Raw genomic sequence first — 55846 nt, 5'->3', positions numbered from 1 at the left:
TTGCCGACGATGGGGATGCCGTTGGCCAGGCACAGCCCCAGCACCGGCGAGAGCAAGGCGTCGAGCAGGGGCTCGTAGCCGTGGGCGGGATTGTTGCGGCGCGCCAGCTGGGCCAGCGCCAGCGTGCGCTCGGCCAGCGTCTCGAACATCAGCACGGCCGGCCCGCCCGCTGCGATCAGCGTGCGCACCACGGGCAGGGCGGCGTCGGTGCGGTCGCCGGAGAAGCCGGCGCCGGAGCCGATCAGCAAAGGGGCGGTCATAGGATGAATGCCTGGTGAGAACCGGGTGAACAAAGGCTGGCCGCGCGCGGGAATGCCGGCCGATGCGGCTATTCTAGACGCGCCACCGTCAACCAAAAAGCGGATAATTTGGATTAATCTATCGACTTTCCAGATTAAACCGAAGCCGCTGGCGCTTGCCAATGAACCTCTCAGTCAAACACCTGCGCGCCTTTGTGGCCCTGGTCACGCACCGCAATTTCACCCGCGCGGCGCAGGCCTGCCACTTGTCGCAATCCGCCTTCAGCGCGCTGATCCAGACGCTGGAGGAGCAAGCCGGCACGCGGCTGTTCGAGCGCACCACGCGCCATGTGGAGCTTAGTGTGGAAGGACGGCGCTTCGAAGACGTGGCGGCGCGGCTGCTGGCCGATTTCGAGACCGCCTTCGCAGAGCTGCGCGACCATGCCGAACGCCGCAAAGGACGCGTCTCGATCGCCGCGCTGCCCTCGCTGGCGGCAGGCGACCTGCCGCCGATCCTGGCCGCCTTCCACCAGCGCTACCCCGGCATCACCATCGAACTGTTCGACCTGCTGGCGGACGGCTGCATCGACCTGGTCAGGCGCGGCCGCGCGGATTTTGCGCTGGCGCCCGCCCCCGCGCAGGATGGCGACCTGCGCATCGAGCCCCTGGTAACGGACACCTTCCACCTGGTCTGCCCCGCCGGCCATCCCCTGGCCAGCCGGCGGCGCGTGACACCCCAGGCGCTGGCTGGCCTGCCCTTTATCCAGCTCTCCCGGACCAGCAGCGTACGCCAGCACCTGGATGCCGCGCTGCATCCGCTCAAGCTCAACGGGGTCATGGAAGTGGAACACCTGGCCACCGTAGCCGCGCTGGTAGCCGCCGGACTTGGCGTGACCGTGGTGCCAGCCCTGGCGCTATTCCAGTTCCAGCAAGAAAGCCTGGTCATCCGGCCCATGCAGCTGCCATCGCTGGTGCGGGATATTTGCCTGGTGCGGCTAAGGGAAAGAAGCGATTCAACGGCAGCCGCCGCGATGATCGAAGCGCTGCAAGCCCATTTCAAGAAGAGGAAGGCAGCCTGAGGAGGCGCTTACAGGCCCGCCGAAACCAGGCGGAAAAGAGGGACCCATGTCTGAGTATCGCCTTAAGGCGATGCGAGTTTGGGTCCCGGCCGCTCTTTTGGCCTGACGACGAGGAGTCTTTCGCCCCATCCGGGTCGCTTCTTTGCCTACTTTCTTGGCGAGACAAGAAAGTAGGTCGCCGCCCCGCAGGGGTGGTGAAACTGACTTTGACTTTGACTTTGACTTCAAGCAGTCCGCAGCCAAAACCCAAAATCAAAAATCAAAAATGCGCCAGATACCCCCCATCCACCGCCAAAACATGCCCAGTAACATATGAAGCCGCCCCCGAAGCCAGAAAAACCACCGCCCCCGCAATCTCCTCCGGCTGCCCCCACCTCCCAAGCGCAGTCCTCTGGCGCAACCACTCGGCAACGCCGGCATCATCCACCATCGGCTGATTGGGCTCGGTAGCAAAATACCCAGGCGCAACCGCATTCACAGTCACCCCGTCGCGCCCGAGATCCGCTGCCATGGCGCGCGTCAGCGCATCGAGCCCACCCTTGGTAGCGGGATACAGCACATCGTTGGCACGCGCCACCTGCCCCGCAATCGAGCTGACATTGACGATGCGCCCGTAGCGCCCGCGCCGCATCAGCTGCGCCGCGTGGCGGCACAAGGCGTAAGGCGCCACCAGGTTGGTCTCCAGCATCTCGCGCAGGTCCGCCGCGTCCAGGTGCGCCATATTGCTGCGGTTGCGCGCGCCGGCGTTGTTGACGAGGATATCCAGGCGGCCATGCGTGGCATCGATGTGGGCGAAGGCGGCGTCGACCGCGGCCGCATCGGTGACGTCGAGCACCAGCGGCTCGGCGCGGCCGCCATCAGCGGCCAGCGCGGCAACGGCGGCATGCACGCGCTCGGCGTTGCGCGCGGCGACGATGACGTGTGCGCCGGCCTGCGCCAGCCCGGCGGCAATCGCCTGGCCCAGGCCTTGCGCGCCGCCGGTGACCAGCGCCACGCGGCCTTCGAGGGAAAAAGGTAAGGTAGCCATGCGGCGACTATACCGCAGCGAGCTTAGCGGATCAGCTTGCCGGTGGACGACACGATCGACATTTCGACAAATGACGAACCCGTATGCCGCGTCGGGCTGTAGCTGATCAGGATGCCGCCGAGGTCATAGTCGCGCAGGCTCTCCAGCGAGCCGACCAGCCGCTCGCGCGTCAGGTCCGGCCCGGCACGGCGCAAGCCCTCTACCAGTACCTTGGCCGACATGAAGCCCTCCATCCCGGCATTGCTCGGGTCCACGCCTTGCTGCCGCGCCAGGCTGCGGTATTCGCTGGCAATGCTCATCTGGCTGGAATTGGTGCCTGGCACCACCTGCGTGATGATCAGGCCGCGCGCATCCTCGCCGAGCTCCTTGATAAAGGAATCGGCAGCGTTGTTGGACAGCGTGACGAACTGCGCCTGGCTGCCACCGCGGCGCAGTTCCTTGATCAGGCGCGCCGCCTCGGAGCCGGAGCCGATGACCAGCACCGCTTGCGGGTTGGCCTTGTTGATGGCGGTGACACCGGCCTGGATATCGCCCATCGGGCGCGCAAACGAGGCACTGGCCGCCGGCTGCACGCCGCGCGCCTGCAGCGCGGTGCTGAAGCCTTCGAACACGTCCTGGCCAAAGCCGTCGTTGGCGTAGAAGATGGCGATGCGGTTCATGCCCGAGGTGGCAAGATGGTTGATTGCGCGGGCCACCTCGTCCTGGTACTTGGCGCGTACGTTGAACACGTAGCGGTTGACCGGGCGGTGCAGGGTGATGGCGCCGGTCAGCGGCGCCACCAGCGGCACCTTCTCGGTGTTGACAATGGGCAGGATGCTCTCGTTCTGCGGCGTGCCGCGCACCATGAAGAGCGCGAACACCTTGTCTTCCTGGACCAGCTTGCGCACATTGTCGGGCGTGCGCTTGGCGTCGAAACCGTCGTCGTACGTCACCAGTTCGATGCGCCGCCCTCCTACACCGCCGTTGGCGTTGACCGTTTTCAGGTAGACCTGCGCCCCGGCGATCTGCTCCTTGACCGAGCCCGCCACCGGCCCCGTCACCCCGGCCGATTGACCGATCTTGATGGTGGTCCTGGTGACCCCTTGCTCGGCCTGTGCCAACGGCGCAAGCCCACCCAGCGTGGCGGCCAGCAGGCCGCACGCCATCCATGTTGTCTTCATCTCCGACCCCTCGTTCGCTTGCGAATCTTTTGCTTTGTCATGCGCGCCACGGATAGGCGCGGCGACAAGCAAATTACCTCAAAGCGAGGCGATTCGGCAAATCGCTGTTGCAAAAGCGGCGAGGGAGGGCTCGGCTGGGGAAATATCGGGCGCTGGCCCGCCGAGGCAGGCGGCCCTCAGGCCGCCGAGCCTCGGCGTGACAACCGGACCGTCCTGCCCATCAGGATGAGGGCAAGCGCGAGTGAGAACTCAGGGAAAGGCGGGTACGGCGGGATCCAGCCCGGCGAAGCGGGCTTCCGGATGGGCCGATTGCAGCAGCGCTTCGATTTCCTCGATGCGGCCACGCGGCACGTCCACCATCAGCAGGATCTTGCCTTCCTCGATGTCTTTTTCGAAGGCCTTGTGCCGGCTGTTGGGCGCGGAGCAGCCGATCATGCTGGACGCCCAGGCGCCGAACACCGCGCCTAGCACCGCCAGCACGCCAACCAGGCCCCATTGCGGGGTCTCGCTGACGATCGGAAACATCGCCACCAGCGCACCCGCCACGATGCCGATGCCGCCGCCCACCATCAGCCCCATCTCGGCGGCATGGACGATATCGGAAGTCTGGAACAGGTTGGCTTCGTGCAAGCCGCTCATATCGGCGCCATCGCGCGCAACAAAGTGGATGTGGCTGTTCTCGATGCGAGCCAGCAGCAGGTCGTCCATGGTGCGGCGAGCACTCGCAAGATCGGGCAACAACCAGAAGATACGTTTGCGCATGACTCTCTCCTCGCTTCAGGCCACGTCAGGCCGTTTCGGACTATCCCGGCAGCGGTGTGCATGCGGAGTCGCCTTCACGCAGCCATGCCAAGCCAGATGGTGGAGGTGCATCCGTATCCGCCCTGGGGACGGGTTTTTTCATTTGTACGCCAGTCGCGGGGGGAGCGCAAGGCAACATCGCAGCGATGCCGCCCACGCGTCACCTCGCGCCGTTTTCCGCCCGTTCGTGTACGCGCCTTGCATCAGAATGTGATCGGCAAGCGCACGGTTACCGTCAGGTTTGGCGTATCGGTGGTAAGCCCGGCGCCGACCGATACGTTCAGCGTGTACCGGCTGTTGAACCGATAGGAATAGCCCACCAGCAAGGTGCCTTGCGTCACTCGCACCGAGCCCGGCACGGTCGAGCCGTTCTGCTTGGTCGGCCAGATGATGCTCTGGTCGTAGCCGATACTGAACGAGGCATGCTCGTTGAGCGAGAGGCCGATACCAAAATTGAAGCCGAAGATGTCACCCGGCGCGATCTTGCCGAGCGGCTCCTGTTGCCCGTTCAGTACCGTGCGGCTGACATTGTCCCGTGCGAAATTGTGCAGATAGCTGAAGGTGCCGAAGAACACCGCCGGGTCGGTCGGCAACAACCACGTAATGCCTGGCTGGATCGCCTGGAAGCCGGTACCCGTGGGCAGCCCCAGCGGCAGGCCGGTGCCGGTGGTATTGCCCACGCAGCGCGTCACGCAATCGGTCACCACATCGAAGGGGCTCTTGCCGGTGGCGGACTTGTAGCGCAGCCAGCCGATGAAGTACGGCATTTTCTCGTTGCCATAGTTGATCTGGTAGCGCACCGTCGCCTCCACGTCGCCCAGCCCCTTGCCGCTGGCATTGAAGACGTTATCGACCGCGGTGCCGGTGAAGACTTCACGGCTGATCGTCGAGCCGGAACTCTGCACGTAGGGCACCTTGGCCTCGATCTCCAGGCGCTTGGTGAGGCCGTAGCGCAACGCGACGGCTTCGATGTAGGTCGAGGTCTTGACCTCGCGCACATCGATCAGGCCGATCAGGATCGCGGGGATGATGGTGTAGCCAACCAGCGCCACCCGGTTGCTGGACGAATATCCGTACTGGAAGCTTGGCTCGACCACCAGCTTGCCGGCGGGTGTCAGCACGCCGGGCTGGTCGAAGATCGGCGCGATCGCAGGAGGGGCTGTGGTGGCTTCGGGTGGTTTGCCCACCGGCTGCTCGTCGCCGGCGAGAGCCATCTGGGTGCTGTCCTGCGCACTGTTCTGGTTGGTGTTAGGGGGACTGTCGCTGGCTTGCGGCAGGTTGTTGGTATTGGGCAAGCCTTGCGCGCCCGCCGAGCCGGCAGCGGCGGCAGCGGCATTGGTGGCGGTATCGCCAGGGGTCACGCCGCCGGTGCCGGGCGCGCGCTGGCCGCCGCGCTTTCTCGCCAGCACGTCGGTGCCCAGCACGCTGCGCAACTCGCGGATGGTGGCCTCCTGCTCCGCCATCGAGCGCTTCATCTGCTCCAGGGTGGCGGCCTGTTCGGTCACCTCCCGCTTTAGCGCTTCCAGCTTTGCCGCGGCTGGTCCTTCGTCGGGTGGGGTCTGGCCCTGTGCCATCCCGCCCAGCAACAGCAATGTCGAACACCCGGCCTGCCGGATGCCTCGCAGCGACCCTTTTTTCATTTCGCCTTCCTCCCCCGGACGGCGGACTACTCTGTACAGGAGTCCGCAACCTGCTTAACCCGTACTGCCTCTCTCTTTGCGCAACTTGCTGCCAGTCGCCCGTCTTCAATGCCTGCCGGCTGCACTGAGCAATGCACTGTTCAACGTCGCGTTGGCCACCTGGGCGCGGAATGCCTGCAAGGTGTTAACCCCTGCGTTGATGGTCACCAAGTTCTGGATCGACTGATTGTTCAACGTGTTCTGAATCACCGTCACCGGCGCACCGGCCAGCATGCTCGCCGCGGCGCTATTGCCTGGCCCGTTCTGTATCAGGCTCAGGACGCCGTTGGTAGTTACCGCGGCACCGGCCGCCGCGATCGCTGTCGCCGGCAGGCTGGTCACCACGGTGCCCGCGCTGGCGCTGGCACTGGTGCCGGTACTGCTACTGCTGCCTCCTGCTGCGCTGCTGCCGTTGGCCCCGCTGGTGCCGGCTGTCACGGGATTGGAAGCCAGCGCGTTGCCCACGGCCGTGGCCGCCGCGGCCCCGGCGCCGGTCGCTATACCGAGTGCCGCGGCCAACCGTGTCGCCTGATCGGCGGTGATGCGGCTTACATCGGGAATAGTAAGACTGGTTGACACCACCAATGCCCCGTTGATGAGCACGGAGCGTTCGATACCGAACGAAACCTGCAGCCCGCTGCCAACGTCGAAGCCGCCACGCAGGTCATCCAGGCGCTCCTGCGCCACGGGTTTCCAGCTCGCCATGGTGGTGCGAGCCGCGTGCACTTGCGGTGCCGGTGGTTGCGCGCGCGCGGCGTCAGGCCCCGCGACGGCGGGGTCGCCGGACGCCTCGGCGGCCGGCCGCGCGGCTGCGGCAAAGCCGCCGCGCAGATCTTGCAGGTGTTTGTCCGCCACCGGCTTCCAGGCAACCGTGTCTGCCCGCGCCGCCGCCGGTGGTGCCGCGGCCTGGAGATCCGTGGTATCCGATGGACCGGATGGCTCGGATCGCCCGGATGCGGCCTCGAGCGTGCCGCTGCTATCTGTCGTGGGATCCAGCGCGACTTCGGCGGGGTGCTCCGCCAGGGGCGCCGCAATGGGTTCTTGCTGGGCCGGCGTCCGACCGGCCATGCTGCCGAGCGCGGCAGCCAGGTAAGGGTTATCAGTTCGGTTATCGGTTTGCTCTGGCACGGCCGGCGCTACGGCAAGGCCGGCGGGTCCGGATGCGCTATGCAAGTCGAACGCTTCGATCCCGGTGCCTTCGTCGGCCCGCGCTTGCCCGGCGCAGGCCAGGCCAGCGCCCAGCAACACCACTGCGGTGGCCGAACCGGCCCCGCCGCGGCGGCGCTGTGCTGGCTTTGAGGATGTCTGGAACATGGTACGTTCCTTAGAAGTCGCTACCGCCATGCGAAGGCATGACGGTGAAGTACAGACTATCCCGGTTGATGCCCATCGAATAAGGGCCGCTTGGAGCTATGCGCCAGTCGGCTGCGAGATTGAACCGCGCCGATTCCTCGCGGTTGTGAATCACGAACAGCAAATGGCTGTCCCAGATCTGCTCGAAGTGCTCGCGCGACAGCGCGCGCGTGCCCAGCGCCGGATCTCCGACCAGCACGCGGTTGCCATGCACGCCCTTGACCACGACGAAATGGTGGTAGCCGTTCTCGATCACCAGCACGATGGCCGGGATCTGGGTTTCCTCCAGCTTGGAAAGCGGCAACTCATAGCCGTCGGCCAGGAAGCCGCGCGACTCCAGAAAGCGTTTCATATCCAGCAGCGAGAAGCCCTCCTGCCGGATCTTGGCTTGGTCGCCGTTGACGTACATGTTCTGGAACACCGTCTGCTCGCTCACCGGATAGCCGTACTGGTAGGTAAGCAGTGTCGCCACGGCGGCGGAGCCGCAACTGAAGTCGTATTGCTGGCGAATGGTGGTCTTGTACCGCGCCTCCTTGAGGCTGGTCACCCGCACGCTGTAATAATTGCCGCCGTCACCCGTGACGACGGCATAGTCGGCCCAGGCCAGCGGTGCGCTGGCCGAAGCCAGCAGCAGCGCGGCCTGCAAAAGCAGCTTGCGCAACGTCATGGCTTGAACTGGACGTTAATGATGGTCGCGTTCTGGATCAGCACATTGGAACCCGTGTTCTGGATCACGGTCGGCAAACCCGCGGCACTGGCGAAAGACCCTTCGGCAATGCTGTTGGAGCCGCTGATCACACGGTTGGCGCTGTTGTCTGCTACCGTGCCGGCCAGACGCATGTCATTGACCACGAGCTCGGAGCCGCCACGGATATCCTGCAGTTTGTCGCTGCCGACAGGCTTGCCGAAACCGGCGAGAACGCCGCGCTCACGCGCGGTCGCGGGAGGCGTTTGGTCCGGGGCCGCCGCGCTGTGCTCCGTGACGGTTCCGGTGTTGACCGCAGGCACTGCGGCAGATGGCCCGGCGGGCTGCGGCTCGGCGTAGGCCTGCAGGCCAGGCCAAACCAGGATTGCTGTCGCCATCGCGATGACAGCGGAGCGGACCGATCGCATTGGTGTCTCCTTCAGCCTTCCGTATGGCGTCTCCATCCTGACGCTCACACAAGAGACGAGTGGACTCTTCGTCGAATGGGCATCCCGTACACGTACAACGCGCCGGAATGCCCTAAGTTGCCGGAGTCAAGCCGTGCCGGCGGGACGTGCGCGCGGGCCATCCACCCGCTGCGCACGCCACCGCCACGCACTTGCCTTACTTGCCGACCGCCAGGTTGGCCTGGACGTTGACGCTTTGTTGCACCAGCGAAGCGAAGCCGCTGTTTTGGTTGGCGATCATGATGCCCGCTGCCGACTGACCGACGCTGGTCATGGTGTTGGACATATTGAAGGTGCCAGCATTGACAGAGTTGCTACCGCCGGCGCCGCCGGCTCCACCCACTGCGCCATTGCCAGTGCCACCGGTGCCGCCCATGCCCACGCCACCAGCGCCACCGGCGCCGGATGCCGCGCCAACCGCGCCGTTGCCGGCCGTTGCGCTGCCGTTGCTGGCCATGGTCGATGCGCCGCCATTGGTCGCGCTGCCGCCTGCACCGCCGTTACCGGCCACGCTGGTTTGGGCACCGCCCGCGCCGCCCGTACCAGTGGCTGCGCCAGCAGTAGAGGTCGCCGCGCCGCCGCTACCCGAACCGCCTGCGCCGCCCGTGCCGCCGGCTGCACCGCCGGTAGCCACAGCCGTGCCAGCGCCACTGGAGCCACCAGCGCCACCCGATGCCGATGCGGCGCCACCGGTCGCAGTAGCCGTACCGGCACTGCCGTTGCCACCACTTCCATTGTTGCCCCTGGCTCTGCTGTCGCCACCGACGCCAACGCTTGCCGCAAGCGCGCCACCGCCATCACTACCGGCGCTACCGCCCTTGCCGCCGCTGCCCGTCTTTGCCGCGCCGAGCGCGCCGCCGCCGTCACTGTAAACACTGCCGCCCTTGCCACCCAGGCCAGCACTGCCAGCGAGCGAATCGCCACCAGACGCCTTGGCGTTGCCGCCATCGCCGCCCCAACCAATGGCCTTGCCGCCATTGCCGCCGTCGCCTGCATTGGCGCTGCCGTTGGAGGCATAGCCTGCCGTGGCGCTGCCGTTGGTAGCCGAACCGCCGCTGCCGCCGTTGCCGCCATTGCCGCTGTTGCCGCCATTGCCACCCGTGCCGCCCTTGCCGGTGCCGCCGTAACCAGCGCCGCCCTTGCCACCGGCGCCGCCATTCGCGTTGCCGTTGTTGGTGGCAACGTTGCCGATATTGCCGATCGAGATACCGCTCACCGAGCCAGATAGCTTGCTGATTGCGATGGCCTTGCTACTGTTGAAGGAGTTGGTGAAGTTGGCGGTGGCCGTGCTGCCGTTGTTCGCGCCAGCGTTGCCATAGCCAGCGTCGAAGGTGACCTTGCCCTTGTTATCGGCGTTGGTCTTGGTAACGGTGGTGTTCTTGGTCGAGGTCTTGGTGTCTACCTTGGTGTGAGTGCTGGAATCCTGCCACGCCGTGGAGTTCTCGTTTGCCGCAGCGCCACTACCAGACTGAGTTGAAGTTGCAGTGGCTGTTTGTGTGTTGCTGCCATCTGATTTCGCGCTATTGTTGTTCGTCGGATTGGCCCAGGCCTGACCGCCAGCCCCAAGGGCTAAAGCAATCGCCGACGCAAGTAAGGTCTTTTTCATACAAAGCTCCCAGGAGGATGTCACAGCGGCTCAGCCTCGCTCCGGCACTCGGGGAGAACGCCGGCTAAAGGCTCAGGTCCGGCATTCCGCCAAACCAGCCTCTCATTGCGCATAATCAGTGCCAGGGAGTGGCTCAAATCCCGTAATCCCTTGAAACACAAGGGCTAAAAAGCCATCCAATCAGCCTTTCTCTAGCTTCCTGAGGACGGGCGCGGGCGCCGCCGCTGTGAACCGCACACGACATGTCACACAGCTGTGACACCGCCGGACGCACTGCATGGCCAGGCTTTCCCCGGGACAGCCGAAAATCCCCTGCTATCAGGCCTTTAGCGAGGTTCCAAAGGAAAACCCTCGGCCGCAGGCGCTGTATCGCGAGTGAAACACGCCTCGCTGCCGGTGCACTGGTCGCCGCTCGCGACGGGTCTCAACCCTTCGGATGACACCCGGCGTTGCAGTCCGGCACGGCATGCGTTGCCCTGCCGCGCAGCGGCTTTCATGTATGGAAATTGCGCTGCATGCTGCCTATGCGGTGCGCGCGCGCAACGCCTTCGCACCGTCAAAGTAACTAATAAGCAACATCTGGCAACATGACTAGGCTCTATGTCTGATTTAAAGTACATTAAGGCTAATTCAAACCTGTCGCCCAATCACAAGGGAAACCATGAGTGAAGCCGTCGTTCCCCTGTATCACCAGATTTACGTGGTACTACGCCAACAGATCGTGGAAGGCCGTTTTGGTCAAGGCCCCTTGCCCGGTGAAATCGACCTCGCCAAGCAGTTTCACGCCTCGCGCGTGACCATGCGGCGCGTGTTCGATCGCCTGGTGCAGGAGGGTCTGGTGCGCCGTCACCGTGGCCTTGGCACCTTCGTCAACCCGCATCCGATCAAGCCGGTCACGCTCGGCGACCGGCCCGGCAGCCTGCTCGACAACATCATCGACATGGGTCAGAAGACCTCGGTCAAGGTGATCTCGATCGACGATGTGCATGCCACTCCGGAAGTCGCCGAAGCGCTTGGCCTGCAGCCAGGCGACCCGGTGGTCAAGGTGGTACGCGTGCGTCACTACGGCAGCCGCCCGCTGTCGCACATCACAGCGTATCTGCCGGCCGACCTCGGCCGCGGCCTGAACCGCAAGGATCTCGAGATCACGCCGATGCTGCGCCTGCTCGAGGCCGCGGGCGTGAAACTTGGGCGCGCCAGCCAGACGCTCTCGGCCCGGCTGGCCGACGTGGTGGTGGCGCCGTTGCTGGACGTGCCAGTGGGCGGTGCGCTGCTGGCGGTGCGCCGCGTGGTGCTGGACAAGGCTGGTCGCCCGGTGCAATTCCTGCTTGGCCAATACCGTCCGGACCGCTACGAATACCGCATGGAACTCTCTCCCGCCGGTGGCGACAGTGCCAACGTGTGGGTGGAGAGCGAAGCACGAACGGGGCTGCGCGAGTAAGGAAAGCAAGCGATACTGCACGCTCACGATCTTCCTGGAAGGAAACCGCGATGCCTGCTCCCCGCATGGGCCGACCACTCTCCCAAGCGCTCACACGCCCCTCGCGCCGCAAGGCAATGCGCGGGCTGCTCGCCGCCAGCCTTGGCTTGCTTGCGCAGGCGCCGTCGGCGCGCGCCCAGGTGGCCGGGCGCAAACCCATCCGCATCCTGGTGGGGGCGCCCGCCGGGGGCACCACGGACACGCTGGCGCGCACCATCGCCCAGGAGATGTCCCGGGAGCTGGACCAGCCCGTGCTGGTGGAAAACCGCCCGGGTGCCGGCGGCAATATCGCCGCCGACCTGGTCGCCAAGAGCGCGCCGGACGGCACTACCTTGCTGATGAGCTTCACCAGCCACACCATCAACGCCACGCTGTACAAGAAGCTGCCCTTCGACCCGGTCCAGGATTTCACGCCGATCACGCTGGTGGCGACCGTCCCCAGCGTGCTGGTTGCCACACCGAGCCTGCCCGCGAATAACATCCCGGAATTGATCCAGCTGGCCAAGAGCAAGCCCGGCAAGCTGAATTTTGCGATCGGCTCGGTGGGTTCCTCCGTGCATCTGGCCGGCGACATGTTCAAGATGATGACGGGCACCTACATCGTCAACATCCCCTACAAGGGGACCGCGCCGGCCATTACCGACCTGCTCTCGGGCCAGGTCGACCTGATGTTCGCCAGTACCTTCAACGTGCTCCCGCATGTCAGGACCGGGAAACTCAAGGTGCTTGGCGTCACCAGCCCGGCGCCGCTGCCGCAGTTCCCTGGCGTCGCGCCGATCGGCGCCACCGTCAAGGGGTTCGAGTCCAGCGCCTGGTTCGGCCTGTTCGGCCCCGCTGGCCTGCCACCGGACGTCTTGCAGGCGCTTTACCAGGCTGCCCGGAGGGGCCTTGAGGCGCCCGCGGTACGCAAGCGCCTGGAGCTCGACGGCGCGCAGCCGGTCGGCAATTCGCCAGAGGCCTTTGCCGCCTTCGTGCGCAATGACATCAAGCGCTGGGCCAAGGTGGTCAAGTATTCGGGAGCCACGCCGGAATGAGACCGCTCGCCGGGCCCGCCCACACGCCGGCCACGTTGGCGCAAAAGCTGGTTGCGCGGGCTGCCGGCCTCGAGAGGGTCACGCCGGGCACCATCGTGACGTGCCGGGTGGACCTGGCCATGTCGCACGATTCCAGCGGCCCGCGCCGGGTGGCGCCACTGCTTCGCGAACTGGGCGCCAAAGTGTGGGACCCGGAGCGCTATGTGGTGGTGACCGATCACTACCTGCCCGCAGCTGATCCCGAGGCAGAGGCCATCGTGCGCTTCACCCGCGACTGGGTCCGCGAGGCACGCCTGCCTAACTTCATCGACGGCGAAGGCATCTGCCACCTGGTATTGCCCGAACACGGCCACGTGCTGCCGGGACGCTTCATCGTGGGCGGCGACAGCCACAGCCCCACCGGCGGCGCGTTCGGGGCGTATATGTTCGGCATCGGCGCGACCGAGATGGCCGGCGTGCTGGCCACCGGCGAGATCTGGTTGCGCGTGCCGCATACCATCCGCCTGCAATGGGACGGCAAGCTCTCGGCCGGGGTTTGCGCCAAGGACATCATGCTGTTCCTGTGCGGCCGGCTGGGACTGGATGGCGGCCGCTATGAAGCCATCGAGTACACCGGCGAGGCCGTGACGGCCCTGCCCATGCAGGAACGCATGACGCTGACCAACATGAGCGCCGAACTTGGCGCACAGACCGGCCTGATCGCGCCCGACGCCACCACGCGGGCCTGGCTGGCGCAGGCCGGCGTGCCCGCCGCGAAGCTCGACGCCATCGCGCTCTCTCACTGGCGCACCGAGCCCGGTGCGCCGGTGCTGGCGAGCCACCGCTTCGACGCAGCCGCACTGGCGCCGCAGGTGGCCGCGCCGCATTCGCCAGCCAACACCGGCCCGGTCGACCAGGCCGCCGGCCAGCGCGTGGACATCGCCTACCTGGGCGCCTGCACCGGCGCCAAGCTGGAAGACCTGCGCATGGCTGCCAGCGTGCTGCGCGGCCGGCGCGTGGCGCCGGGGGTCACATTGCAGGTGGCGCCCGCCTCGCTGCGCGACCAGCGCCAGGCCGAAAGCGAGGGCACGCTGGCCATCCTGCTGGACGCCGGGGCGCAATTGCTGCCCAATGCGTGCAACGCGTGCGCGGGCTATGGTCCCTCCCGCTTTCCTGCCGACAGCCGCGCCATCGCCTCGACCGCGCGCAACTTTGCCGGTCGCATGGGCGAAAGCGGCAGCGCGGTCTGGCTGGCTTCGCCGCTGACCGTGGCGGCGTCCGCCGTCACCGGAAGCATCACCGACCCGCGCGGGTTGCTGCCATGAGCCCAGCCCCCATCCCCCCCCTTCCTGGCGGCCGGATCTGGCGCTTTGGCGACAACGTGGATACCGACCAGATGGCACCCGGCACCCATATGAAGGGCGGCGTCGAAGAGATTGCCCGCCACTGCCTGGCCGGGCTGCGCCCCGAGTTTCCAGCCGCGGTGCGCCCCGGCGACCTGCTGGTGGCCGGGCGTAACTTTGGCGTGGGTTCCTCGCGCGAGCAGGCGCCACAGGCACTGCGCCATCTCGGCCTGGCCGCGGTGATCGCGCCGTCTTTCGCTGGCCTTTTCTACCGCAACGCGATCAATCTGGGCCTGCCGGTGCTGGTCTGTCACGACGCCACGCGCTTGGTGGATGGCGGTGCGGCGCGGCTGGAACTCGGGCAGGCTTGCCTGGTGCTGCCCGATGGCAGCCGCGTGGCTTGCGAGCCGATCCCCGAATTCCTGCGCGCCCTGCTGCAGGCCGGCGGGCTGGTGCCGCACCTGAAGGCCAGGCTGGCGGCGCAGCGCTAAAGGCGCCCGCGCAGGCGCGCAGCGCAACCTCAAGCCGGGCGCCCGCAGGCACACTGGCGCAGCAAGGCCATCACTTCCTCATCGGTGGTCTGCCTGAAATCCAGGTAGAACGCGCCCACGGCGCCAAAGCTGGCTGGCACGTTCAGGCAGATCACCTCGTCCGCCGACGCGCGCAAGCTGGCCTCGCCCTCGATGGAGGCAACCGGCACGGCCGCCACCACCCGCCTTGCCTGCGCCCGGCGCACGCCTTCCAGCGCGGCGCGCATGGTGGCACCGGTTGCCACGCCGTCGTCCACCACGATCACGGTGCGCCCGGCCATCGCCGGCACGGACGCTCCCCCGCGATAGCGCTGCTGCCGGCGCCCGATCTCGTCAAGCTGGCGGCCGCGCTCGGCATCGAACGCACCGCTGTCACGTGCGCGGCGCGTCCAGGGATCGTCGTTCGCCACAGTCAGCGGCGCACTACCGGCGGCGTCGCCCTCCACGACCGCGCCCAGCGCGAGCTCCGGATAGCCGGGAGCGCCAATCTTGCGGACCAGCAGGATATCGAGCCGTCCATCGAGGATCCGCGCCACCTCAAAGGCAACCGGCACACCGCCGCGCGGCAGCGCCAGCACCAGTGGCGCCTCGCCAGCCGCGGCGGCGCCAAAGCCGCGTTCCGCCAGGTGCCGTCCAAGAAAGATCCCGGCTTCGCGGCGATCGGCAAAGCACGGCGGCAATGGCGGGAAGCGGGACATGGCTGGCTCCTGCAGTGGGTCGGTCGGGCCGGGGCAGGCCAGTGCCGCAGCGGTGCTAGCACGCGCTCACGGCAGCGAGGCAGCGCGGCATGCGCGCGCACTAGCCAAATATAGACCGATAAGGCTGGCGAATCGAGGTGGGGAAAAGGAATCCGGAAAGGAATGCGGGATGGGACGGCTAAGGCACCGTGCATGCCCGATCCCCGCGCCACGTGCTGGCGGCGCCTCGGCCAGCGCGCAATTGGACGCGATTGCGCAACAGTGTATTTTGCCAGGGCCGGATTATCTTTCCGGCGCGTTTAGCTAACATGGCCCGTACCGATGGCAGCCACACGGATCGCCATTTCACCAGCGCCAGCTACGAGGCATAACCCCGTGGCACGCCAGTCAGACTCAGCGAGAACGCACATGAGCACGCATCACAAATCCACGCACGACACCCAGCGCAAAGACCGGGCGGTCACTGACGCCAGCGGCCTCGGCCTCGATATCCCATACGGCTCGCTCGACGCAGCGGCACTCGCCGAGCTGCCGTATACGTTTCGTCCCGTCGGCACCGCCACTCGCTTCTACAACGAGTGCTTCAGCTGAGCCGCTGAATGCAGCAACGCCGCCGGTGCCCTTGGGTCGCGTGCCCCGGGGCACCGGCGGCGTTTTCCATTGCGCCATTGCGACATTACGCTCACGCGTTAGCGGGTACGCTTGGCGTCTTCCTTGGCGTCACCATAGGCGGCCTGCGTCTTGCCGGCGATCTGCTCCGCCTTGCCCTTGATCTCGGTGCTGGCGCTGCCGGTCACCTTCCCGGCAACTTCCTTCACCTTGCCCTTGGCTTCCTCGATACGGCCCTTCACTTGATCCTTGTTCATGGTCAGCTCCAGTTTTAGCGACGGTACAGGAATGAATCGCCCTCCGGCGGCGGGCCAGCAATCTCGCCGTGCCCGCGCCGTGCCCACATGCATGGACAGGAGGGCGCCAAGATCAGCTTAGGCAGTCGCGGCGGCTTTGCGTGTCAGGTGGCGGCTGTAAGCCCTGTAGGACGAATGCCCACGCGAATGCGCACGCGTCCGGGATTGACGCGCGAATGAGGCACGGCCGTCTGGGGAGACAGGGAAAACAACCGGGAAGTCAAAAGAGCGCCTCGCGTAGGAACACGAGGCGCTGGCCGGCAAGAAGAATCCAGCAGGGAGGCGCATAGCCCGACGGGGAAAGTAAGGCTACACGCGGATTCTATATCATTTTTATCAGTTAAAAACAGGGAGAATGTTTCATATTTGCGCATATACCGGTCCGGCGAAACACGATCAGACGCACTCCGGCACACCCAGGCTGCCGCCAGGCAACGCAGCCGGCACGCCGCGCTCGAGATGCGCGGGCAGCCACTCGCATAGCCCGGCCCGCGTCAGCGGGCGCGCGAAGTAATAGCCCTGCCCCAGGCGCACGCCTTTGCCCGCCAGCCACGCGCGCTGCGCCTCGCATTCGATGCCTTCGGCCACCACAGCCAGATCCAGGGCATGAGCAAAGTTGATGGTGACGTCGACAATCTGGCCGCTCACCTTGTCGCCAGGATCGGCCTGCACAAAGATGCGATCGAGCTTGAGGAAGTCCACCTCGAACTGCTTGAAGTAGGCCAGCCCGCAGTAGCCGGTGCCGAAATCGTCCACCGCCAGCTTGATGCCGCGCGCCTTGGCGCGCTGGATCGCATTGCGCTGGTGCTCCACCAGCGAGACAGCATCGCGCTCCGTGATTTCCAGCACCGGGGTCACGTTGGCCCGCAGCAGTGCGAATAGCGGCGAGTCTTCAGCCCAGAAGCCCGCGTCGTCAAAGTGCTCGCTGGTGACGTTGAAGGCGAGATGGAACGCCGGCGGCAACGCCAGCGGCTCGAGATCGCGCAGCACGCGGGGGATCAGGTGCAGCGTCAGCGCGACCGCCAGATGCTGTTGCTCGATGGCCGGGATGAAATGCTCCGGCTCGAGCAAGCCGCGCCGCGGGTGCGCCCAGCGTGCCAACACTTCCACCCCCGTGCACAGCCCGCTTTCCAGATCGACCACCGGTTGGTAGTAAGGCACGAACTCGCCGTTGCGCAGCCCGCGCCGCAGCTCCGCGGCAAAGGAGCGGCGCGCCGCCCGGCGCGATTGCAGCCCCAGCACCACCAGCGCGGCGATGCCCGCGGCCAGCGGTGGCAGCACCATGTACTTGAGGCTCTCATGCAGCACCAGGCTGTGCGGCGCGCTCGCGAAGACGGTGATCGGGTGTCCCGTCAGTGGCCGGATATCGACAATGCCATGCGCGCCCTGCCCGGCGTCATCACGCCGCACCAGGGCTGGGGCACCGGCATGCTCGCCCGCGCCGCCCAATTCGCCGCCAACGCCGCCGTTGAGCATGAAGCGTGTGCCCGCCACCTCGATCTCGATACCGGGAAACCCCAGCTTGCCCGCCGACTGCACCATGTCGGCCAGATAACGCCCCTCCACCCAGACAAGTACGCCGCTGCCCGGGGCGGTGCCCAAGAACACGGCAAGCGCCATGCTGCCGCCGCGAGGGGGTTTGGCAAGGAGGTACTGCAACCCGGGCTGCCAGTTCAGTAGTTCGCCCAGGGGAGTCGCGATCTCGCCGCGCACCGCCGAGCAATAGCGCATGCCGCGCGCCACCAGCACCACATCGCGGATATAGGCGGTGTAGGCACCTTGCTCCTGCAACTGGCGCGCCACGCCGCGGCAGGGCGCTCCCACCAGCGCGCGGTCCTGGTAGGCAATGTCAAGCGTGTCGGCCAGCGCGAGTTCCAGATTGTCACGCACCGCCGACGACATACGCTCCACGCGCTCGCGCGCATCGTGCGCGGCCAGCATCGCGACCAGCCATAGCGCCAGGCCGGTGGCAAGCAAGGCCGCCAGCAAGGCGGGTCGCCGCGCCCCCGCGCGGCTCGCGTCTCCCCGCAGCCAGCGCTTCATGTTGCCGCCGGCAGGCTGAGGGTGACGACGGTGCCCTTGCCGATCTCACTGGCAAGCGTGATCTGCCCCTGATGCACCGCCACGATCTCGCGCACGATCGCCAGGCCTAGGCCGTTCCCCGTTGCATTGCCCTGCCGGTTGGCCCGGTAAAAATTGTCGAACGCCATGCCCGCTTCTTCCTTCGTCATGCCGATACCCCGATCCTCCACCCTGACCGAGACCTTTTCCTGCTCTAGCGGCAGCGGCTCGACCGTGACGGTAACTTCGTCTTTCCCGTCAGAATACTTCAGCGCATTTTCTATCAGGTTGCGTACTGCCTGTGTCAATTGCGCGCGGTCCGCCAAAACGTGCAGCGGCACGCCGGCATCGATCACGCGCACCCTGCCCGCTTCGGCGAACTCGCCCGCCACCGTCTCGCGCACGAGCGTGGCCACCTCCACGCGTTCACGCTCGAGCATGCCGCTGCTGCGGGCTTCGATGCGGGCCAGGTCGAGCAGGTCGGACAACAGCGCATTGATCTGGCCGGCACGGGCGTGGATGGCATGATAAATGCCGCTGCGCCGCTCCACCGGCACGACACCGGCACTCAACAGTTCGGCATAGCCGGCAATGCCCGCCACGGGCGCCTTGAGCTCATGCGCGGCCGCGGAGACAAAATGGGATTTCATGCGGTCATGGCGCAGTTGCGTCGTCACGTCGCGCAGCACCAGCACCAGGCCGCCGCCGCTGGCCGCATGCACGATGCGCACCTCGTAGGCGGGCGACACCGCCATGTCGAACTCGACGATGCCGGCGAACTCCCCGGCCGGCTCGGCCCGGTCCAGCTCCGCCAGGAGCTGCTCGGCGCGGCAGGCCTGCCGCGCCGCACGCCGGCCGCGGTAAAGCCAATGGACAAACTCGCGCTGCGTGGCGCCGCGCAGCCGCGACAACGGCACGCCCAGCAGCTCGCATAGCGCGGTATTGGTCTCGTCGATCACACGGTCGCGGCCAAACACCGCCACGCCATCGGGCATGGCCAGAAACAGCCCGCGCAAATGCTGCTTCTTCTCGGCCAGGATATCGCGCACCACGGTCTCGCGGTCGGCCAGCGCGGCGAGCTGGCCGACCGCGATGAACTGCCTGACCTGGAAGAACATCACCAGCACGGTGACCACGCCGGCGATCGCGATCCCCGCGCGCAAGCGGTCGTGATAGCTGGCAAGGGCCGCATCACTGCTGATGCCGGCGAGCACCGCGAGATTGCGCCCGGGAAGGCGCTGGATGGCGTAGATGCGGCGGGCGCCATCCAACCCGCCGACTGCCGTGATGAGGCTGTCCTGCATGCCGGCCAGCGCCCCGCGCAATGCGGAGCCGGGCAACAGCACCTGGCCCGGCTGGCAGCTTTCCTGGCTCCAGCGCGCGCGCACCACGAAGTCGTCGGTGCCGGCCAGCAGCACGGTGCCGGAGTCCCCCAGGCCCGCCTTGGCGTAGACCTGCGACAGGTAGCCGGGGTCGAGCGACACCACCACCACGCCCGCGAAGCGGCCATCCTTGGCGCCCACGATGCCTCGGGACAATGGCATGGACCAGTGGCCGCTGACACGCCCGACAAAGGGCATGCCGACATACAGCGACGGCAGCGCACGGCTCTCGTGCACGCGGAAATACTGGCGATCGCTCAGGTCCACCGACTCGAAGCCCGCGCTGGTGGATGCGCGCAGCCTGCCGGCGCGGTCGAGCACGGATACCTCGAGAAAGGGGGCGACGGCAAGGTAGCCGCCACGCTTCCAATGCGCCAGCGGCAGCGCGGGCCCGCGCTCCGCCACGGCGCCACCAACGAGCGACGCGATCTGGTCGGCCTCGGCCAGCGTACGCTCGGCATGTTCGCCGAGCAGCCCAGCCACGCGGGCCAGGCCGGCATGCACGTGCCGCAGTTCGGCCGCACGGTCCCATAGCCCCAAGCCCGCGAGCGCGCACCAGATGCAGACCACGATGACAATGCCTGACCAGAACGGGTGTCTCGCGAAGCGATGCGCGCCTGGCAATGCCTGTCGGTAGATTTCCAGCCTCATGGGAAAGCTACCAAAAAACGAATATATTGTTCATCACAGCCGTGAATCGCAGCCTTCGATACTAGTCCGCGCGTGCGTGCGCCCCGCGCACCCCCCCGGGTGCCGCTGCCTGAAGGCAGCCTGCTTGCGGCAAAACTTCACAGTATGATCTATTCGGCTGCGCCAGTCCGCTCGCACTGGCCCATCGCCCCGGGATATCCGGCGTAGCCGGCCAGGCGCATCGCGAAGCGTTAACTTCAACGGTTCAGCGAAGCTTTATCATAATTGCGTGTTTTCCTGGCATTAAGTTGCGCTTAGGCAGCTTTCCGAAGAATAATGAAAAACAATACGATACGTAACGCCGCAGCCTCGCCCGGCGCGCGTTGCGTCAGTTGAAGAGGCCATATGACCGATCTGCGCTTTTATTCCACCAGGACCGCTGCCGAGATGCTGGGCGTCTCCCTGCGCACGGTCCAGCTCTGGGTCGAAAATGGCCGGCTGCCCGCGTGGAAAACCGATGGCGGACATCGCAGGATCCCGGCCGATTCGGTCGACCGCATGGTGGCCGACCAGCGCAGCCAGACCGCCGCGCCCACGACGGCGGCAGCCGCTCCGGCGGGAAGGGCATTTCGCGTACTGCTGGTGGAGGACGACGAGCACCTGCTGCAGATTTACCGCATGGCGCTGGAAACCCTCAGCCCGTCGGTCGAAATACTCGAGGCCACGAACGGATACGACGGGCTGCTGCTCATTGGCAGCAGCAAACCCGACCTTGTCCTCCTGGATCTGATCATGCCTGGCATCGATGGCTTCCGCCTGTGCAGGACCATCGACGCGCAGCAAGAGTTTGCCGCCACACGCATCGTCGTGGTGACTTCGCTGGACAAGCATGCCATTGCGGACCGCGGCGGCATTCCCGGGCATATCCGTGTCTTTTCCAAGCCAATCCCGATGTCCGTGCTGCAGTCGCTGGTAGTGACCTTGCAGGTCGGCCCTGGCACGCCAGCCTAGGATCTGGGCAGGCGCAATGGCGGGATTCAGCGTCGCCATTGTATATCATTTTTTTCAAATACCCTGGCGCGAAAAGTTTCATATTTACGCGCACCGCGTGCGGTAAAGGGCTGTCTGCTTCTGCTCTAGCCACACTCCCTCTTCCGGAGATCCCCCATGTCTATCCATGAACAACACCTGCGGGAAGCTGTACGCCTGGCACACGCCAATCGCGCGCGCGGCGGCCGCCCCTTTGGCGCGGTGCTCACGCTCGATGGCGAACAGGTGGCGACTGGCGTCAATGACATCGTGCACAGCTTCGATCCCACCACGCACGCGGAGATGCAGGCCATCCGCGCCGCGTGCCGCAAGCTCGGCCGGCCGAGCCTCAAGGGTGCCGTGGTGTACGCCAGCGGCCATCCGTGCCCGATGTGCCTGGCCGCGTTGATCATGACCGGCGTGCAGGCGGTGTACTACGCCTTCGACAATGCCGACGCCGCACCCTACGGGCTTTCGAGCGAGGCCGCCTACCAGGCGCTGCGCCTGCCGCTGCATCCGCCGCCGCTGCCGCTCACGCGCCTGCCGGCAGGGATGACAGCAGCGCAACTGTATGGGGCATAGCGCGAAATCCATGCGCAAAAGCGGGCCGCAAATACAAAGCGTACCCGTTTCTGCGTGATCAACAGAAGCCGTTCCGTACCCGTTTCTGCGTGATTTCCAGCAGGCCGGAACAGGGGGCGTACCCGTTTCTGCGTGGCGCAAAGCACCTGAGTGCCTGGGTACCAGCCCCGGTCAGTAGGTTTTGGTCAGTAGGTTTTGGTCAGTAGGTTTTGTAGGGCAGGAACTTGCCCGACATCTCGATCTTCACGCGATCGCCATTCGGATCGGCCTCGCGCTGCAGGTCCATGCGGAAATCGATCGCGCTCATGATGCCGTCGCCAAACTCTTCGTGGATCAGCGCCTTGAAGGTCGTCCCGTAGATGCTGACCAGTTCATAGAAGCGGTAGATCAGCGGATCGGTCGGCACGGGAGTTGGCAGCGAGCCCTTGTAAGGCACGGTGCGCAGCCACGGCTCGGCCTCCGGCGGCAAGCCGAAGATCTCCATCACGGCCTGCGCGCCGGACGCCTCGAACGCCATCTGGCCCAGGCACGCGGCGGTCGTCCACTCCTTGCTCTTGCCGACCTTCTCGGCCACATCGGACCACCGGATGCCTTTGGTGACCTTGGCCTCGATGATCAGGTCGGTGATATCGCTGCGATTCATTTGCGCTCCTATGGATTCTGGATTGGTTGGGGGGGACTTTTGGGGACGGATGCGGCGACGGGACGGCACTAGCGCCGGACGATGTCAGGGAAGCCCGTCCAGCCGCGCGCAAGCCGCGGTGCGCGCGTTGTCGTATCGCGCCAGCGCGGCAAAGGACGTAGCACCCGGCACGAGGCCCTGCAGCGCCAACACGACAAGAAGGATCGGCATCGCACCTCCGCAGGTTCATGCGCACTAGATGGTGACGCGTCCGGCACGCCTCAGGCACACATCAGGCAATGTCGCCGCGTACCAGTGTGGATCGGTGCGCGCATCACCAGAATGACCACGCGCGCGCCCCCGTGGCAAAGCGCTCCGCGCAAGGTTCATGCCACTGCACTGGGCACCGGACGCTTCGCCAGATGGTCCATGCAAGCGCAGGTGCTGCACACGGGCGCACCAAGGCCAACGCGGCGCACGCACTGCCGCGGTGAATCGCGCCGCGCATGCGCACCGGTCATTGCACCCTCGCCCCCAAGCGGTGCAACGCGGCGTGTGGAATCCTGCCGCACGCCGTGCATCGCGTCGCGCCGCACGTGGCACAGCCATTGCTTGCATACAAGATCGCATACATGCAGGGCACAACGGCCGCAGCCTGAGACCCGCGAATTCCCGGAGAAACGCCATGACCCAACTTTGCGACGAGACGCTGGCGCACTACGCCCGCAGCGCGCTCAAGCTGCACGGGCTGGAGCTGCCCAAGGAGGCCGAGGCGCGCGTGATTGAACAATTCCTGCGCGTGGCCGCGGTAGCGGCGCCCATGCTGACGCACCCGCTGGATGCGCACGACGAGCCGGCTCCGGTGTACCGGCCATGAACGCGCGCGATCCCGTGTTCGAATCCGCGCTGGCGATCCGCAGCGACATCGACACCGGCGCGCGCAGCGCGCTGGATGTGGCCACCGCCACGCTCGCGCGCATCGAGGCCTGCGACCCGCTGCTGCACGCCTTCACCGCCGTGACGCGCGAGCGCGCGCTGGGCGAGGCGCGCCGCGTCGATGCGCTGCGCGCCCAGGGCGCGCGGCTGCCGCCGCTGGCGGGCGTGCCCTATGCGGTGAAGAACCTGTTCGACGTGGCGGACCTCACCACGCTGGCGGGCTCTCGCGTGCTGGCCGGCGCCGCACCGGCCCGGCGCGACGCGGTGCTGGTTTCGCGCATGCGCGAGGCGGGCGCGGTGCTGGTGGGCGCGCTCAACATGGACGAGTTCGCCTATGGCTTCACCACGGAGAACGCGCATCGGGGCACCTGCCGCAATCCGCACGACCTGGCCCGGGTGGCGGGCGGCTCCTCCGGCGGCAGCGCGGCGGCGGTGGCCGCGGGCCTGGTCCCGCTGTCGCTCGGCTCGGACACCAATGGCTCGATCCGCGTGCCGGCGGCACTCACCGGCATCTTCGGGCTCAAGCCCACCTATGGGCGGCTGTCCCGCCGCGGCAGCTATCCGTTCGTGCACAGCCTGGACCACGTCGGCCCCTTCGCGCGCTCGGTGGCGGACCTCGCGGCGGCCTACGATATGCTGCAGTTCGCCGACACCCGGGATCCGGCCTGTGCGCGCCGCCCGCTCGAAGCGGTCAGCGGGCAGGCGCCGATACGCGTGCGCGCGGCACGCCTGGGCGGCTACTTCGATGACATGGCCGGAGCCGATGCACGCGCCGCCGCGCAGCGCGTGGCCGATGCGCTTGAAGCCACGGGCGTGATCCATCTGCCGGGCGCGGCTGCCGCGCGCTCGGCCGCCTTCGTCATCACCGGCACCGAGGGCGGGCACCTGCACCGCGAGCATCTGCGGCACCAGTACGCGCAGATGGAGCCGCTCTCGCGCGACCGCCTGGCCGCCGGACTGGTGCTGCCGGCCGCGTGGTATGTGCGCGCACAGCAAGTGCGCGCGGCCTTTCGCCAGGAACTGCTCGACGCCTTCACGCGCACTGAGCTGCTGATCGCCCCGGCCACGCCGGTGGCGGCGCCGCTGGCCGGACAGGAGAGCATCGAGATCAACGGGCAGGTGCTGCCAGCGCGCGCCAGCCTGGGCCTGCTGACCCAGCCCATCTCGTGCATCGGCCTGCCGGTGCTCACGGTGCCGCTGGCCGGCCCCGACGGCCTGCCGCTAGGCGTGCAACTGATCGCGCCGCCGTGGCGCGAGGACCTGGCCTTTGCCGCCGCCCAGGCGCTGGAGGCCGTGGGCGTGGCGGCATGCCCGAGGCCATCCGCATTGCTCGCGCGGGCCGCGGCATGAGCGGCGCCGAAGTCCGTGTGGTCTCGCGCGCCGAAGCGGTCTACGCGCAGCTGCGCGACGACATCTTCGAGTTCCGGATGCTTCCCGGCGACCGCTTCACCGAAGGCGAGATCGCCCAGCGCCTGGGCGTGTCGCGCACGCCGGTGCGCGAGGCGCTGCTGCGGCTGCAATCCGATGCGCTGGTGCAGGTGTATTTCCGCAGCGGCTGGGAGGTGGTGCCACTGGATTTCACACGTTTCGACGAGCTCTACGAGCTACGCAAGCTGATCGAGGTCAACGCCGTGCGCATGCTGTGCACGCACGCCACGCCCACGGTGGATCACGGCGCGCTGGCCCAGCTTGCGCAGTTCTGGCAGGTGCCGCAGGACGCGCGCCTGGACGACGGCCGCCTGGTGGCGCAGCACGATGAGGCCTTTCACGCGGCACTGGTAGCGGCGGCGGGCAATCGCGAAATCGCCAGCGTGCACCGGCAGGTGACCGAACGCATCCGCATCATCCGCCGGCTCGATTTCACCTACGCCGCGCGCGTGAGCGCCACCTACGACGAGCACGCCGCCATCCTGCGCGAGATCCAGCGCCAGCGCGCGGAGCAGGCCGTGCTGCTGCTGTCCAGCCATATTGAAGAAAGCCGCGCCGAAGTGCGCAAGATCACGCTGCACCGCTTGCAGACGATACGCACCGACGGCGCGCGCGCACGCGCCTGACATGCCCCGAGATAGCACCGCATAGGCGCGGCGCTCCCCGGCGTCTGCGGATTTTGTCCCTCCACTCCTTTCGTCGCGAGATCACCATGACCGATTCACGCTTCAACCCGCGCCGCCGCCTCGCCCTGCGCCAGGGCCTTGCCGCCGGCACGATGCTGGCCGCGCCTGCCATCGTGCACGCGCAGACGCCGAAGATCCGCCTGGGCTTCTGGCCGATCGCCGGCGGCATCCCGCTGTACGCGGGCATCGAGACGGGGCTGTTCAAGCGGGCCGGCCTGGAGGTGGAGGCCGTGAAGTTCGCCAGCGCGCAGCAGGTGGTGGAAGCCATGATCGCCGGGCGCATCGAGGGCTCGGCCAACGGCACGGCTTCCGCGGCGCTGGGCCTGGGCGAGATCACCTCGCCCGGCCTGTGCAAGATCTTTGCCGCCAACCCGTCCAACGCCACACTGCTGCTCGATGAAATCCTGGTGGCCAAGGACAGCCCCTTCAAGACCCTGGCCGATCTCAAGGGCAAGCGCATCGGCTGCGGCCCCGGTATCCAGAACGTAACGCTGGCCAAGGTGATCTTCGAGAAGAACGGCTACACCGACGTCAAACCCGTCGAGTTGCCGGTAGGCCAGCACGTGGCCGCACTCGCCGCGGGCCAGCTCGACGCGGTCTACACGCTGGAACCCACCGGCACCGTGGGCCGCCTCAACGGCACCTGCCGCGCGCTGGAGTACGGCGTGATCTCGCGCTACGTGCTGGGCAACGCCAGCCTGCCGTGGTTTGGCGGCTCGGCTTCGCTGACCTCAGCCTTCCTCTCGTCCAGCCCCGAGTTGTCGAAACGCTTTATCGCCGCCTACGGCCAGGCCATCGACATGGTGCGCAAGGACCCCGTCAAGGTGCGCCCCTTCCTGAAGGGCTACACCAGCATCGACGACCAGTTGGCCAGGGAGGTGCCGCTGCCCGGCTTCACGCTCTACAACGAGTTCAAGCCGGCCGATATCGAGGCCTTCCAGAAATTCTTCGACGTCTTCCACGACCGCAAGCTGTTTGCCCGCCGGGTGCCGGTGGCGGACATGCTCTACCGGGGCTGACATGCGTGCATCCAACCTGGCGCCGCGGCTGCTGCCGCTGATCGGCCCACTGGCGCTGCTGGCGCTGTGGCAGGCAGCGGTGTCGGCCAAATGGGTCAACCCGGTGCTGCTGCCATCGCCTGCGGCAACGCTCGGGGTACTGTTCACAAGCATTGCCGACGGGTCCATCAACGCGGACCTGCTGGCCACCGTGTCGCGCACCTTCTACGCCTTTGCGATCGCCGCGGTGATCGGCGTGCCACTGGGCGTGGCGCTGGGCAGCTCGGTTCCGGCCTATCGCAGCGTCGAGTTCCTGATCGACTTCTTCCGCTCCACGCCGTCATCCGCGCTGATCCCGCTGTTCATGCTGCTGTTCGGCCTGTCGGATGCGAACAAGATCGCTATTGCCGCCTTCGCGGCGGTGCTGCTGATCCTGTTCAACAGTGCGTATGGCGTGATGAACGCCAGGAAGACGCGCGTGCTGGCGGTGCAGGCCATGGGCGTATCGAAGTGGCACGTGTTCAAGGACGTGCTGCTGATGGAGAGCCTGCCGCAGACCTTTGTCGGGCTGCGCACCGGCGTGTCGATGTCGCTGGTGATCGTGATCGTGGCGGAGATGTTCATCGGCTCGGACACGGGCCTTGGCCACCGCATCATCGATGCGCAGCAGGTCTTCAATATCCGCGGCATGTATGCCGCCATCCTGGTCACCGGCGCGCTTGGCTACGTGCTCAACCTGGCCTTCTTCATGCTGGAGAAGCGCTTTGTCCACTGGAGCGGCAAATGAGAGTCCTGCAATCGGGGGCCGGCGTGGCCGACGCGCCGCCGCCATCGGCGCTGGTGGCCGCACCGGCCGGGCGCGAAGTCCATGTCACCATCCGCGGCCTGTCCAAGGCCTTCGGCGGCGTGCCGCTGTACCAGCATCTCGACCTGGACCTGCCGCGTGGCAAGATCGTCTCGATCTTCGGGCCCAACGGCTGCGGCAAGTCGACGCTGATCAACATGGTGGCGGGCCTGTTGCCGTTCGACCGGGGCGAGGTGCTGTTCGATGGCAAGACGCTGCGCCAGACCGTGATCGGCTACGTCTTCCAGAACTACCGGGACGCCCTGCTGCCGTGGATCTCCGCGCGCGACAACGTGGCCTACCCGCTGCGCCGCAAAGGCATGCCGGAGGCACAGGCCAGGGCGCGCACCGAGGAACTGCTGCGCACCTTCGACGTGCGCTTCGACGTCAACCGCTTTCCCTATGAGCTCTCGGGCGGACAGCAGCAGCTGATCTGCATCATGCGTGCGCTGGCGCCGCGGCCCGAGGTGCTGTTCCTCGACGAACCCTTTTCTGCGTTGGATTTCGAGACTACCCTGTTCATTCGCGACAAGCTCCAGGAGGTACAGCTGGCGGAGGGCACCACCATGGTGATCGTCTCGCACGACCTGGAAGACGCGGTTTTCCTGGCTGACCGCATCCTGCTGCTGACGCGCCGGCCCACGCGCGTGGCCGAGGCGATCGACTTCGACATGCCGCGCCCGCGCGATGCGCAGGCGGTGGCCGATCCGCGCTTCATCGCCACCCGCGCGCATGCGCTGGCGGTGTTCCAGCGCGAGGTGCGGGCCCGCTGAGACGCGCGCAAACGGGCCGCTGCGGGGGCAAATCTTTGCGAGAGTTATTTCCGATGTAACGCCACATTACGGGACCGGCCACGGTCCCATTTTCTTTTCGAGGCTGCGGCCGGCCCCGCGCCCCCCCCCGCGCGCCCAATGCCGGCAAGGCCTGGCGGGTGACGTGCAGGGGCCCGGAAAGCCTCGCCAAAGGTGAAGCCGAGGCCCCTGAAAGTGTGATTGCGCCTTACAAGTGCAAGCACACCGGCGCGGGCCCGATGGCTACAGTGAGGCCATGTTCAACGCGAAGCCAGTCACGGAGTCCCCAACATGAAACGCGCCATTGCCCTGGTTGTCCTGCTCTGCTCCGCAGCGTCCCTGCTGTCTGCCTGCATCGTGGTGCCCCCGCGTGGCGGCCCGCCGCCGTACCGTTACCACGACCGCTATTGAGCGGCTGCAGGTAACACGCAAGCGCCGCCCCCGAAAACCAATGCATCGCTCGCCCCCCTGGAGTTGAACCATGAAACGCCAACTGCTGCTCGCCCTCACTACCCTTGCCGCCGGCGCCGCGCTTGGCCTGATCTCGCCGGCCCAGGCCCAGGCCTATCCCCCGGGCTACCACGGCAGCCCGCACGTGCGCCCCGCGCCGCCCCCGCCGCGCTATGAACCGCGCCCGCCAGGCCGCCCTGGCCAGGCATGGGTGCCGGGGCACTGGAACGCCAACGGCGGCAGCTATGCCTGGCGCGGCGGCTACTGGCAGCGCGAACGCCCGGGTCACCGCTATGTGCCCGAGCGCTGGGTGCAAAGCCCGCGCGGCGGCTGGGTGATGCGGCCCGGCTACTGGACCCGCTAAGCCAATCCTTCCCGGCCATCTAGCCACATACGCCGTCTCCGCCTTACGCGCAGACGGCGTCTTTTTTTGTGCTTGCATAGCGCACCCGGCACGCCGCGCCAGCGCGCCATCGAGTGTGTGCTAGCCAACAGTCCCCCTCGCGGCCCGGCATTACAGTCACCTCACTACCCGTCACCCGGCTCGCCGCGAACGCGAGCCAGGCTTCGTGCTGCGTGAAGGAGACATGCCATGGCAGACGACAAGCAGATCGTACCGGTCATCCTCTGTGGCGGCGCGGGCTCGCGGCTATGGCCATTGTCGCGCGACGGCTATCCCAAGCAGTTCCTGCGCCTGCTCGGACAGGACTCGCTGCTGCAGGACACCCTGTTGCGGGTGCGGGAGATTCCCGGTGCGCAAGCCCCGATCCTGGTCAGCAACGAAGCGCACCGTTTCGTGGTGGCCGAGCAAGCGCGGGAGGCAGGCTGCGCGGTGTCCGCCATCGTGCTTGAGCCGCATCCGCGCAATACCGCGCCCGCCGCGGCGGTGGCCGCGCTGCAAGCGTGCAGCGGCGGCGCGGACCCGGTGCTGCTGGTGCTGCCTTCCGATCACCTGATCCGCGACCGCGCCGCCTTCACCCAGACCGTGTGCCAGGCCAGCGCCGTGGCCGCAACCGGCGTGGTGGTGACGCTGGGCGTGGTGCCCACGTTTGCGGCCACCGGCTACGGCTATATCAAGGCGGTGCCCAGCAATACGGCCGACTTGCTGTCGGTCGCACGCTTCGTCGAGAAGCCCTCGCTGGAAATGGCCACCGGCTACTTGCAGGAAGGCAACTGCTTCTGGAACAGCGGCATCTTCCTGTTCCGCGCCTCCGTCTATCTCGCCGCGCTGGAGCGGTTCGCCCCCGACATCCTGCTGGCCGCGCAAGAAGCGATGGTGCGCGGTCACCGCGACCTGGACTTCTTCCGGCTCGACACCGACGCCTTCGCCGCCTGCCGCGCCGACTCGATCGACTACGCCGTGATGGAGCACCTGCGTGACGCGCAAATGGCGCCGCTGTCCGCCGACTGGAGCGACGTGGGCTCGTGGGATGCGGTCTGGAAGGCCGCCGAGAAGACCGCCGATGGCAACGTGGCCATCGGCGACGTGGTCACGCACCACGCCCAGGGCTGCCTCGTCCACGCGTCGCACCGGATGGTGGCGGTCGCCGGCCTGGACGACGTGATGGTGGTGGAAACGCCGGACGTGGTGCTGGTGGTCCACAAGGATCACTGCCAGGACGTGAAGCAACTGGTGGAAACGGTGCGCGCCCAGGGCCGCCCCGAGGCCACCCAGCATCGCAAGGTATACCGGCCCTGGGGCGCCTACGACGCCGTGGACCACGGCGCGCGCTACCAGGTCAAGCGCATCACGGTCAAACCTGGCGCCAAGCTCTCGCTGCAACTGCATCACCACCGTGCCGAGCACTGGGTGGTGGTTTCCGGCACGGCGCGCGTGCGCCGCGGAGACGTCGAGTACCTGCTGACCGAAGACCAGTCCACCTATATCCCGATCGGCGAGGCGCACAGCCTTGAAAACCCCGGCCGGATCCCGCTCGAACTGATCGAGATCCAGTCCGGCTCCTACCTTGGCGAAGACGACATCATCCGGATGGCAGATATCTATGGGCGCACATGACCTCGAACCCTTCGGCCGGCTCGCGGCCACCGAGCTGCAGCCCGAGTCCAGCGGCGACACGGGCAGCGGCGGGGCGCAACGCCCGCGCCGCGCGCTGATCACCGGCATCACCGGCCAGGACGGCGCCTACCTGTGTGAGCTGCTGATTGCCAAAGGCTACGAGGTGCACGGCATCAAGCGCCGCAGTTCGCTGTTCAACACCGAGCGCATCGACCACCTGTACCAGGATCCGCAAGCGCCCAGGCGCAGCCTGATCCTGCATCACGGCGACATGACCGACACCGCCAGCCTGGTGCGGGTGGTGCAGCAATCGCAACCTGACGAAATCTACAACCTGGCGGCGCAAAGCCACGTGCAGGTGTCGTTCGAGGAACCGGAATACACCGCCAACACGGACGCGCTGGGCACGCTGCGCCTGCTCGAGGCCGTGCGCATCCTTGGCCTGGAGAAGCAAACCCGCTTCTACCAGGCGTCCACATCCGAGCTGTTCGGCCTGGTGCAGGCAACACCGCAGAAGGAGACCACGCCGTTCTACCCGCGCAGCCCCTATGCAGCCGCCAAGTTGTACGCCTACTGGATCACGGTGAACTATCGCGAGGCCTACGGCATGTATGCCTGCAACGGCATCCTGTTCAACCATGAGAGCCCGGTGCGCGGCGAGACCTTTGTCACGCGCAAGATCACGCGGGCGATGGCGCGCATCGTGCTGGGGCTGCAGGACACGCTCTATCTCGGCAACCTGTCGGCCCTGCGCGACTGGGGCCACGCGCGCGACTACGTGGAAATGCAGTGGCTGATGCTGCAGCAGGACAAACCCGAGGACTATGTGATCGCCAGCGGCGAGCAGCACAGCGTACGCGAGTTCGTGCAGCTAGCCGCCCTGGAGCTCGGCATCACGGTGCGCTTCGAAGGCGAAGGCGCCGATGAGGTGGGCGTGGTGGCGCGCGTCGATGCCGCCACCTGCCCGGTGGCAGCGCGCTGCAAGGTGGGCGACACGATTGTGCGCGTGGACCCGCGCTACTTCCGCCCGACCGAAGTCGAGACATTGCTGGGCGACGCCAGCAAGGCGCGCGAACAGCTGGGCTGGTCGCCGCGCACGAGCTTCGGGGCCCTGGTGCGGGAAATGATGGAAGCGGACTTTGCCGCGGCGCGGCGCGATGCGTTCGTCAAGCTGGCTGGCTTCCGGGCCTATGACCATCATGAGTGAAGCCGGCACCGCGGTGTCAAGTGAGCCCGCGCTGCCGTCCGCGCCCCTGCCAGCAGGGCAATCGCGGGTGTTCGTGGCGGGCCACCGCGGCATGGTTGGCTCCGCCATCGTGCGCGCGCTGGACGCGCGTGGCCAGGCCGACATCATCACGCGCGGCCACACCGAGCTCGACCTCACCGACCAGCAGCAGGTGCGCGCGTTCTTCGCCACCCAGGGCATCGATACGGTCTACCTGGCAGCCGCGCGCGTAGGCGGCATCCACGCCAACCACACCTTTCCCGCCGAGTTCATCCAGCAGAACCTGATGATCGCCGCCATCGTCATCCACGAAGCCTGGCGCGCGGGCGTGAAGCGCCTGCTATTCCTCGGATCGAGCTGCATCTACCCGAAGTTCGCGCCCCAGCCCATCAGTGAAGCCGCGCTGCTTACCGGGCCGCTGGAGCCCACCAACGCCCCCTACGCCCTGGCCAAGATCGCCGGCATTGCGCTGTGCGAGAGCTACAACCGCCAGTACGGCACCGACTACCGCAGCGTGATGCCGACCAACCTCTACGGCCCGGGCGACAACTATCACCCCGACAACAGCCACGTGATACCGGGCCTGCTGCGGCGCTTCCACGAAGCCGGCATGGCGTACGCCCAGCACGTGCCGGTGTGGGGCAGCGGCACGCCGCTGCGCGAGTTCCTCTACGCGGACGACCTGGCCGCGGCATGCCTGCATGTGATGGCGCTGCCCGAAGACGTGTACCGCCAGACCGCGCCGGCCGGATTCCTGAACGTGGGCAGCAGCGAGGAAGTCAGCGTGCGCGAACTGGCGGGGCTGGTGGCGCAGACCGTGGGCTTTCGCGGCGACATCGTCTTCGACAGCGGCAAGCCCGACGGCACACCGCGCAAGCGGCTCGACTGCACGGCCCTTGCCGCCACCGGCTGGCAACCGGCCGTGGCGCTGCGCGACGGCCTGCGGCTGGCCTACCTGGATGCACTGCAGAGCGGACGGCTGGCGCATGGCACAGCACCGGCACAACACGTGGAGGCCTGACATGAAACCCCTGCTCCGCCATCCCGACAAGCGCGCACGGCCTCAGGCCACGGCGTGCGCAACGTCGGCTACCTCGGCCGCCAGCGGCGGGGCAGCGAGTCCCGGCACGCTCTGGCCCGGGCAGGTCATCTTTCCCACGGGCAGCGCGGATGCGGGCCTGTGGCGGCGCTGCCTGCAGCAGATGCGCGCCATCTCGCTCAGTCCTGGCGCGCTGGTGGTGATGGCGGGCCAGAGCCGGCTGGAGAACTGGGCCATGCTGCTGGCCAGCATGGCGCTGGGGCGGCGGCGCGCGGCCTTCTTCCATGGGGCCGCCTTTGCCAGCGTGCCTGGGCGCTTTGGCGCGCTGGCAGACGCGGTATTGCTGCGCCGTTGCCAGGGCGTCTTCGTGGGCAGCGAGCGCGGCTGCGCGCGCGCCATTGCTGCCGACGTTCCCCCGCGCAAGATCTTTGCCTGCCGCCCGCCGGCCGTGCTGCCGGACGGCTTCGATGCTGCCGCCGAACGGCGCGAGCGGGTCGAGCACGCTGCGCCGCCACATGCGCCGCATTTCCTGCATGTTGGCACCCTCACGCACGATCCGGCCCTGGTGCTGCTGCTCTATGCCTTTGCCGGCGCGCGGCAGGCGTGGCCGGCGGCCACGTTATCGCTGGTGGGCACCGGCCGCGCCTATGGCCGGCTGCGCACCATGGCCGACGCGCTCGGGCTAGGGCCGTCGGTACGCTTCCTGGGCGCAATGGCGCCGGCCGACTTCGCCGTGGAGTACCGCAAGGCGAGCTGCCTGGTGCTGCCCGATGCCGCGCAGCGCTGGCATCCGCTGGTGCGCGAGGCACTGAGCTACGGCTGCCCGGTGGTGGTGAGCGTGAACAACGACGACGCCGGCGAACTGATACGCGACGGCGTCACCGGCCTGTATTTCAAGGCGGGCGATGCCGGTGCGCTGGCCAGGTGCCTGGTGCAGGTGCCAACACGCTTTGCCGATGCCGGCGCCACCGCCGAGCGCTGCCAGGCCGCCGCGCTGGAGGACTCTCCCGCCTCCGCGGGCAGGGCCATGGCGGCTGGCTGCGTGCGGATCATGGCGGAGGACTAGGCGCACGCCGGCAAATGACGACATTTGCCGACATTTGCCGACATTTCCCGACATGGCCGCCACGCACCCTGCGCGCCGCAGCGGGCGCGACGGCTGCATACCCCATACAGCGCTTCGACGCCACTGACGCTACCGTTGCCATGAAGATACTCATGTACTGCCTGAACTATGCGCCCGAGCTGACCGGCATCGGCAAGTACACCTGCGAGCAGGCCGAGTGGCTGGCCGCACGCGGCCATGAGGTGCGGGTGGTCACCGCGCCGCCGTACTATCCGGCGTGGCGCGTGGGCGAGGGCTATCGCGCGTGGCAATACAGCCGCGAGCGGCGGCGCTGGGTGGAGGTGTATCGCGCGCCGCTGTGGGTACCGCGCAAGCCGGGCGGCATCACGCGGCTGCTGCACCTGGCAAGCTTTGCCGTATCCAGCCTGCCCCGCCTGATGGCCCAGTTGCGCTGGCGCCCGGATGTGCTGTTCGTGGTGGAGCCCCCCCTGATGTGCGCGCCGGCCGCCTTGCTGTTCGCACACTGGAGCGGCTGCAAGACCTGGCTGCATGTGCAGGACTACGAGGTCGACGCGGCTTTTGCGCTGGGGCTGCTCCGCCGGCCCTGGCTGCACCGCGTGGCGCAGCGCGTGGAGCATCAGTTGATGACGCGCTTTGACCGGGTCTCGTCGATCTCGCAGGCCATGGTCTCGCTGGCGCGCGGCAAGGGCACGGAGCCTGAGCGCGCGGCCTTGCTGCCCAACTGGGTCAACCTGAGGGAAATCGGCGCCGGCAGCGCCACGCTGGCGCGCCACACGCTGGGCATTCCGGCGGATGCCGTAGTGGCGCTGTACTCGGGCAATATGGGCACCAAGCAGGGGCTGGATGTGATGGCCGGCGCCGCACGCCTGCTCGATGGCCATGAACGCCTGCACTTCATCTTCTGCGGCGACGGCGCCGGGCGCCCCGCGCTGGAGGCCGCCTGCGCGGGGCTGCCACAGGTGCGCTTCCTGCCCTTGCAGCCCGCCGGCATGTTTGCCTCGCTGCTGGCCGCCGCCGACATTCACCTGCTGCCACAACGCGCCGGCGCCGCCGACCTGGTCATGCCCTCAAAGCTGACCGGCATGCTGGCCAGCGCTCGCCCGGTGGTCGCCACCGCGGAGCCGGACACGGAACTTGGCCGCGTGGTTGCGCAATGCGGCGTGCTGGTGCCGCCGGGCGACGCGGCCGCACTGGCCGCCGCCATCGACACGCTGGCGGCGCAGCCCACGCTGCGCGCGCACCTGGGCGGCGCCGGGCGCCGCTGGGCAGAGCAGCACCTGGACCGCGACATGGTGCTGGGCGAACTGGAGAAAGCGCTGTTCGCGCTGATCAGGCACCAGCCCGCCGGCGCGCCCAGCACCGCCGGGGTCGGCAGCGAATAGCACGCGCCACCGTTCAGGTGTTCAGGCGTCCACCGACACGCGGTCTTCCACCGAAGCCGCCGCCAGCACCGTGAGATAGATGCCCTCGTACTGGTCGATGGCTTTCTCGGCGGAGAAATTCCCGGCCCACGCGATCGAGCGCGCGGCCACTTCGGCGCGCCGCGCTTGCGGCCATGCGAGCATTCCGGCCAGCACGTCCGCGCCGCGTTGCGCCCAGCCATCCATGTCACCGCTAGCCATCGGCTCAAGCAGTTGCACCTGGTCGCCACCGATCTCGGTCATCGGCGCGCGATTGGTGGTCAGCACCGGCGCGCCGCATGCCATGGCTTCGATGATGGGCCAGCCAAAGCCTTCTTCCAGGCTCGGAAACAGCATCACGGCGGCCAGCGAGTAGGCCGCCTGCACCGCCTCGGTAGGCAGCCCCGTCAGGAAGCGCACGCTGCCGCCAAGGGCAGTCGCCCGTTCGCCCTGCTCGCGCATTTCCGCGGTGGGATCGCCACCGATCATCCACAGCGCCCGCGGCTCGCGGCACTGCCGGCAATAGGCGAGGTAGAGCGCCAGCACGCCTTCGCGGTTCTTGTACCACTGGTTGCCGCCGATATGCACCAGCACGCCTTGCGGATCGGCCGGCACGCCAGCACGCTGCAGGCAGGCCAGCGCCTCGGTGGTGCCCATCCGGCGGAACGGATAGTTCATCCCGTTGTAGACCACCCACGCCGCCTCGGGCGCGCACGGATGCAGCCGCCGCAGGTCGCGCATGGTCTTGTTGGAGACGGCGACAAACGCCTTTCCCTGCAACAGCCCCCAACGGATCAGCGACTGGTAGGTGTGCCCGCTGGCCGAGAGCCCGTGCTCGGGGAACTCGCCGGCGAGCGTGCGCAGGGCGATGAAATCATGGCAGTGCACCACGTGCGGACGATGGCGCAGCAGCGGCATCCAGATGCCCAGCGCATGATCGGCCAGCACCAGCAAGGTGTCCTTGTCGACCTTGCGCAGGCGCCACAGCGCGCGCATCGGGAACAGGATGTACTGGTCGATGTAGCCCAGCCATTTACGCAGCCCGCCGCGCGCCGGCAGGCGGCACATCACGGCGGCGGGGGTCCATAGTTCGGCCTGGTGCCCGCGTGCGCGCATGCCGTCGATGATCATCGCGGCGAAGCGGTCCATGCTGTGGCTGCCAAAGAAGGCGGGGTGACCCAACAAGATGATTTTCATGGTGATTGAGAAGTGTGCGGATAGCCGGGCGTTGCCGCGTCGTTGTTTAGGTCGTGACTTCGCCCTGCCAATCCGGGACAGGACTTAGCCGGGGTGATACAAGCGCTGGCTTGCTTGCCGCGTGGCCGCCAGCGTGATGCCTGCAAACACGAAGCCAAGCGCATTGGCCGTCAGCTGCCCGACTACCGGCCAGGAGGTCAACCCGAAGATGGCGATGGTCCACATCAGGATGAGAAACGTGTTGCCGGTGCGCCTGGCCACGCGCAATGCGCGCCACATGCCGTTGATGAAGATCAGCGCCTTGAGCAAGATGCTCAGATAGCCGACCAGGCCCATCTCGCCGATGACGCGGCCGGTCTCGGTTTCGCTGATCACGAACAGCAGGCCGGTCTGCAGGAAGTAGTTGGCAAGGTTGCTGCCAAGCCCCAGCCCGCTGCCAAGCAGGCTCTGCTCGGCCGAGACATCGTTGACGCCGAAGAACATCGACTCCACCCGGTCACCGAAGCTCTCCGACTCCGCCGCGGAACTGAAACGCTCCAAGGTCGCGTCCACCGCCGAGCTGACGAACAGCACGATGACCACGCTCATGAGGATGGAAGCAATGCCCCACGACACCGCCGCCCTGCGCCGCTTTCCCTTGCCGTAGCGCAAGCTTGCCAGCAGCGCGATGCCAAACACGATCGGCAACAACAGGATGGCCGAACGCGACCCGCTGACCAGCGAGGCAATGAACAGACTGCCGATGACCGCCAGCGAATACAGCTTGCCCCAGAGCCCCGGCCTCTGCTCGCCCAGCACCGCCTCCAGCGCGAAGGGGCTGACGATCGCCAGGAACAGGGTGTAGCCCAGCGTGAACGAGAAGGTGCCCGTGGTGCGCACCACGTCGGCCGTCACGCGGAAGACCGTATCCGGATCGCCCTCGATCTGACGGTTGAGGAAACTCTCCGGCGACTGAAAATGCTGCACCAGTGCCAGCGGAGCCATGAACAGCAGCATGGCAAGCGCGGCCTTGGAGATGGCTTCCAGGTCCTGCTCCTCGAGCAGCTCGGCCGCGGCGTAGGCAAACCACAGGTACAGCAGCCAGAATCGCACGCCGATCAGGAAAATGGGCAGCGAGTTGATGCCTGCAACAAGCTGCAGCAAGCCCCAGAAGCAAACAATGGCCGACCACCACAGCAGCATGCGCACGGTGCGCCGCGCCGGGGTAAAGCCCGAATAGCGCACCGCGTGGTACAGCGCATACACCACCATCAGGTCGCGCAGCAGGATCAGCGGCATGGTGAGCGAATCCGAGACCCACTTGCGCGCGGCGCCCTCGAACACGGCAATCACGAAGACCGTGATGAAGATCCGCCCGAACACGGTGACGCGCGCCCGGCGGGCTGGCGCGGCGGGCTTCGCGTAGGCAAGGGAATGGCTCAGCATAGCGTGGCTACCGTTTCGGCTGCACTCAGGCGATACCTCGCCCAGGTGTACTTCTGCCCGGCGATACGGGCATGGGCACGCGCGCGCTCGAGCTGCGCGCGATCTGTCGCCAGGGCCAGCATGCGCTGGTACAGCGCGTCCGCGCAAAGCGGCACCACCCACCCGGCCTGCGGGAATTCATCGATGATTTCTTTCGCGCCGACCCGATCCGAGAGCAGCACCGGCGTGCCGCATGCCAGGGCTTCGGCCACCACCATGCCGAAGGAATCGAAGCGCGACGGCAGCACGAAGCAATCGGCATCGGCAAATACCTGGAACAGCGCCGGCTGCGGCAACGCACCCAGCTGGAGCACGCCCGGCATGGCCGCGATGCGCCCGCCCAGCTCCGGCTCCACCAGCGCGCCGGCAAGCACCAGCTCCGCCTCCGGCAGCCGCTCCCGCAGCCGCGCGAACGCGTCAAGCAGCAGGTCGATGCCTTTGCCCACGCGCACCGCCCCGGCGAACACAAAGCGCGGGCCGCCGGCGAGCCGCTGGCGGCGGACGTCATCCGGCAGCGTTGCGCCAAGCAGGATCGGCCTGAGCTTGGCGGGGGGCACGCCGGCGTCGATATAGGTACGCGCGGCAAACTCCGAGCAGGTGATGATGATGTCCGCCAGCGCAATCTCCGCATCTTTTTGCGCGTTGATCTGCGCAAGGTAGGTACGGTCCTCGACCGGCACCATGGCTTCGGCCGCACGATGATGCACGGCCGGCGCCTCCAGCACGCAGCGCGCGCCGATGCGCCGCGCCGCCTGGAAGGTCCGCAGCGCGGAGTTCTCGTAGGCCACCACGATATCCGGGCGCACCGCCTCCACCCGGGCGGCCACCCATTGGTCGAACAGATGGAAGATCCGGTGCGCGTAGGCTGACCCGGAGCGGCCGACATAGCGATTGAGGCCAAGCTTGAGCACACCCGGAAAAAACACCGGGTGCCGCCGCAGCGCCTTGGGGATGGCGACCTCGCGCACCTTGGCGTGATATCCGGCCGGCAGCCACCAGGGCGGCGCCTCGCCCGGGGCACGCACCGGCACACCGGACCAGTATTGCTTGAGCATGTCGTGCTCATAAAGCGCTTGTGCCATCTGGTGCGAATGCTGCAGGCCGGGATGCGTGACGAGGGCTTTCATGCTTCGCTCCCCCGTGGGGGGCCATCGAGCCTCGCTCCCGCGGGCACGGCTTGCGCGTGCGGCCCGGCGCAGCGCGCGGGCCGGCCCGGCGGCTGCATGCGCAGCGTGCCCGCCAGACGCACGCCCTGCACGAAGCCACCCCAGCCACCCAGCAATTGCCCGGGCAGGCTGCGTGGGCGCTTGAGCAGGCTGTGCGCCAGGAAGTAAGCGCCCGGGCAACTGCGCGACCCCACCAGCAGCTGGAACAACACCAGCCGCAGACGCATCGCCGGCGGGGCGTATGCCATCGAGATCGCCGTCATGTTGCAGGTCTCTTCGAAGCAGCGCCTGCGCGCGTAGCTCTGGCGCTCGTAGTTGTAGCGCGCGGCCGGATAGTGATCGACGATGGCGCCGGGATCGAGCACCAGGCGCCATCCTGCGTGGCGCAGCATCTGGCACATCCACGTCTCGTTGCCGGGCTGCGCGCCCTGCCCCTGCAGCCGCTCGTCAAAGCGCGCGGTGCCCAGTGCCGCCCGGCGCAGGATCCAGTTGCAGCCCTTGAGCGTCTCCACCGCGCGCGGCGCGCCGCACACCCGATGCGTCTCGCCGATGATCCTGCCCCAGCCGTCGCGATAGCCTGCCAGCGCAACATCCGGCACCGCCAGTGGCGCGCCGTCGGCATCGCGCACGACATCCCGGCCACCGGCACCGCCCACCGTGGCATCGGCAAAGTGGGGCAGCAAGCGGGCCAGCCAGTCCGCGCGCGGCAGCGCGTCGTCGTCCAGGATCGCGAGCAGCTCGCCGGTTGCGTGCGGCAGCCCGGCATTCATGGCAGCCACCACGCCAGGCTCGGTCACCTTGACTACCAGCAACGCCGGATAGCGAGCCTGTGCCGTATTTGCCAGCCACGCTGCCGTGTCGGGATCGTCGGCGCCGCGGCAGACCACGATCAGCTGAACCGGCGCCGGCACGAACGCGGCGGCCGCCTGCAGGCAGCGCTGGAGCATGTCCGGGCGCCGATAGGTCGGGACCATCAGCGTCACGCTGGGCGCATCGCTCATTGCGTGCTTCCTCCATGGGGGGTAAGGCGCTCGTCGCTTGGCAGCAGGCGCCCGGCACGCACGGCCGCGGCGAGTTCGCAGACGATGGCCGCGGCCAGCCCCGACGACAGCCCGAGCTGGAACCACAGCACGCCATCAAGCGTGGTGAGATCGAGAAAGCGCGGCGCAGCCGCGCACCAGGCCAGCACCACCGGCACCTGCACGAAGGCAAAATGATTCAGGCCGCGGTTGGCCAGCAACTGCCAGGCGATGCCGACCACGCTGGCAAAGCCCGCGCCAAGGCAGGCGATCACCAGTTCGGCGCCCAACGAAGCGTAGTTCGGCCCCACCAGCCACAGCAGCAACCCCGGCCATGTCGCGGCCAGAAGCACCAGCGCGGCGGCAGGCAGGCAAGCCAGCGCCACCCAGCCGGCAAAGCGCCGCAGCACGCCGTCGCGCGCTTGCGCGAAGCGCGGAATCACATACGCGGCCACCACGGCGCCCACCGGCATCAGCAATTGCCCGATGCGCGACAGCGCGCCCAGCGAGGCCGTTTGCCCGACCGCGCCGTGATAGGCGACGATGGCAAACACCAGTTGTCCCTGGACGCAGAAAAACGCCTCCAGCGGCAATTGCCGCCGCATGATGCGGCCAATGTATTGGCTGTCTTCCGCCTTGCCCGCGCTGCCGGCATGCGCCGCCAGCGGTATCTCACGCGCGATCCAGCGCCGCACAAACGGCACGCGCAGTCCCGCGAACAGCACGTTGACGAGGGTCGCGCCCAGCACGCCGAGCAGGCCCAGCGCGTAGAGCGCGGACGACAGCACCAGGCGCCCCACGGACAAACCGGTATCCAGCGCCTGCAGCGCGGGCGCGCGGTTGGCAAACAGCAGCACCTGGTCCACGACACGCGATTGCATGTCGAAGTACCAGGTCACCAGCAGCAACGCCAGCAGCAGCACGATCAGGACCGCGCCGGCATGGTTGCGATACAGCAGCCACGCGGCGATCGCCAGCACCACCGGCAACAGCCACGCGGAGAGCTTCCAGCGCTGGCCCATGGCCGCGCAGGCCAGTTCCGCGGCACGCTCCCGGTCCGGCCAGGTCTTGCCCAGCAGCGCATTCAGGCCAAGCTGGATGCCACCCTTGGTGACGATGGCGATGGCCCCCATGATGAGACCGACCACCGTGTAGATGGCGTAGTCGCCCACATCAAGCCAACGGGCCAGCAGCAGGCCGGTGACCGCGCCGATCCCCTGCGAGAGCACCGCATAGACGAGGAACCTGAGCAGCTTCACGGCGGTCCCGCTCCGCGCTCGATGACGCTGTGGCATGACGGCGCGACCATGATCTTGTCTCCTCTATCCCGCCGCCGCGTGGTGGACAGGCTGCGCGGCTTCGGTCGCGCCATGGATGATGTCCAGCAGCCGCTGTGCGGCCTGTGCGGCATGGAAGCGCCGGGCAAAGGACTGCCGCGCGGCAATGCGCATGCGCGCTTGCGCGGCGGGCTCCGCCTGCAGCCACTGCTGCAGGCAGGCGGTGGCGCCCTGCGCCGTGTCCGGGCCCACCAGCCCGGCGCCGTCGGCGACGATCTCGCGCCAGATGTTGACCTTGTCGGAGATCAGCACCGGCACGCCGCAGCCGAGCGCCTCTGCCACCGCCACGCCAAAGTTCTCCTGGTGCGAAGGCAGGCAGAACACCTCGGCCGCGTGAAACGCGCCCCACTTGAGCTCGCCCTTGAGCATGCCGGTCCAGCTCACGCGCGCGGACAGCCCATGCGCGGCAATGCGTTGCTCCAGCATCGCGCGCAGCGCAGTGTCGTGCGGTCCGGCCAGCACCAGATGCAGCGCGGGATGCGCGGCGGCCACGCCGGCGAAGGCTTCGACCAGCAGGTCGCAGCCCTTCTTCTCGTGGATCCGGCCGAGGAACAGCGCGATGCGCTTGCCGCGCACCTCCGGGAAAGCGCGGAAGAAGGCCTCACGCAGCGGCGCGCCGTCCTGAGGCGGCTGCGCCGTGCCATAGCTTGCCACCACCTCCCGGCACCGATACGGCCAGAACGCGCCGCTGGCGCGCAGCTTCTCCTCGCCGCACGTGAACAGCACGCCGCGCGCATGACGCAAGACCCAGTAGTCCCCCACCAGCCAGTAGAGGCTCTTCTTCAGATGCTTGAGCGGATAGTGGTCGCGAAACCAGGGGTCCAGCATGCCGTGCGTGAACACAAAATACGGCACCCGCTTGCCACGCAGCGCCAGCCACACGGCCAGCGCGTGGTACTGCCACAGGCCTTCGACAATGACCGCATCGTACGCTTCGCAATGCGCGCGCAGCCAGGCCACCATGCGCCGGTTAAAGCCGTACTTGAGCGATGACGGCCCCAACGCGATGACGTCGAGCTCGCTGTCGCGCACGCAGGGCGCATCGGGCGCGTCGCCGCAGCACACCTGCACCTGTACGCCGCGCTCACGCAAGGGTGCGCGCAGCTGGCGCACACCCTCGATCGGGCCGCCACCACCCGGATCGATCGACGAGATCACGTGCAGGATCTTCATGGCCGGGCTCCGGGGGCCGCCGGTGACGAGTCGCCGGCCGCGGCTTTGCGCGCAATGAAATGAAACCAGTACACGTCGCGCAGGTCCTGGCCTTCGCGCACCGGCTCGCCGTTCAGGTTGCCGAACACCACATCGGTGTGCAGCCCCAGCTCCGCGAGCGCGCGCTTCTGCGCGGCGAGCTCGGTATAGACGATCACGATGCCAAACTTGTGGGCAGCGCAAACCCGGATGGCATAGCCGTCGAACTCGCGGTTCAGCCGCGAGTGCCGCAGGTAGTTGAAGGTGGCAATCGGCAGGTTGCAGATCACCCGCGCGGTATCGATGCCAACCGCGATAGGGTTGGCCGACAGATGCGGAAGCCGCACGAAGCGCGAGAGATTCTCGCGATAGCTCGGCCCACGCATGTTGTGCGTGGAGAACAGCATCAGGCCGCCGGGCCGCAGCACGCGCGCGAACTCGCGCAGGATGGCGACGCGCCCCGCGTAGTCCACCGCATCGATGCCGTTGAAGCTGAACATCACCAGCGCGAAGCTGTTGTCCGCAAAGGGCGACATGTCGCGCGCATCCATCTGCATCACCCGCACGCCGGGATGATTGCGCTGGCAGATCTCGACCATCTCGGGCATGTAGTCGACCGCCGTATAGTCGTCGCTCAGCGCGCGCAGCAGCGCCACGGTGCGCCCGCCGCCCACGCCAACGTCGAGGATGGGCTGGCCCCGCACTTCGTCCGCCACCCTGGCGATCGCCGCGGCCTCGCCAGGGTCGGTCCAATCGCTGGCGGTGCCGAACCACCGGCGCGCGCCCCAGCTACGCCATGCGTGTTGATTGATGCGATCCTGCGCCGTGCCTGAAGCCATGACCACCTCGTGAAGATGAGCAACGTTGGATCAAAGCGCAGCCGCGCCGCTGGCATGCTTTGCCGGGCAGATGACCAGTCTGCTTGCAATGAGGATGCCGGGGCGGGATTCGGGTTTCTGTACGTTGCCACACACGGGTCGGCACGGCAGGAACAGGCAAGATCGGCGTGCGCCGCGAGGTATCCGCGGGACCTGCTTCAGGCGTAGCGGCGGGGTACCGCCAGCATCGCTTTCCTGCGGCGCAAGGGGGACATCCGGCACCGCGGGCAGGCTCGCGTGCCGGATGTCCATCTCCCCTCATCCTGATGGCTGAGATGGCTCTCATCCGTTTGTCGCGCGGCGCTCGCCCAAGGCTCATGCCGAAGTCGCAAGTGGGTCGCGGACTCCACCTCGGTGCGAGTTTCAAGATTGATCCGCCACGCGGGCGCGTTCCCTGGAAAAGCCATAAATGCGCTAGCGACACCATTTTCTGTTGCAGCGGTGAAACTTTATTGACCAATAACTGTTTCAGTCTTGAAACTTAATTCTGTCAATTATCCATCACCCGTTCGGGTAACCCGCCAGTCGGCCACCAACAAGGCTTTCCGGATGATGAGAAAAACCTCTCCAACCCAATTGGAGCGCCGACAAAGCAACTTGATTTCGTGCAGATCAGACCATAATATGACCTTAATTCGTTTTAAGACGAATGGCATTTTGGGGTGGGTTCAGGGGGTCAGCCTTCCGGCTTGCGGTCAGTTCCCGGCAATAAAAACGGGCGGTCCGGCTTGGCGGTGGTACGGGGATAAATAGGGGCGGCGCGCGTGGAGCACCACGAGGGTCGCGCAGGTCATTATTCCGCTGCGTTCAACCTGTTTCCTGCCGCAATCATACGGGGGGAATAACAACATGAACGCACTGCTCATCGAGGGTCACCCACTGCTGCGTCTCGGGTTGCTGCAAATGCTCGAGCGTATTCATGGCGTCGACCATGTCATCACCGTCGACCCGGCCGACGTCGCCCTGCTGGAAGGCAATCATTGCGACCTGCTCGTGTTCGGCATGCCGGCCGACATCGACGCCGGATGGCAACTGCTCAACAAGGTGCGCTCCGTGCTCTCGGCCGATCGCTTGCTGCTGCTCGCCGATATGATTCCGCTGCAGATTCCGGCGCTCGCCATGGCGCAAGGGATCTGCGGCTGCCTGCCGAAATCCGCTTCGCTGGCGGTGCTGGAAGCCGGCATCCGCCTGGCCATGGTTGGCGGGCAATACGTGCGCGGCCAGAACAATCGCCAGGCCGGCGCGTCAAGCAGCGGATCGCCAGGCCTCTCGGCCGGCAACTATCCTGTAGGTGGGCGCGTTCCCGTGCTGGCGCCACTGGCTGACAGCGCGCAGTGCAACCCCGCCGGCATGCGCATCCAGGCCACGCCATCCTCGCGCGAATCCCTGGCCGCCGTGTCTCGCCAGAGCGCTGTGGCGGCCGATGCCGGTGGCACCGGCGGGCACGGCGAGACCGCCTACGACGAAGCCGAGATGCTGCAGATCACCCCGAGGCAATATGAGGTGCTGGTGCTGCTGGCGCGCGGACATCCCATCAAGACCGTGAGCCGCATGCTCAATATCTCGGTGGCGACGGTCAAGAGCCATGCCTGCACCCTGTACCAGCGGCTCAAGGTACGCAACAAGGGCGAGGCGGTCTACGCGGCGCTCCAGCGCGGCGCGTCGCTGGAATGGGTCAGCGGCGACGAGGCCTCGCCGCGCACAGCGGTGCGCAACGCGTCGTCTGCCGGCACCAGGCCGGTACGCGCGGTCGCGGAGTACAGCACGGGCATTTCCACCGCGATGCGCTGAGGCGCGCTTGCGGCGCAGCCAACCGGCGGCGGCAGGCGTAAAGCTTGCCGCCGTTGTCTTTTGTCCGAGTCCCGGGGCGCGCTTTCCAGCATCCGTCTTGTGCCTTGCTCCTGCCCAAGGCAGGCCCCTTCGTTCGCCCCGGCGCGTCGCGCGCGCCATTTACGGCATCGCAGTGCAATGTGGGACAGCGCACCGATTGCCGCTCCCGCGCCTCCTAGGATGGCAGCATCGGGGGACTGTCGCAGCCGTTGCGATGTCCCCGTCGCCAAATGCCGGAGGCTGCCGTGAACGAGATCACCGACCATGACAGGCAACAAGGGAACGCACAACGCCAATGCCGGCCGCTAGCATGCCTTGCCATGCTATGCGCGACCCTGTTGCTCGCCGCCTGCGCAAGCTCGCCAGGCATGCACTTCGACCCCAAAGCGCCCATCGGCGCGGTCGGGCCCGATGCCATGCCCAACATCACGCCGATCACGCTGGAGGTGGTGCGCAACCAGCGCACCATGGCGCAACGCGAGGTCGAGAAGCTGGACGAGCTCTATGGCAAGCCGCAGCCCTATCTCATCGGCCCGGGCGATATCGTCTCGGTGGTGGTGTGGGATCACCCGGAACTGGTCTTCCCCAACCAGACCTACAGCATCGGCGCCGCGTATGAAATCCCCGCGGTGGGCGGCGGCTCCAATGTGCCCGGCTATGTGGTGAGCGCGCAGGGCGATATCCAGTTTCCCTACGCTGGCGTGATGAAGGTCGCGGGCAGGACGGCGAACGACGTGCGCGACCAGATTGCCAAGGTGCTCTCGCGCGTGGTGCGCGATCCCCAGATGACGGTGCGCGTGCTCGCCTTTCGCAGCCAGCGCATCTATGTGGACGGCGAAGTGCGCACGCCTGGCATGCAACCGATCGACGACGCGCCGATGACGCTGATCGAGGCGCTTAACCGCGCGGGCGGCGTGCTCAACCTGACAGGCGACAACAGCCGCATCCGCATCACGCGCGGCGAGCGCAGCTGGCACGTCAACATCCCGGCACTGCTCGCGCGCGGCATCGATCCCTCGCGCATCATGCTCAAGAACGGCGACATCGTGCGCGTGGAACAGCGCGAGGACAGCAAGATCTTCGTCACCGGCGAGGTGGTGCGCCCCACCACCTTGCTGATGCGCAATGGCCGCATGACGCTGAATGAGGCCATTGGCGACGCTGGCGGCGTGAACCCGAACACCGCCAACGCAGAGCAGATCTTCGTGATCCGCAAGGCGGCGGACGGCGAGCCCAAGGTGTATCACCTGGACGGCACATCGCCCGTGGCGCTGGCCATCGCCGAGGGCTTCGAGCTCGAGGCAAAAGACGTGGTGTATGTCGATGCGCGCGAGCTGGTGCGCTGGAGCCGCGTGGTCAACCTGCTGCTGCCATCGACGAGCGGTGCGTTCAGCGCCGCCAGCGTGGTCAAGTAAGCGAGGCCGCGATGATCCGCTCGATCCTGGTTGTGTGCATCGGCAATACCTGCCGCAGCCCCATGGCACAGGGCCTGCTGCGCCACGCGCTGCCCGGCTGCACGGTGAGCTCCGCCGGGCTGGCCCCGCTGGAGGGCGCCGCCGCCGATCCGCATACGGTGCGCCTGCTCGAGGAGGACGGCCTCGATCTCTCAGGGCACCGCGCGCGCACCGTGGACGAAGACATGATCAACGGCGCCGACCTGGTGCTGGTGATGGACACAGAACAAAGAGAAGCGCTTGAGCGCCAGTATCCGCAGGCACGCGGCAAGGTCTACCGCCTTTGCGAGTTCATGCACGCTGACGTGCCCGATCCCTATGGCTGTTCGCAGAATATGTTCAGGATCGTGCTGGGGCTGATCAGGCAAGGGGTCGATTCATGGTCGGTGCGCATTCGCGCCATTGCACAGGATCATTGTCACGGGGAGGTAGCATGAACACGTTCAATCCACACGAGGCATTGCCGGGAGGGCGCGTTCAGCGGGAGAAGTCGATCGACCTGACCGGCTATCTCGACGTGCTGATGCGCTACCGCTGGACCTTCATCCTGATCGCAGGCACGGTCTTCGCGCTGGGCGCGACCTACGCGTTCTTCACCAAGTCTGTCTACCGTACCGATATCGTGGTGCAAGTGGAGGACACGGGGAACAGCGCCAACACCAAGCTCGCGGGCAGCGTGGCACCGGTCTTCGACGTCAAGCCGGCCGCCGCCGCGGAGATCGAGCTGCTGCACTCGCGCATGGTGGTGGGCAAGGCCGTGGAAAGCCTGAAGCTGTTCATCGACGCCAGGCCGAGCTACTTTCCGGTGATCGGCCAGGCGCTGGCACGCTACAACCCTGGCCTGTCGGAACCCGGCCTCTTCGGCTGGGGCGGCTTTGTCTGGGGCGACGAACGCATTACGGTGGGCCGCCTCGAGATGCCAACGCGGCTGGAAGGCACCAGGATGACGGTGACGGCCCTTGACGGCAAACGGTACCGGCTGAAAGTCAAGGGCGAGCAGACCATGGCAACGGGCACCGTCGGCCAGCCGCTGGTCGTGCCAACCTCACGCGGCAACGTCGAGATCCTCATTACGGAACTGGAAGGCAACCCTGGCGCCACCTTCAACGTGACGCGGCTGCCTCGGGCCATTGCCATCGCGCAGCTGCAGCAATCGCTGCAGATTGCCGAGCGCGGCAAGTCGAGCGGGGTGATCGGCATCACCCTTGAAGGCCCGGACCCGGACCTGATCGCAGCAACGCTCAACGAGATCGGCAGCGAGTATGTCGACCAGAACGTGCGCCGCAGGGCGGAAGAGGCCGAGAAATCCCTGGCCTTCCTCGACCAGCAGCTGCCGCAGGTCAAGCAGCAGGTGGAAACCGCCGAGACGCGCTATAACGCGCTGCGCAACCAGCGCGGCACGATCGACCTCACCGAGGAGTCGAAGCTGATCCTCTCGCAGTCCGTGCAGATCCAGACACGCCTGCAGGAGCTGCGCGCGAAACGCCAGGAACTGGTGACGCGCTTTACCGGCAACCATCCCAGCATCGGCATCATCGACGAGCAGATCGGCAGCCTGAATGCCGCGCTCGCCGGCGTGACCACGCGCATCCAGAAGCTGCCCGAAGTGGAGCAAAATGTGCTGCGCCTGCTGCGCGATGTCAAGGTCAGCACCGAGCTTTACCAGTCGCTGCTCAACGACGCCCAGCAACTCAAGCTGACCAAGGCCAGCAAGGTGGGGACGGCGCGCATGGTCGACCCGGCCGAAGTGCCCTTGCAGCCCGTGCGGCCCAACCGGGCGCTGCTGGTGATATTCGCGGCCATGCTTGGCACCGTGGGCGCGCTGATCGTCGTGTGCCTGCGCCACATGCTGGACGGCGGCGTCGCCGAGGCCGACGATATCGAAAACCTGACAGGGTTCACGGTGTACTCCACCATCCCGTTCAGCCCGGAACAGTCGCGCCTGGCCACGCAGGGCAACCCGAAAGCCGCGCTGCTGGCCTGCCGGATGCCTGACGATCCCGCCATGGAGAGCTTGCGCAGCTTCCGCACCGCCTTGCAGTTCTCGCTGCTTGGCAACCGCCATCCGGTGGTGCTGGTGACGGGCCCGGCGCCGGGTGTCGGAAAGTCCTTCATCTGCGCCAACTTCGCCGCGGTGCTCGCCGCCGGCGGCAAGCGCGTGGTGCTGATCGATGCCGACCTGCGGCGGGGCAACCTGAACCGGCGCTTCGACACCGACCGTGGCCCCGGCCTGACCGAGCTGCTGCAGGGCGCGCCGGTAGAGCCCGCCGTTCGCAGGCAGGTTGTGCCCGGACTGGATTTCATTCCCACCGGGACGCTGCCCGAGCATCCCGCGGACCTGCTGCTGAGTCCCGCGATGGACGCGCTGCTCAATGCGCTAAAAGCGAACTACGACATCGTGCTGATCGACACGCCGCCAGTGCTGGCCGCCTCGGATACCGGCATCCTCGCTACCAAGGCGGATGCGGTCTTCATGGTGGCCCGTGCGGACTCGACTACCGTGGATGAACTGGAAGCCGCGGGCAGGGCGATCAGGCAGGTGGGTGGGGAAGTGAAGGGCGTGCTGTTCAACGGGTTGAATGTGCAAGGGCGGTGGTATCGGGCGCATTACAACTTCGGCAAGTACCGGTATCTGAACTATCGGTACCAGGACGTGGATACGGTGCAGAGCCGGTAGGGCTGCCCCGCGTCGCGCGCAATCGGAGGCGCCGGGATTCCGGCGCCTCTTTTTTGCCGTGCGCGGCCGGCTCGCCGCCCACGCTCAGGCGCTCGCCGTGCCTGACACCGCATCCGCCAGCACGCCGGCGCTGTCCTCGTTCGCCACGTTCGCCTCGCTCACCTCGGCCGGCTCGCCGCGCGCCAGCTGGACCTCGATGTAGCGCACCAGATGCGCCCCAAGCGCGGCGCGGCTGTCAGCAAGAAACAGCGAATGATCGAACGTGGGCAGGGTGCGCACGCGGATGTTGCCCAGGCCCTGCAGCGCTTCGAGGTTGCTGCCAAAGTGGTCCTTGGCTTCTTCCAGCCCGATATCGCTCATGCCGTAGAGGAAGTCGGTCTGCACGCCGCGCCGGTCGAGCTCCCGCATGGCGGCCCGCGCGAAGCCGGTCACGGTGGTGGTGTCGTCGCCGCCGCGCCAGCGCGCCACGGCGGCTGCGCCGCGTTGCACCACGCGCCGCGTGCACCGGCGTACGAAGCCGGACAGGATCGGCCAGACCTTGACCTGGCCGCGCCACAGCCGTTGCCAGTTCTGCGCACGGCGCACGGCCGCCACGTAACCCCGCATGGACTGCACCCGTTCGTTCACGGCGGCGGTGTCGGCATCGTCCCAGCGGAATTTCGCCAGGTTGGCCAGGACCAGGCCGTTGACCGCCGGATTGCGCAACGCCACGTGCAGGCTGATGAACGCGCCCGAGCAAACCCCGGACATGACGATGCGCTTGTACCCCTGCGCGCGCAGCCAGTCGACGGCGGCACTGGCATCGTCGCAGGCGCTCTGCGCGTAGACCGCGGGAATGCTCATCTGGCGTGCCGGGGCCGGACTATCGCCCAGCGTGGAGAGATCGAGGCGCAATGCGGTTACGCCGTGCCGAGCCAATTCGCGCGACAAGCTCACAAAGACCCGCCCGTCGCCCACATGGTGGTTGCCGCCGGTATTGGGAAAGAGCACCGCGACATCGCTCGCGCCGCGCCGCGCGGGCTGGCAAAGGATGCCGAACTGGCGGCCGCGGTCCAGCCATACCCGTTGCTCGCGCACGCCGTCCACCTCGCATTCCAGCGCGGGGCTCTCGTTGCCTGGCGCAGGCAGGCCGGGCGCGGCGCCGCGGCGCCCGGCGGCAACGGCCGGGCGCACCCAGGCCAGCACCTCTTGCCAGGCGCTCTCAGGCACCTGCGCGTACTCGGCCGCTTGCATCATGCCGGGATACTCGCCAAAGGTGCCCAGCGTGACCTCGGCCCCCGATCCGCGATAAAGCGTACCCATTTCTGCGACGGGGGAGGTGGCCCCCGGCCAGGCGTCAAGCAGCAGTACGCGCGGCGCGGGGCAGCCCTTGCGGCGGGCCAGGCGCAGGCCTTCGAGCGTTGTCACGGTGTCGGGCTGGAAGCGGTAGGCCAGCACGTCGAGCGATCCGTCGGTGGGCGGCGCGAGTTCGATGTCGGGGATGACGTTGTTGACCCAACTGGTGTGCAACGCGCGCAGCTCGCGCAGATAGGCGCGCCCGCTCACCACCGGCGCCAGCAGCACCAGGCCGGCCACGACATCGGGCTCGCGCGCGGCCAGTGCCTCGGCGGCGAGCACGGCCAGCGTGGCCCCCAGGCGCAGGCCGCACAACACGACCCGGCTCACTCCGGCCTGCTCGCGCAGCGCGGCTACCGCGCCCAGGATGCCGTGCACGCACCAGGCAATATGCTCGCCATCGGTGTCGGTGCCGGCGGAGTCACCGGTGCCGGGATAGTCGAAGCGCAGCACCGGCAAGCCCGCAGCGGCGAGGTCCGCGGCCAAGTGGCGAAACGCACGGTGCGACCACATCGCCTCGTGGCCGTGCGGGTTGCACAGCACCGCCCCCGTGGTGCCTGCGGCCTCGTGCAGCCAGCCGGCACAGCCCTCGAACAAGACCGGTTTCATGACCTCTCCCAAGGAATAACGGGGCGTTGGCCCCGGGCATTGACGCACGCAGAAACGGGTACGCTTTGCCTTCTGTTGTTGGTTGTACGTGCCCTTGCGCCATGCCCGCCGGCGGCTCCCGGCCTGGCACAACCCATCAAAATCCCTGTCGCGGCCGGCCCAACGGCCCCAATTGGCCGCCACAGGCTGCGGTTTTCACGACAACGCGCAACGGGCAGGGCACGTTGCGCGTTGGTTGCGAGGCGGCGTTTCACAACGTCCCGCCGCACGCAGAAACGGGTACGCTCATGGAGATTTCCGTAGCGTCCCCGGATATCAGGAGGCGGGCATGGAGCCCTGGCCCGCCTGCTGCTCTGCCGTGCCGGGCCGGGCCGGGCGCGACTCCAGCGCCAGCGCTTCGGGCTGCGCGGCCGGCAGCGGCAGCCCCAGGTACGGGCTTATTGCGGCGAAGTCCGCGCGGTTGCTGCGCCGGGGCGTGACGCCATTGAGCATGCCGCCAGCAAGCCGCGCCCCGGCGCGAGCCAGGCGCTTTAGCGTCTCATCCACTTGCGCGGCAGGCGTGACATCAGCACGCACCACCAACAGCGTCGAGCCGGCCAGGTTGGCAACCAGGGTGGCATCGGCCACGGCCAGCACCGGCGGCGTGTCGATGATGATCAGGTCGAAACGGGCCTTGCAGGCCTGCAGCGTCTCGGCCAGCGCTGGCATCATCAGCAACTCGGAGGGATTGGGCGGCATGGATCCGGCGGTGATCACCGAGAGCCCCGACACCACGGTGGGCCGCACCACGGCCACGAGTTCGGCCTGGCCCGCGAGCAGTTCGGCCAGCCCCGGCTCGGCGGCCTGGTCGAACCAGTTGGCGATCTTGCCGCGGCGCAGGTCGGCGTCGATCAGCAGCACGCGTTGGCCGGCCTCGGCGAACAGCACAGCCAGGTTGACGGAAGCAAAGGTCTTGCCGGTGCCGGGCGCCGGGCTGGTCACGGCCAGCACCGCATCGGGCGCATTGCGCACGGCGAAATGCAGGGCCGCGCGCACGCTGCGCAGGCCCTCCACCGCGAGCGCGTGCGGCGAGCGCCGTGCCAGCAGGAAGCGGTCATGCAGCCCGCACCGCAGCAGCCGCTCGGCCTCGCCGGTGGAGAACCCGCCGGGTTCGGCCAATGCGCTGCCAGGCGCCGGCGCGTACAGGCGCGGGCTGGGCCGGGCGGCGAAGCCCATCATCATGCCCAGCCGGCGATGCACCTCGGACTGGTGCTCAAGCTCGGTCTGCTCGCTGCTGAACGCGATCTCGCCGAGCATGGGCATGCCCAGCCGCGCCTCGGCATCGGCGGCATCCGCCACCGAGGGCCTGTAGCGCTGCCGCGCGGCCACGCCGGCCAGCCCGAGACACAGCCCGAGCAGCGCGCCGCCGCCGGTCAGCGGCCACGGGCCAACTCCGTCTGGCCGGGCGGGCGGAAGCGCCGCATCGACAATGCGCATGTTGTTGGAGCGATCCGACTGCACCAGCGAGAGCTGCTGCACCCGGTTGCGCAACGTCATGTACATGTCCTCGGCCACCTTCACGTCGCGCGTGAGCGCCACGGACTCGCGCTCCGTCTCCGACAGGTTCTGCATGCGCGAATCCATGTCGCGGCGTACCTTGCTGAGCTCCTGGATCTGGGTGTCGACCGTGCGCACTTCATTGCTGTCGGTGGTAAAGCGTTGCAGCAGGCGGGTACGCTCCAGCCGCAACGCGGCGATCTGGCGCTGGTAGTCCATGCTGCCGTTCAGGTATGACTGTGCGTCCTGGGTCGGCGCCATGGTGCCGCTACGGGTGCGGTAGCGTGTGAGCGCGGCCTCCGCGCGCTCCAGCTCGCCCTGCACGCGCGGCAGCTCGCCGGTGACGAAGGCAAGGCTGCCGGCCGCGTCGTCGCGGCGCTGGGTGGTCTGGCTGTCGATATACGCTTGCGCCACGCCATTGACCAGCGCGGCGGCCAGCTTGCGGTCGGGGTAGCGCCAGGAGATGCGCACTGTGCCGGCGTCGCGCGTGTGTTCGTCCACCACCAGCTCGCGCGAGATGGCGTCCACGGTGGAAAGCGGATCATGGCGGATCAGTACGAAGCGCGTGCCAGGCTGGGCATCGAGCTTGGCCACCTGCAGCTCCACATCGTTGCCCGCGGCCGGCTCGCCCGCCACGCCCTCAAACAGCAACGCGTTGCCGGCATACAGGCGATAGTGGCCCTGCGGCTGGACCTCCAGCATCAGCGGCACGTTAAGCAGGCGCTCGGGCACCGCCAGGCTGTCGATCTGGATGCGCTCGCCGCCCCAGGCATAGCCCAGGCTTTCCGGCCAAGGCGCCACGGCCTGCCCGGGCTCGGCAAAACGCGCCACCAGCGCACCCACCAGCGGCGCGCGCAACGGCACCGCCGAGACGTCCAGGTGCAGCCGTTCCACCACGGGCCCGACCACCGCGCGGCTGGTCAGCATGCCAGCGTCGAACGGGGCAGCGGGGCCGGCCTGCGCCCCGCCGCGCGCACCGGCATTCTGGCCTGCGTCGCGTGGCTCCACCTGCACCAGCGCCTCGACGCGATAGTGCTGCGGCATGGACAACGCGACCAGCGCACCGATGGCGCCACCGGCGAGCGTCAGCGCAACGATCCAGCCAAGGTGATCGACAAGTGCGCGCGAGCCGCGCGCTCGCGGCTGCGCCGGCTCATTTGCAGCCGGCGACGCACCGGCGAAGGACAACCTGTTCACGGCAATCTCCCTGACCCAACCCCGCTCCCGCCTCAAGCACTGGCAAGCGCCGGCAGCAAACGATCGAACTCGCGCTTGACGAGCTTGTAGCATTCACAGGAATGCGCCTCCAGCCCATGCCGGTCGAGCACCGTGATGTGCCCGCGGCTATGCTGGATCAGGCCCAAGTCCTCCAGCTTGCCGGCGGCTTCCGTCACCCCTTCGCGGCGCACGCCCAACATGTTGGCGATAACCTGCTGGGTGATCACCAGCTCGTTGGACGCCATGCGATCGAGGGCCAGCAGCAGCCAGCGGCAAAGCTGCTTGTTGAGCGAATGGTGACGATTGCACACGGCGGTCTGCGCGATCTGGGTGAGCACGGCCTGCACATAGAGCAAGGTGACGCGCTGGATGGCCGGAGAATTCGTGAATTCCTGCTTGAGCGTGGCGGCCGAGAGGCGGTAGGCAAAGCCCGGCGTGCGTACCTCGACGCGGCAGGGCATGGTGTCGCCGCCGGTCAGCACCGGGATGCCGACGAGGCCTTCATTGCCGATGGCAGCGATCTCGACGGTAGCGCCATCCTCCAGCAGCGACAGCATCGAGACGATGGCCGTCGTGGGGAAATAGACATGATGGATGCGCTGGCCGGAATCAGTGAGCAACTGTCCGGCGCGCATGCGTACCAGCTCAAGATTCGACGACAGTGATTCCCAATCCTTGCGCGGCAGGGCACCAAGCACATGATTGACGTGCAGATCCGAACGCTGACTGATCATTACTCTCTCCCCGTGACCAGCCGTACGAGCACCTCGGCCGAGGCCGGCCCACCGTGATCCGGAGGACCCGCGCCGACCACCTTTTCTTTGACCCTGGTTCGCACGGCATTTGTGCTTGTATTAAGTGCCATATGTGGCCCTGCCAACAGTAGCCGCACGGCTGAAACCTGATCATCCTTCGGTAGGTGTGAGAGCGCGGCGGGGCCGCTTCGCCGGTGCGCGGCAATGACGCTCAGGCGGCGCTTTGCGCCGCCATCGCCTGGCGTTTTTCCGCCTCTTCAGGCGCCTGGCGCGCTGTAGGCAATCGCGCGGCGCGCATTGAGGGCATGGACTTCCCCCATCGGGATGGGATCTGCCTGCGCAAGGCCTACACCCTGCGCGCCTTCACGGCCTCCACCTTTCGGGCCGTTATCGGGCAAGAGCTTCACGCGCCGCTGGCTGCCGGGCGCGAGATGGAACCAGTCGTGTTCCGCGCGAAAGGCGATATCGTCGATGTGCACCCACCGCGCAAAGCGCCGGGTCGACACCGTGAGCCACCAATCGCCGTCCTCGCGCGCCACGCCGACCGTCAGCTCCGGCGGCTCGAGCGCGGCCGCGCTGCGCTCGGGCAGGTAGCAGGCCTGGCTCAGCAGGGCGCCGCCGCAGGGATCGACCAGCGCGGCGCGCACCACGTCATGCAGTCGCGGCCCGAAGCGATAGGCGTATGTGAAATCGAAAAAGGCCCCTGCCAGCGCGGCGCCGCTGATGCGCCGCGTGGAGCGCGGGGCCAGGCACACATCGCGCGCGACATCGAGCAACGCGGTCTCGCCGTCGCGCCAGCATTGCAGTTGCAGGCGCACATTGCGCGGCGTGGCGCTCTCATTGATCAGGTGCAGGTGAATGCCATTGAGGCCTTCGTCAGTGATCAGCACCTGTAGCGGCTGCCACAC

Annotated in this window: 50 protein-coding genes (2 of these 50 running past the window's edge); 24 read left to right on the top strand and 26 right to left on the bottom strand. The window is 67.3% G+C overall.

All coding sequences use genetic code 11. The annotated features are described in order from the left end of the window. On the bottom strand, nt 1-260 hold the 5' end (the start) of the coding sequence (locus AC1DQR_RS13835) for an acyclic terpene utilization AtuA family protein (protein WP_477133159.1). 1102 nt of this gene lie to the left of the window's left edge; 260 of the gene's 1362 nt are visible here — the first part of the coding sequence; the start codon lies at nt 258-260; its stop codon lies off the left edge, out of view. Between the two features lie 161 nt (nt 261-421). Between AC1DQR_RS13835 and AC1DQR_RS13830 the strand changes: the two genes are divergently transcribed. Continuing rightward, nucleotides 422-1318 carry a LysR family transcriptional regulator gene (locus AC1DQR_RS13830; RefSeq protein WP_477133158.1) on the top strand — a complete coding sequence of 299 codons (897 nt, stop codon included), beginning with the start codon at nt 422-424 and terminating at the stop codon, nt 1316-1318. 259 nt (nt 1319-1577) lie between these two features. Here the strand turns inward: AC1DQR_RS13830 and AC1DQR_RS13825 are convergent, their stop codons facing one another. From AC1DQR_RS13825 to AC1DQR_RS13790, 8 genes are all read right to left on the bottom strand, one after another. Then, a complete protein-coding gene (locus tag AC1DQR_RS13825) occupies nt 1578-2345 on the bottom strand; it encodes an SDR family oxidoreductase (RefSeq protein ID WP_183034760.1) in 768 nt (255 codons plus the stop codon). Between the two features lie 23 nt (nt 2346-2368). Continuing rightward, nucleotides 2369-3505 carry an ABC transporter substrate-binding protein gene (locus AC1DQR_RS13820; RefSeq protein ID WP_477133157.1) on the bottom strand — a complete coding sequence of 379 codons (1137 nt, stop codon included), beginning with the start codon at nt 3503-3505 and terminating at the stop codon, nt 2369-2371. Between the two features lie 249 nt (nt 3506-3754). Continuing rightward, on the bottom strand, nt 3755-4267 hold the full coding sequence (locus AC1DQR_RS13815; protein WP_043352720.1) for a hypothetical protein: 513 nt from the start codon (nt 4265-4267) through the stop codon (nt 3755-3757). Between the two features lie 242 nt (nt 4268-4509). Beyond that, complete coding sequence (locus AC1DQR_RS13810; protein ID WP_416051266.1) at nt 4510-5946, bottom strand: acetate kinase; 1437 nt, start codon at nt 5944-5946, stop codon at nt 4510-4512. A 105-nt stretch (nt 5947-6051) separates the two neighbouring features. Beyond that, nucleotides 6052-7299: a hypothetical protein gene (locus AC1DQR_RS13805; RefSeq protein WP_416051267.1), complete on the bottom strand. Its 1248-nt coding sequence runs from the start codon at nt 7297-7299 to the stop codon at nt 6052-6054. Nucleotides 7300-7309: 10 nt separating this feature from the next. Continuing rightward, nucleotides 7310-8005, bottom strand: coding sequence for a C39 family peptidase (locus tag AC1DQR_RS13800; RefSeq protein ID WP_150986442.1), 696 nt, complete (start codon nt 8003-8005; stop codon nt 7310-7312). After that, the gene (locus AC1DQR_RS13795; protein WP_416051268.1) at nt 8002-8451 is read right to left on the bottom strand and encodes a hypothetical protein; all 450 of its coding nucleotides are present in this window, start codon (nt 8449-8451) and stop codon (nt 8002-8004) included. Before AC1DQR_RS13795 ends, AC1DQR_RS13800 begins: the two co-directional genes overlap by 4 nt. Before the next feature lie 196 nt (nt 8452-8647). Further along, nucleotides 8648-10096, bottom strand: a complete 1449-nt coding sequence (locus tag AC1DQR_RS13790; protein WP_416051269.1) for a hypothetical protein — start codon at nt 10094-10096, stop codon at nt 8648-8650. Nucleotides 10097-10757: 661 nt separating this feature from the next. Here AC1DQR_RS13790 and AC1DQR_RS13785 point away from each other — a divergent pair. Genes AC1DQR_RS13785 through AC1DQR_RS13770 form a run of 4 tightly spaced genes read left to right on the top strand, consistent with a single transcriptional unit; the run spans nt 10758 to nt 14423 of the window. Beyond that, a complete protein-coding gene (locus tag AC1DQR_RS13785; protein WP_174426170.1) occupies nt 10758-11537 on the top strand; it encodes a GntR family transcriptional regulator in 780 nt (259 codons plus the stop codon). A gap of 50 nt (nt 11538-11587) precedes the next feature. Then, on the top strand, nt 11588-12610 hold the full coding sequence (locus AC1DQR_RS13780; protein WP_416051270.1) for a tripartite tricarboxylate transporter substrate binding protein: 1023 nt from the start codon (nt 11588-11590) through the stop codon (nt 12608-12610). Beyond that, complete coding sequence (locus AC1DQR_RS13775; RefSeq protein WP_416051271.1) at nt 12607-13914, top strand: 3-isopropylmalate dehydratase large subunit; 1308 nt, start codon at nt 12607-12609, stop codon at nt 13912-13914. The genes AC1DQR_RS13780 and AC1DQR_RS13775 overlap by 4 nt, the downstream gene beginning before the upstream one ends. Continuing rightward, the gene (locus AC1DQR_RS13770; protein WP_477133156.1) at nt 13911-14423 is read left to right on the top strand and encodes a LeuD/DmdB family oxidoreductase small subunit; all 513 of its coding nucleotides are present in this window, start codon (nt 13911-13913) and stop codon (nt 14421-14423) included. Before AC1DQR_RS13775 ends, AC1DQR_RS13770 begins: the two co-directional genes overlap by 4 nt. A gap of 29 nt (nt 14424-14452) precedes the next feature. Here AC1DQR_RS13770 and AC1DQR_RS13765 read toward each other — a convergent pair whose 3' ends face one another. Then, nucleotides 14453-15160, bottom strand: a complete 708-nt coding sequence (locus AC1DQR_RS13765; protein WP_416051272.1) for a phosphoribosyltransferase — start codon at nt 15158-15160, stop codon at nt 14453-14455. A gap of 408 nt (nt 15161-15568) precedes the next feature. Here AC1DQR_RS13765 and AC1DQR_RS13760 point away from each other — a divergent pair, with 408 nt between their 5' ends. Continuing rightward, nucleotides 15569-15751: a hypothetical protein gene (locus AC1DQR_RS13760; protein ID WP_043352698.1), complete on the top strand. Its 183-nt coding sequence runs from the start codon at nt 15569-15571 to the stop codon at nt 15749-15751. 98 nt (nt 15752-15849) lie between these two features. Here AC1DQR_RS13760 and AC1DQR_RS13755 read toward each other — a convergent pair whose 3' ends face one another. The 3 genes from AC1DQR_RS13755 to AC1DQR_RS13745 form a co-directional block, all read right to left on the bottom strand. After that, nucleotides 15850-16026 carry a CsbD family protein gene (locus tag AC1DQR_RS13755; protein WP_253928550.1) on the bottom strand — a complete coding sequence of 59 codons (177 nt, stop codon included), beginning with the start codon at nt 16024-16026 and terminating at the stop codon, nt 15850-15852. A 435-nt stretch (nt 16027-16461) separates the two neighbouring features. Further along, entirely contained in the window at nt 16462-18108 is a 1647-nt protein-coding gene (locus AC1DQR_RS13750) for an EAL domain-containing protein (RefSeq protein WP_477133155.1), read from the bottom strand. Continuing rightward, nucleotides 18105-20159, bottom strand: coding sequence for an ATP-binding protein (locus AC1DQR_RS13745; RefSeq protein WP_416051274.1), 2055 nt, complete (start codon nt 20157-20159; stop codon nt 18105-18107). The genes AC1DQR_RS13750 and AC1DQR_RS13745 overlap by 4 nt, the downstream gene beginning before the upstream one ends. 384 nt (nt 20160-20543) lie before the next feature. Between AC1DQR_RS13745 and AC1DQR_RS13740 the strand changes: the two genes are divergently transcribed. Beyond that, nucleotides 20544-21149, top strand: coding sequence for a response regulator (locus AC1DQR_RS13740; protein ID WP_416051275.1), 606 nt, complete (start codon nt 20544-20546; stop codon nt 21147-21149). A 156-nt stretch (nt 21150-21305) separates the two neighbouring features. Then, on the top strand, nt 21306-21749 hold the full coding sequence (locus AC1DQR_RS13735) for a nucleoside deaminase (RefSeq protein ID WP_416051276.1): 444 nt from the start codon (nt 21306-21308) through the stop codon (nt 21747-21749). A 199-nt stretch (nt 21750-21948) separates the two neighbouring features. Here AC1DQR_RS13735 and cynS read toward each other — a convergent pair whose 3' ends face one another. Together cynS and AC1DQR_RS13725 are read right to left on the bottom strand one after the other, a co-directional pair. After that, complete coding sequence (gene cynS / locus AC1DQR_RS13730; RefSeq protein WP_416051277.1) at nt 21949-22392, bottom strand: cyanase; 444 nt, start codon at nt 22390-22392, stop codon at nt 21949-21951. 84 nt (nt 22393-22476) lie between these two features. Continuing rightward, on the bottom strand, nt 22477-22602 hold the full coding sequence (locus tag AC1DQR_RS13725) for a hypothetical protein (protein ID WP_416051278.1): 126 nt from the start codon (nt 22600-22602) through the stop codon (nt 22477-22479). A 454-nt stretch (nt 22603-23056) separates the two neighbouring features. On the opposite strand from AC1DQR_RS13725, the gene AC1DQR_RS13720 reads away from it, so the two are divergent. The 12 genes from AC1DQR_RS13720 (at nt 23057) to AC1DQR_RS13665 (ending at nt 35254) form a co-directional block, all read left to right on the top strand. After that, nucleotides 23057-23248: a DUF4089 domain-containing protein gene (locus AC1DQR_RS13720; protein WP_416051279.1), complete on the top strand. Its 192-nt coding sequence runs from the start codon at nt 23057-23059 to the stop codon at nt 23246-23248. Further along, a complete protein-coding gene (locus tag AC1DQR_RS13715) occupies nt 23245-24657 on the top strand; it encodes an AtzE family amidohydrolase (RefSeq protein WP_416051280.1) in 1413 nt (470 codons plus the stop codon). Before AC1DQR_RS13720 ends, AC1DQR_RS13715 begins: the two co-directional genes overlap by 4 nt. Continuing rightward, on the top strand, nt 24615-25361 hold the full coding sequence (locus AC1DQR_RS13710) for a GntR family transcriptional regulator (protein ID WP_416051281.1): 747 nt from the start codon (nt 24615-24617) through the stop codon (nt 25359-25361). The genes AC1DQR_RS13715 and AC1DQR_RS13710 overlap by 43 nt, the downstream gene beginning before the upstream one ends. 86 nt (nt 25362-25447) lie before the next feature. Continuing rightward, nucleotides 25448-26440, top strand: a complete 993-nt coding sequence (locus AC1DQR_RS13705) for an ABC transporter substrate-binding protein (protein WP_416051282.1) — start codon at nt 25448-25450, stop codon at nt 26438-26440. A gap of 1 nt (nt 26441) precedes the next feature. Then, nucleotides 26442-27206 (top strand): ABC transporter permease, encoded by a 765-nt coding sequence (locus AC1DQR_RS13700; protein WP_416051283.1) that lies wholly within the window; start codon nt 26442-26444, stop codon nt 27204-27206. Next, nucleotides 27203-28036 (top strand): ABC transporter ATP-binding protein, encoded by an 834-nt coding sequence (locus AC1DQR_RS13695; RefSeq protein WP_416051284.1) that lies wholly within the window; start codon nt 27203-27205, stop codon nt 28034-28036. The genes AC1DQR_RS13700 and AC1DQR_RS13695 overlap by 4 nt, the downstream gene beginning before the upstream one ends. Before the next feature lie 499 nt (nt 28037-28535). After that, nucleotides 28536-28868 (top strand): hypothetical protein, encoded by a 333-nt coding sequence (locus tag AC1DQR_RS13690; RefSeq protein ID WP_416051285.1) that lies wholly within the window; start codon nt 28536-28538, stop codon nt 28866-28868. A 228-nt stretch (nt 28869-29096) separates the two neighbouring features. Beyond that, nucleotides 29097-30521 carry a mannose-1-phosphate guanylyltransferase/mannose-6-phosphate isomerase gene (locus AC1DQR_RS13685; RefSeq protein ID WP_416051286.1) on the top strand — a complete coding sequence of 475 codons (1425 nt, stop codon included), beginning with the start codon at nt 29097-29099 and terminating at the stop codon, nt 30519-30521. Continuing rightward, the gene (gmd, locus tag AC1DQR_RS13680) at nt 30508-31728 is read left to right on the top strand and encodes a GDP-mannose 4,6-dehydratase (RefSeq protein WP_416051287.1); all 1221 of its coding nucleotides are present in this window, start codon (nt 30508-30510) and stop codon (nt 31726-31728) included. Before AC1DQR_RS13685 ends, gmd begins: the two co-directional genes overlap by 14 nt. 91 nt (nt 31729-31819) lie before the next feature. Then, nucleotides 31820-32767, top strand: coding sequence for a GDP-L-fucose synthase family protein (locus AC1DQR_RS13675; protein WP_416053337.1), 948 nt, complete (start codon nt 31820-31822; stop codon nt 32765-32767). Between the two features lies 1 nt (nt 32768). After that, a complete protein-coding gene (locus AC1DQR_RS13670; protein ID WP_477133154.1) occupies nt 32769-33851 on the top strand; it encodes a glycosyltransferase family 4 protein in 1083 nt (360 codons plus the stop codon). Nucleotides 33852-33991: 140 nt separating this feature from the next. Next, nucleotides 33992-35254: a glycosyltransferase WbuB gene (locus AC1DQR_RS13665; protein ID WP_416051289.1), complete on the top strand. Its 1263-nt coding sequence runs from the start codon at nt 33992-33994 to the stop codon at nt 35252-35254. Between the two features lie 21 nt (nt 35255-35275). On the opposite strand, the gene AC1DQR_RS13660 is transcribed toward AC1DQR_RS13665, so the two are convergent. From AC1DQR_RS13660 to AC1DQR_RS13630, 7 genes are all read right to left on the bottom strand, one after another. Continuing rightward, entirely contained in the window at nt 35276-36469 is a 1194-nt protein-coding gene (locus AC1DQR_RS13660) for a glycosyltransferase (protein WP_477133153.1), read from the bottom strand. 84 nt (nt 36470-36553) lie between these two features. Next, nucleotides 36554-37894 (bottom strand): hypothetical protein, encoded by a 1341-nt coding sequence (locus tag AC1DQR_RS13655; RefSeq protein WP_477133152.1) that lies wholly within the window; start codon nt 37892-37894, stop codon nt 36554-36556. Further along, the gene (locus tag AC1DQR_RS13650; protein ID WP_416051292.1) at nt 37888-39060 is read right to left on the bottom strand and encodes a glycosyltransferase family 4 protein; all 1173 of its coding nucleotides are present in this window, start codon (nt 39058-39060) and stop codon (nt 37888-37890) included. Before AC1DQR_RS13650 ends, AC1DQR_RS13655 begins: the two co-directional genes overlap by 7 nt. Continuing rightward, complete coding sequence (locus AC1DQR_RS13645; protein WP_416051293.1) at nt 39057-40100, bottom strand: glycosyltransferase family 2 protein; 1044 nt, start codon at nt 40098-40100, stop codon at nt 39057-39059. Before AC1DQR_RS13645 ends, AC1DQR_RS13650 begins: the two co-directional genes overlap by 4 nt. After that, nucleotides 40097-41377 (bottom strand): hypothetical protein, encoded by a 1281-nt coding sequence (locus AC1DQR_RS13640; protein WP_416051294.1) that lies wholly within the window; start codon nt 41375-41377, stop codon nt 40097-40099. Before AC1DQR_RS13640 ends, AC1DQR_RS13645 begins: the two co-directional genes overlap by 4 nt. A gap of 63 nt (nt 41378-41440) precedes the next feature. Then, a complete protein-coding gene (locus AC1DQR_RS13635) occupies nt 41441-42628 on the bottom strand; it encodes a glycosyltransferase (protein ID WP_416051295.1) in 1188 nt (395 codons plus the stop codon). Then, nucleotides 42625-43485, bottom strand: a complete 861-nt coding sequence (locus AC1DQR_RS13630) for a class I SAM-dependent methyltransferase (protein WP_416051296.1) — start codon at nt 43483-43485, stop codon at nt 42625-42627. Before AC1DQR_RS13630 ends, AC1DQR_RS13635 begins: the two co-directional genes overlap by 4 nt. Before the next feature lie 888 nt (nt 43486-44373). Here AC1DQR_RS13630 and AC1DQR_RS13625 point away from each other — a divergent pair. From AC1DQR_RS13625 to AC1DQR_RS13610, 4 genes are all read left to right on the top strand, one after another. Further along, entirely contained in the window at nt 44374-45315 is a 942-nt protein-coding gene (locus tag AC1DQR_RS13625) for a response regulator transcription factor (protein WP_416051297.1), read from the top strand. A gap of 359 nt (nt 45316-45674) precedes the next feature. Then, nucleotides 45675-46769 (top strand): polysaccharide biosynthesis/export family protein, encoded by a 1095-nt coding sequence (locus AC1DQR_RS13620; RefSeq protein WP_150989275.1) that lies wholly within the window; start codon nt 45675-45677, stop codon nt 46767-46769. Between the two features lie 11 nt (nt 46770-46780). Then, nucleotides 46781-47245, top strand: a complete 465-nt coding sequence (locus AC1DQR_RS13615) for an arsenate reductase/protein-tyrosine-phosphatase family protein (protein ID WP_416051298.1) — start codon at nt 46781-46783, stop codon at nt 47243-47245. Beyond that, nucleotides 47242-49485: a polysaccharide biosynthesis tyrosine autokinase gene (locus AC1DQR_RS13610; RefSeq protein ID WP_477133151.1), complete on the top strand. Its 2244-nt coding sequence runs from the start codon at nt 47242-47244 to the stop codon at nt 49483-49485. The genes AC1DQR_RS13615 and AC1DQR_RS13610 overlap by 4 nt, the downstream gene beginning before the upstream one ends. A gap of 84 nt (nt 49486-49569) precedes the next feature. Here the strand turns inward: AC1DQR_RS13610 and AC1DQR_RS13605 are convergent, their stop codons facing one another. From AC1DQR_RS13605 to AC1DQR_RS13590, 4 genes are all read right to left on the bottom strand, one after another. Further along, nucleotides 49570-51429, bottom strand: coding sequence for an alpha/beta fold hydrolase (locus tag AC1DQR_RS13605; RefSeq protein WP_477133150.1), 1860 nt, complete (start codon nt 51427-51429; stop codon nt 49570-49572). A 315-nt stretch (nt 51430-51744) separates the two neighbouring features. Beyond that, entirely contained in the window at nt 51745-54153 is a 2409-nt protein-coding gene (locus AC1DQR_RS13600) for a polysaccharide biosynthesis tyrosine autokinase (protein ID WP_477133172.1), read from the bottom strand. A gap of 41 nt (nt 54154-54194) precedes the next feature. Next, complete coding sequence (locus AC1DQR_RS13595) at nt 54195-54917, bottom strand: Crp/Fnr family transcriptional regulator (RefSeq protein ID WP_416051301.1); 723 nt, start codon at nt 54915-54917, stop codon at nt 54195-54197. A 278-nt stretch (nt 54918-55195) separates the two neighbouring features. Continuing rightward, on the bottom strand, nt 55196-55846 hold the end of the coding sequence (locus AC1DQR_RS13590) for a glycosyl hydrolase 2 galactose-binding domain-containing protein (RefSeq protein WP_477133149.1). It continues 1932 nt past the right edge of the window; only the last 651 of its 2583 coding nucleotides appear in the window; the start codon falls outside the window, past its right edge — the gene reads right to left on this strand; it ends in the stop codon at nt 55196-55198.

The sequence above is a fragment of the Cupriavidus sp. 05L411 genome (assembly GCF_056398045.1).
The sequence above is the reverse complement of the archived record's forward strand: the minus strand, read 5'-3'. Positions and strand labels throughout refer to the sequence as shown.

What these genes read in the sequence shown, in the direction of transcription:
- AC1DQR_RS13660 (WP_477133153.1), bottom strand. Translation starts at nt 36,469, where the DNA reads ATGAAAATCATCTTGTTGGGTCACCCCGCCTTCTTTGGCAGCCACAGC.
- AC1DQR_RS13675 (WP_416053337.1), top strand. Translation starts at nt 31,820, where the DNA reads ATGGTTGGCTCCGCCATCGTGCGCGCGCTGGACGCGCGTGGCCAGGCC.
- AC1DQR_RS13695 (WP_416051284.1), top strand. Translation starts at nt 27,203, where the DNA reads ATGAGAGTCCTGCAATCGGGGGCCGGCGTGGCCGACGCGCCGCCGCCA.
- AC1DQR_RS13785 (WP_174426170.1), top strand. Translation starts at nt 10,758, where the DNA reads ATGAGTGAAGCCGTCGTTCCCCTGTATCACCAGATTTACGTGGTACTA.
- AC1DQR_RS13710 (WP_416051281.1), top strand. Translation starts at nt 24,615, where the DNA reads ATGCCCGAGGCCATCCGCATTGCTCGCGCGGGCCGCGGCATGAGCGGC.
- AC1DQR_RS13790 (WP_416051269.1), bottom strand. Translation starts at nt 10,096, where the DNA reads ATGAAAAAGACCTTACTTGCGTCGGCGATTGCTTTAGCCCTTGGGGCT.
- AC1DQR_RS13750 (WP_477133155.1), bottom strand. Translation starts at nt 18,108, where the DNA reads ATGAAGCGCTGGCTGCGGGGAGACGCGAGCCGCGCGGGGGCGCGGCGA.
- AC1DQR_RS13630 (WP_416051296.1), bottom strand. Translation starts at nt 43,485, where the DNA reads ATGGCTTCAGGCACGGCGCAGGATCGCATCAATCAACACGCATGGCGT.
- AC1DQR_RS13815 (WP_043352720.1), bottom strand. Translation starts at nt 4,267, where the DNA reads ATGCGCAAACGTATCTTCTGGTTGTTGCCCGATCTTGCGAGTGCTCGC.
- AC1DQR_RS13725 (WP_416051278.1), bottom strand. Translation starts at nt 22,602, where the DNA reads ATGCCGATCCTTCTTGTCGTGTTGGCGCTGCAGGGCCTCGTGCCGGGT.
- AC1DQR_RS13820 (WP_477133157.1), bottom strand. Translation starts at nt 3,505, where the DNA reads ATGAAGACAACATGGATGGCGTGCGGCCTGCTGGCCGCCACGCTGGGT.
- AC1DQR_RS13620 (WP_150989275.1), top strand. Translation starts at nt 45,675, where the DNA reads ATGCTATGCGCGACCCTGTTGCTCGCCGCCTGCGCAAGCTCGCCAGGC.
- AC1DQR_RS13830 (WP_477133158.1), top strand. Translation starts at nt 422, where the DNA reads ATGAACCTCTCAGTCAAACACCTGCGCGCCTTTGTGGCCCTGGTCACG.
- AC1DQR_RS13745 (WP_416051274.1), bottom strand. Translation starts at nt 20,159, where the DNA reads ATGAGGCTGGAAATCTACCGACAGGCATTGCCAGGCGCGCATCGCTTC.
- AC1DQR_RS13810 (WP_416051266.1), bottom strand. Translation starts at nt 5,946, where the DNA reads ATGAAAAAAGGGTCGCTGCGAGGCATCCGGCAGGCCGGGTGTTCGACA.
- AC1DQR_RS13605 (WP_477133150.1), bottom strand. Translation starts at nt 51,429, where the DNA reads ATGAAACCGGTCTTGTTCGAGGGCTGTGCCGGCTGGCTGCACGAGGCC.
- AC1DQR_RS13665 (WP_416051289.1), top strand. Translation starts at nt 33,992, where the DNA reads ATGAAGATACTCATGTACTGCCTGAACTATGCGCCCGAGCTGACCGGC.
- AC1DQR_RS13795 (WP_416051268.1), bottom strand. Translation starts at nt 8,451, where the DNA reads ATGCGATCGGTCCGCTCCGCTGTCATCGCGATGGCGACAGCAATCCTG.
- AC1DQR_RS13825 (WP_183034760.1), bottom strand. Translation starts at nt 2,345, where the DNA reads ATGGCTACCTTACCTTTTTCCCTCGAAGGCCGCGTGGCGCTGGTCACC.
- gmd (WP_416051287.1), top strand. Translation starts at nt 30,508, where the DNA reads ATGGGCGCACATGACCTCGAACCCTTCGGCCGGCTCGCGGCCACCGAG.
- AC1DQR_RS13645 (WP_416051293.1), bottom strand. Translation starts at nt 40,100, where the DNA reads ATGAGCGATGCGCCCAGCGTGACGCTGATGGTCCCGACCTATCGGCGC.
- AC1DQR_RS13735 (WP_416051276.1), top strand. Translation starts at nt 21,306, where the DNA reads ATGTCTATCCATGAACAACACCTGCGGGAAGCTGTACGCCTGGCACAC.
- AC1DQR_RS13685 (WP_416051286.1), top strand. Translation starts at nt 29,097, where the DNA reads ATGGCAGACGACAAGCAGATCGTACCGGTCATCCTCTGTGGCGGCGCG.
- AC1DQR_RS13775 (WP_416051271.1), top strand. Translation starts at nt 12,607, where the DNA reads ATGAGACCGCTCGCCGGGCCCGCCCACACGCCGGCCACGTTGGCGCAA.
- AC1DQR_RS13770 (WP_477133156.1), top strand. Translation starts at nt 13,911, where the DNA reads ATGAGCCCAGCCCCCATCCCCCCCCTTCCTGGCGGCCGGATCTGGCGC.
- AC1DQR_RS13760 (WP_043352698.1), top strand. Translation starts at nt 15,569, where the DNA reads ATGAGCACGCATCACAAATCCACGCACGACACCCAGCGCAAAGACCGG.
- AC1DQR_RS13715 (WP_416051280.1), top strand. Translation starts at nt 23,245, where the DNA reads ATGAACGCGCGCGATCCCGTGTTCGAATCCGCGCTGGCGATCCGCAGC.
- AC1DQR_RS13780 (WP_416051270.1), top strand. Translation starts at nt 11,588, where the DNA reads ATGCCTGCTCCCCGCATGGGCCGACCACTCTCCCAAGCGCTCACACGC.
- AC1DQR_RS13625 (WP_416051297.1), top strand. Translation starts at nt 44,374, where the DNA reads ATGAACGCACTGCTCATCGAGGGTCACCCACTGCTGCGTCTCGGGTTG.
- AC1DQR_RS13635 (WP_416051295.1), bottom strand. Translation starts at nt 42,628, where the DNA reads ATGAAGATCCTGCACGTGATCTCGTCGATCGATCCGGGTGGTGGCGGC.
- AC1DQR_RS13595 (WP_416051301.1), bottom strand. Translation starts at nt 54,917, where the DNA reads ATGATCAGTCAGCGTTCGGATCTGCACGTCAATCATGTGCTTGGTGCC.
- AC1DQR_RS13615 (WP_416051298.1), top strand. Translation starts at nt 46,781, where the DNA reads ATGATCCGCTCGATCCTGGTTGTGTGCATCGGCAATACCTGCCGCAGC.
- AC1DQR_RS13800 (WP_150986442.1), bottom strand. Translation starts at nt 8,005, where the DNA reads ATGACGTTGCGCAAGCTGCTTTTGCAGGCCGCGCTGCTGCTGGCTTCG.
- AC1DQR_RS13650 (WP_416051292.1), bottom strand. Translation starts at nt 39,060, where the DNA reads ATGAAAGCCCTCGTCACGCATCCCGGCCTGCAGCATTCGCACCAGATG.
- AC1DQR_RS13720 (WP_416051279.1), top strand. Translation starts at nt 23,057, where the DNA reads ATGACCCAACTTTGCGACGAGACGCTGGCGCACTACGCCCGCAGCGCG.
- AC1DQR_RS13705 (WP_416051282.1), top strand. Translation starts at nt 25,448, where the DNA reads ATGACCGATTCACGCTTCAACCCGCGCCGCCGCCTCGCCCTGCGCCAG.
- cynS (WP_416051277.1), bottom strand. Translation starts at nt 22,392, where the DNA reads ATGAATCGCAGCGATATCACCGACCTGATCATCGAGGCCAAGGTCACC.
- AC1DQR_RS13700 (WP_416051283.1), top strand. Translation starts at nt 26,442, where the DNA reads ATGCGTGCATCCAACCTGGCGCCGCGGCTGCTGCCGCTGATCGGCCCA.
- AC1DQR_RS13655 (WP_477133152.1), bottom strand. Translation starts at nt 37,894, where the DNA reads ATGCTGAGCCATTCCCTTGCCTACGCGAAGCCCGCCGCGCCAGCCCGC.
- AC1DQR_RS13740 (WP_416051275.1), top strand. Translation starts at nt 20,544, where the DNA reads ATGACCGATCTGCGCTTTTATTCCACCAGGACCGCTGCCGAGATGCTG.
- AC1DQR_RS13755 (WP_253928550.1), bottom strand. Translation starts at nt 16,026, where the DNA reads ATGAACAAGGATCAAGTGAAGGGCCGTATCGAGGAAGCCAAGGGCAAG.
- AC1DQR_RS13805 (WP_416051267.1), bottom strand. Translation starts at nt 7,299, where the DNA reads ATGTTCCAGACATCCTCAAAGCCAGCACAGCGCCGCCGCGGCGGGGCC.
- AC1DQR_RS13765 (WP_416051272.1), bottom strand. Translation starts at nt 15,160, where the DNA reads ATGTCCCGCTTCCCGCCATTGCCGCCGTGCTTTGCCGATCGCCGCGAA.
- AC1DQR_RS13610 (WP_477133151.1), top strand. Translation starts at nt 47,242, where the DNA reads ATGAACACGTTCAATCCACACGAGGCATTGCCGGGAGGGCGCGTTCAG.
- AC1DQR_RS13670 (WP_477133154.1), top strand. Translation starts at nt 32,769, where the DNA reads ATGAAACCCCTGCTCCGCCATCCCGACAAGCGCGCACGGCCTCAGGCC.
- AC1DQR_RS13690 (WP_416051285.1), top strand. Translation starts at nt 28,536, where the DNA reads ATGAAACGCCAACTGCTGCTCGCCCTCACTACCCTTGCCGCCGGCGCC.